This is a genomic window from Kumtagia ephedrae, from assembly GCF_003012745.1.
GTDB lineage: Bacteria > Pseudomonadota > Alphaproteobacteria > Rhizobiales > Rhizobiaceae > Kumtagia > Kumtagia ephedrae.
Genome location: NZ_PXYK01000002.1, coordinates 1 through 56,132, shown reverse-complemented (window position 1 = coordinate 56,132; position 56,132 = coordinate 1). Strand labels below are relative to the sequence as shown.

General features: G+C 67.4%; 53 protein-coding genes (1 of these 53 running past the window's edge). 37 read left to right on the top strand and 16 right to left on the bottom strand.

Annotated elements, in window-relative coordinates; all coding sequences use genetic code 11:
- The 8 genes from C7I84_RS31000 to hpaH all read left to right on the top strand — a co-directional run.
- Positions 1 to 149: the 3' portion of a hypothetical protein gene (locus C7I84_RS31000; RefSeq protein ID WP_245428286.1), read on the top strand. 34 nt of this gene lie to the left of the window's left edge; the window shows 149 of its 183 coding nt (coding positions 35-183); its start codon lies beyond the left edge, outside the window; it ends in the stop codon at positions 147 to 149.
- Positions 150 to 179: 30 nt separating this feature from the next.
- Complete coding sequence (locus C7I84_RS02025; RefSeq protein ID WP_106770487.1) at positions 180 to 1,742, top strand: 4-hydroxyphenylacetate 3-hydroxylase N-terminal domain-containing protein; 1,563 nt, start codon at positions 180 to 182, stop codon at positions 1,740 to 1,742.
- A 10-nt stretch (positions 1,743 to 1,752) separates the two neighbouring features.
- Positions 1,753 to 2,262 (top strand): flavin reductase, encoded by a 510-nt coding sequence (locus C7I84_RS02020; protein WP_106770486.1) that lies wholly within the window; start codon positions 1,753 to 1,755, stop codon positions 2,260 to 2,262.
- Between the two features lie 89 nt (positions 2,263 to 2,351).
- Positions 2,352 to 2,738 (top strand): 5-carboxymethyl-2-hydroxymuconate Delta-isomerase, encoded by a 387-nt coding sequence (locus C7I84_RS02015; protein ID WP_106770485.1) that lies wholly within the window; start codon positions 2,352 to 2,354, stop codon positions 2,736 to 2,738.
- Between the two features lie 33 nt (positions 2,739 to 2,771).
- On the top strand, positions 2,772 to 4,289 hold the full coding sequence (gene hpaE / locus C7I84_RS02010) for a 5-carboxymethyl-2-hydroxymuconate semialdehyde dehydrogenase (protein ID WP_106770484.1): 1,518 nt from the start codon (positions 2,772 to 2,774) through the stop codon (positions 4,287 to 4,289).
- Between the two features lie 59 nt (positions 4,290 to 4,348).
- Positions 4,349 to 5,329, top strand: a complete 981-nt coding sequence (hpaD, locus tag C7I84_RS02005) for a 3,4-dihydroxyphenylacetate 2,3-dioxygenase (protein WP_106770483.1) — start codon at positions 4,349 to 4,351, stop codon at positions 5,327 to 5,329.
- A 20-nt stretch (positions 5,330 to 5,349) separates the two neighbouring features.
- Positions 5,350 to 6,222, top strand: a complete 873-nt coding sequence (locus tag C7I84_RS02000; protein WP_106770708.1) for a fumarylacetoacetate hydrolase family protein — start codon at positions 5,350 to 5,352, stop codon at positions 6,220 to 6,222.
- A complete protein-coding gene (hpaH, locus tag C7I84_RS01995) occupies positions 6,219 to 7,022 on the top strand; it encodes a 2-oxo-hept-4-ene-1,7-dioate hydratase (RefSeq protein ID WP_106770482.1) in 804 nt (267 codons plus the stop codon). The genes C7I84_RS02000 and hpaH overlap by 4 nt, the downstream gene beginning before the upstream one ends.
- A 78-nt stretch (positions 7,023 to 7,100) precedes the next feature.
- Here hpaH and hpaR read toward each other — a convergent pair whose 3' ends face one another.
- From hpaR to C7I84_RS01955, 8 genes are all read right to left on the bottom strand, one after another.
- On the bottom strand, positions 7,101 to 7,598 hold the full coding sequence (hpaR, locus tag C7I84_RS01990; protein ID WP_106770481.1) for a homoprotocatechuate degradation operon regulator HpaR: 498 nt from the start codon (positions 7,596 to 7,598) through the stop codon (positions 7,101 to 7,103).
- Positions 7,599 to 7,745: 147 nt separating this feature from the next.
- Positions 7,746 to 8,522 carry an SDR family NAD(P)-dependent oxidoreductase gene (locus C7I84_RS01985; RefSeq protein ID WP_106770480.1) on the bottom strand — a complete coding sequence of 259 codons (777 nt, stop codon included), beginning with the start codon at positions 8,520 to 8,522 and terminating at the stop codon, positions 7,746 to 7,748.
- On the bottom strand, positions 8,519 to 9,310 hold the full coding sequence (locus C7I84_RS01980) for an SDR family oxidoreductase (protein WP_106770479.1): 792 nt from the start codon (positions 9,308 to 9,310) through the stop codon (positions 8,519 to 8,521). The genes C7I84_RS01985 and C7I84_RS01980 overlap by 4 nt, the downstream gene beginning before the upstream one ends.
- A gap of 3 nt (positions 9,311 to 9,313) precedes the next feature.
- Positions 9,314 to 10,717, bottom strand: coding sequence for a transaminase (locus tag C7I84_RS01975; RefSeq protein WP_106770478.1), 1,404 nt, complete (start codon positions 10,715 to 10,717; stop codon positions 9,314 to 9,316).
- Positions 10,702 to 12,186, bottom strand: a complete 1,485-nt coding sequence (locus C7I84_RS01970) for an aldehyde dehydrogenase (protein WP_106770477.1) — start codon at positions 12,184 to 12,186, stop codon at positions 10,702 to 10,704. The genes C7I84_RS01975 and C7I84_RS01970 overlap by 16 nt, the downstream gene beginning before the upstream one ends.
- A 3-nt stretch (positions 12,187 to 12,189) precedes the next feature.
- Positions 12,190 to 13,698, bottom strand: coding sequence for a tripartite tricarboxylate transporter permease (locus C7I84_RS01965; RefSeq protein ID WP_207770948.1), 1,509 nt, complete (start codon positions 13,696 to 13,698; stop codon positions 12,190 to 12,192).
- Positions 13,695 to 14,276, bottom strand: coding sequence for a hypothetical protein (locus C7I84_RS01960; protein ID WP_106770476.1), 582 nt, complete (start codon positions 14,274 to 14,276; stop codon positions 13,695 to 13,697). Before C7I84_RS01960 ends, C7I84_RS01965 begins: the two co-directional genes overlap by 4 nt.
- A 55-nt stretch (positions 14,277 to 14,331) precedes the next feature.
- Positions 14,332 to 15,273, bottom strand: a complete 942-nt coding sequence (locus C7I84_RS01955) for a tripartite tricarboxylate transporter substrate binding protein (RefSeq protein ID WP_106770475.1) — start codon at positions 15,271 to 15,273, stop codon at positions 14,332 to 14,334.
- A gap of 146 nt (positions 15,274 to 15,419) precedes the next feature.
- Between C7I84_RS01955 and C7I84_RS01950 the strand changes: the two genes are divergently transcribed.
- The 9 genes from C7I84_RS01950 to C7I84_RS01910 all read left to right on the top strand — a co-directional run bounded on the left by C7I84_RS01950 (position 15,420) and on the right by C7I84_RS01910 (position 24,960).
- Positions 15,420 to 16,196, top strand: coding sequence for an IclR family transcriptional regulator (locus C7I84_RS01950; protein ID WP_106770474.1), 777 nt, complete (start codon positions 15,420 to 15,422; stop codon positions 16,194 to 16,196).
- Between the two features lie 17 nt (positions 16,197 to 16,213).
- Positions 16,214 to 17,473, top strand: a complete 1,260-nt coding sequence (locus C7I84_RS01945) for a Tm-1-like ATP-binding domain-containing protein (protein WP_106770473.1) — start codon at positions 16,214 to 16,216, stop codon at positions 17,471 to 17,473.
- Complete coding sequence (locus C7I84_RS01940) at positions 17,470 to 18,153, top strand: HAD family hydrolase (protein WP_106770472.1); 684 nt, start codon at positions 17,470 to 17,472, stop codon at positions 18,151 to 18,153. Before C7I84_RS01945 ends, C7I84_RS01940 begins: the two co-directional genes overlap by 4 nt.
- Positions 18,146 to 19,495: an aminotransferase class III-fold pyridoxal phosphate-dependent enzyme gene (locus C7I84_RS01935; protein WP_106770471.1), complete on the top strand. Its 1,350-nt coding sequence runs from the start codon at positions 18,146 to 18,148 to the stop codon at positions 19,493 to 19,495. Before C7I84_RS01940 ends, C7I84_RS01935 begins: the two co-directional genes overlap by 8 nt.
- A 308-nt stretch (positions 19,496 to 19,803) precedes the next feature.
- Complete coding sequence (locus tag C7I84_RS01930) at positions 19,804 to 20,499, top strand: GntR family transcriptional regulator (protein WP_106770470.1); 696 nt, start codon at positions 19,804 to 19,806, stop codon at positions 20,497 to 20,499.
- On the top strand, positions 20,496 to 21,365 hold the full coding sequence (locus tag C7I84_RS01925) for an ABC transporter ATP-binding protein (RefSeq protein WP_106770469.1): 870 nt from the start codon (positions 20,496 to 20,498) through the stop codon (positions 21,363 to 21,365). The genes C7I84_RS01930 and C7I84_RS01925 overlap by 4 nt, the downstream gene beginning before the upstream one ends.
- Entirely contained in the window at positions 21,365 to 22,153 is a 789-nt protein-coding gene (locus C7I84_RS01920; protein WP_106770468.1) for an ABC transporter permease, read from the top strand. The genes C7I84_RS01925 and C7I84_RS01920 overlap by 1 nt, the downstream gene beginning before the upstream one ends.
- A gap of 51 nt (positions 22,154 to 22,204) precedes the next feature.
- Positions 22,205 to 23,254 carry an ABC transporter substrate-binding protein gene (locus C7I84_RS01915; protein ID WP_106770467.1) on the top strand — a complete coding sequence of 350 codons (1,050 nt, stop codon included), beginning with the start codon at positions 22,205 to 22,207 and terminating at the stop codon, positions 23,252 to 23,254.
- Between the two features lie 116 nt (positions 23,255 to 23,370).
- Complete coding sequence (locus tag C7I84_RS01910; protein WP_106770466.1) at positions 23,371 to 24,960, top strand: gamma-glutamyltransferase family protein; 1,590 nt, start codon at positions 23,371 to 23,373, stop codon at positions 24,958 to 24,960.
- Positions 24,961 to 25,031: 71 nt separating this feature from the next.
- On the opposite strand, the gene C7I84_RS01905 is transcribed toward C7I84_RS01910, so the two are convergent.
- From C7I84_RS01905 to C7I84_RS01890, 4 genes are all read right to left on the bottom strand, one after another.
- Complete coding sequence (locus C7I84_RS01905; protein WP_165815966.1) at positions 25,032 to 25,784, bottom strand: amino acid ABC transporter ATP-binding protein; 753 nt, start codon at positions 25,782 to 25,784, stop codon at positions 25,032 to 25,034.
- A gap of 50 nt (positions 25,785 to 25,834) precedes the next feature.
- Positions 25,835 to 26,779 (bottom strand): amino acid ABC transporter permease, encoded by a 945-nt coding sequence (locus tag C7I84_RS01900; protein ID WP_106770464.1) that lies wholly within the window; start codon positions 26,777 to 26,779, stop codon positions 25,835 to 25,837.
- 60 nt (positions 26,780 to 26,839) lie between these two features.
- Positions 26,840 to 27,703, bottom strand: a complete 864-nt coding sequence (locus C7I84_RS01895) for an ABC transporter substrate-binding protein (RefSeq protein ID WP_106770463.1) — start codon at positions 27,701 to 27,703, stop codon at positions 26,840 to 26,842.
- 314 nt (positions 27,704 to 28,017) lie between these two features.
- A complete protein-coding gene (locus tag C7I84_RS01890) occupies positions 28,018 to 29,031 on the bottom strand; it encodes an isopenicillin N synthase family dioxygenase (RefSeq protein WP_106770462.1) in 1,014 nt (337 codons plus the stop codon).
- A gap of 99 nt (positions 29,032 to 29,130) precedes the next feature.
- Here C7I84_RS01890 and C7I84_RS01885 point away from each other — a divergent pair, with 99 nt between their 5' ends.
- Complete coding sequence (locus C7I84_RS01885; protein WP_106770461.1) at positions 29,131 to 30,075, top strand: nucleoside hydrolase; 945 nt, start codon at positions 29,131 to 29,133, stop codon at positions 30,073 to 30,075.
- A gap of 128 nt (positions 30,076 to 30,203) precedes the next feature.
- Positions 30,204 to 30,866, top strand: coding sequence for a TetR/AcrR family transcriptional regulator (locus C7I84_RS01880; RefSeq protein ID WP_165815945.1), 663 nt, complete (start codon positions 30,204 to 30,206; stop codon positions 30,864 to 30,866).
- 241 nt (positions 30,867 to 31,107) lie between these two features.
- On the opposite strand, the gene capA is transcribed toward C7I84_RS01880, so the two are convergent.
- On the bottom strand, positions 31,108 to 33,186 hold the full coding sequence (capA, locus tag C7I84_RS01875; RefSeq protein ID WP_106770459.1) for a caprolactamase subunit alpha: 2,079 nt from the start codon (positions 33,184 to 33,186) through the stop codon (positions 31,108 to 31,110).
- Between the two features lie 11 nt (positions 33,187 to 33,197).
- On the bottom strand, positions 33,198 to 34,952 hold the full coding sequence (capB, locus tag C7I84_RS01870; RefSeq protein WP_106770458.1) for a caprolactamase subunit beta: 1,755 nt from the start codon (positions 34,950 to 34,952) through the stop codon (positions 33,198 to 33,200).
- A gap of 241 nt (positions 34,953 to 35,193) precedes the next feature.
- On the opposite strand from capB, the gene C7I84_RS01865 reads away from it, so the two are divergent.
- A complete protein-coding gene (locus C7I84_RS01865; RefSeq protein ID WP_106770457.1) occupies positions 35,194 to 36,171 on the top strand; it encodes an AraC-like ligand-binding domain-containing protein in 978 nt (325 codons plus the stop codon).
- Between the two features lie 287 nt (positions 36,172 to 36,458).
- Here the strand turns inward: C7I84_RS01865 and C7I84_RS01860 are convergent, their stop codons facing one another.
- Complete coding sequence (locus C7I84_RS01860; protein ID WP_106770456.1) at positions 36,459 to 37,370, bottom strand: LysR family transcriptional regulator; 912 nt, start codon at positions 37,368 to 37,370, stop codon at positions 36,459 to 36,461.
- A gap of 270 nt (positions 37,371 to 37,640) precedes the next feature.
- Here C7I84_RS01860 and C7I84_RS01855 point away from each other — a divergent pair, with 270 nt between their 5' ends.
- From C7I84_RS01855 to C7I84_RS01835, 5 genes are read left to right on the top strand one after another with little or no spacing between them, the layout of a single operon-like run.
- Positions 37,641 to 38,411 carry a 5-oxoprolinase subunit PxpA gene (locus C7I84_RS01855; RefSeq protein ID WP_280954212.1) on the top strand — a complete coding sequence of 257 codons (771 nt, stop codon included), beginning with the start codon at positions 37,641 to 37,643 and terminating at the stop codon, positions 38,409 to 38,411.
- Positions 38,412 to 38,423: 12 nt separating this feature from the next.
- Positions 38,424 to 38,666, top strand: coding sequence for an acetyl-CoA carboxylase (locus C7I84_RS01850; protein WP_106770455.1), 243 nt, complete (start codon positions 38,424 to 38,426; stop codon positions 38,664 to 38,666).
- Positions 38,663 to 40,048 carry an acetyl-CoA carboxylase biotin carboxylase subunit gene (locus C7I84_RS01845; RefSeq protein WP_106770454.1) on the top strand — a complete coding sequence of 462 codons (1,386 nt, stop codon included), beginning with the start codon at positions 38,663 to 38,665 and terminating at the stop codon, positions 40,046 to 40,048. Before C7I84_RS01850 ends, C7I84_RS01845 begins: the two co-directional genes overlap by 4 nt.
- Positions 40,048 to 40,923 carry a 5-oxoprolinase subunit B family protein gene (locus tag C7I84_RS01840; protein WP_106770453.1) on the top strand — a complete coding sequence of 292 codons (876 nt, stop codon included), beginning with the start codon at positions 40,048 to 40,050 and terminating at the stop codon, positions 40,921 to 40,923. Before C7I84_RS01845 ends, C7I84_RS01840 begins: the two co-directional genes overlap by 1 nt.
- Positions 40,913 to 41,884: a 5-oxoprolinase subunit C family protein gene (locus C7I84_RS01835; RefSeq protein ID WP_106770452.1), complete on the top strand. Its 972-nt coding sequence runs from the start codon at positions 40,913 to 40,915 to the stop codon at positions 41,882 to 41,884. Before C7I84_RS01840 ends, C7I84_RS01835 begins: the two co-directional genes overlap by 11 nt.
- A gap of 70 nt (positions 41,885 to 41,954) precedes the next feature.
- On the opposite strand, the gene C7I84_RS01830 is transcribed toward C7I84_RS01835, so the two are convergent.
- Positions 41,955 to 42,977, bottom strand: a complete 1,023-nt coding sequence (locus C7I84_RS01830; protein ID WP_245428285.1) for a GntR family transcriptional regulator — start codon at positions 42,975 to 42,977, stop codon at positions 41,955 to 41,957.
- 476 nt (positions 42,978 to 43,453) lie between these two features.
- Here C7I84_RS01830 and C7I84_RS01825 point away from each other — a divergent pair, with 476 nt between their 5' ends.
- The 12 genes from C7I84_RS01825 to C7I84_RS01770 all read left to right on the top strand — a co-directional run bounded on the left by C7I84_RS01825 (position 43,454) and on the right by C7I84_RS01770 (position 55,337).
- On the top strand, positions 43,454 to 44,560 hold the full coding sequence (locus C7I84_RS01825; protein WP_245428284.1) for an ABC transporter ATP-binding protein: 1,107 nt from the start codon (positions 43,454 to 43,456) through the stop codon (positions 44,558 to 44,560).
- A 51-nt stretch (positions 44,561 to 44,611) separates the two neighbouring features.
- A complete protein-coding gene (locus C7I84_RS01820) occupies positions 44,612 to 45,511 on the top strand; it encodes an ABC transporter permease (RefSeq protein ID WP_425351286.1) in 900 nt (299 codons plus the stop codon).
- 2 nt (positions 45,512 to 45,513) lie between these two features.
- Positions 45,514 to 46,359: an ABC transporter permease gene (locus C7I84_RS01815; RefSeq protein ID WP_106770450.1), complete on the top strand. Its 846-nt coding sequence runs from the start codon at positions 45,514 to 45,516 to the stop codon at positions 46,357 to 46,359.
- Positions 46,359 to 47,096 carry an SDR family NAD(P)-dependent oxidoreductase gene (locus C7I84_RS01810; protein ID WP_106770449.1) on the top strand — a complete coding sequence of 246 codons (738 nt, stop codon included), beginning with the start codon at positions 46,359 to 46,361 and terminating at the stop codon, positions 47,094 to 47,096. Before C7I84_RS01815 ends, C7I84_RS01810 begins: the two co-directional genes overlap by 1 nt.
- Before the next feature lie 13 nt (positions 47,097 to 47,109).
- Positions 47,110 to 47,880: an SDR family NAD(P)-dependent oxidoreductase gene (locus tag C7I84_RS01805; protein WP_106770448.1), complete on the top strand. Its 771-nt coding sequence runs from the start codon at positions 47,110 to 47,112 to the stop codon at positions 47,878 to 47,880.
- Between the two features lie 93 nt (positions 47,881 to 47,973).
- Positions 47,974 to 49,206 (top strand): ABC transporter substrate-binding protein, encoded by a 1,233-nt coding sequence (locus C7I84_RS01800; protein ID WP_106770447.1) that lies wholly within the window; start codon positions 47,974 to 47,976, stop codon positions 49,204 to 49,206.
- Between the two features lie 64 nt (positions 49,207 to 49,270).
- The gene (locus tag C7I84_RS01795) at positions 49,271 to 50,374 is read left to right on the top strand and encodes an ABC transporter ATP-binding protein (RefSeq protein ID WP_106770446.1); all 1,104 of its coding nucleotides are present in this window, start codon (positions 49,271 to 49,273) and stop codon (positions 50,372 to 50,374) included.
- Positions 50,375 to 50,415: 41 nt separating this feature from the next.
- A complete protein-coding gene (locus C7I84_RS01790; protein WP_106770445.1) occupies positions 50,416 to 51,297 on the top strand; it encodes a polysaccharide deacetylase family protein in 882 nt (293 codons plus the stop codon).
- A gap of 57 nt (positions 51,298 to 51,354) precedes the next feature.
- Complete coding sequence (locus C7I84_RS01785; RefSeq protein ID WP_106770444.1) at positions 51,355 to 51,684, top strand: hypothetical protein; 330 nt, start codon at positions 51,355 to 51,357, stop codon at positions 51,682 to 51,684.
- Entirely contained in the window at positions 51,677 to 52,747 is a 1,071-nt protein-coding gene (locus C7I84_RS01780) for a CobW family GTP-binding protein (RefSeq protein ID WP_106770443.1), read from the top strand. The genes C7I84_RS01785 and C7I84_RS01780 overlap by 8 nt, the downstream gene beginning before the upstream one ends.
- On the top strand, positions 52,744 to 53,976 hold the full coding sequence (locus C7I84_RS01775; protein ID WP_106770442.1) for an ABC transporter substrate-binding protein: 1,233 nt from the start codon (positions 52,744 to 52,746) through the stop codon (positions 53,974 to 53,976). The genes C7I84_RS01780 and C7I84_RS01775 overlap by 4 nt, the downstream gene beginning before the upstream one ends.
- A 2-nt stretch (positions 53,977 to 53,978) precedes the next feature.
- Positions 53,979 to 55,337, top strand: a complete 1,359-nt coding sequence (locus tag C7I84_RS01770) for an amidase (RefSeq protein WP_106770441.1) — start codon at positions 53,979 to 53,981, stop codon at positions 55,335 to 55,337.
- Positions 55,338 to 56,132 lie beyond the last annotated feature (795 nt).

Here is a 56,132-nt window from a genome sequence, read left to right as displayed (position 1 = left end):
GTTTCGACATGGAGGAAGCCGACTTCGAGTGGGCGGCTCGGCTCGCCATAGACGAAGAATTCGGGGACATCGCGGCGCGCGGACATGCCGGAAAAAGTACCAGCGAATTTGCGTCTTTGTCCATGGTCGCGCTCGCCGGCCGGGACTAGCATCCGCACGGTCCAGAGGAGGAGACAACGATGCGCGCCGAAGACCATCGCAGCGACAAGGCCCGGCCCTTCACAGGCCAGGAATATCTCGCGAGCCTCCGGGACGGGCGCGAGGTCTATATCAATGGCGAACGCGTCGCCGACGTCACCGCCCATCCCTCGATGCGCAACGCTGCCCGCTCGCTGGCGCGGCTCTACGATTCCCTGCACGCTCCAGACGCGCGGGACAGGCTGACATCGCCCACCGACACCGGCTCCGGCGGCTACACGCACAAGTACTTCCGCGTGGCGCGTTCGTCGGAGGAACTCGTCGCCCAGCAGGGGGCAATCGCCGAGTGGGCGCGCATGTCCTACGGCTGGATGGGCCGCACCGCCGACTACAAGGCGGCGCTGATGAACACGCTCGGCGCCAATGCCGACTGGTACGGCCCGTTCAGGGACAATGCGCTCGCCTGGCACAAGCGCGCCCAGGAGTCGGTGCTGTTCATGAACCACGCCATCGTCAATCCGCCGATCGATCGCCACAAGCCGGCGGATGCCGTGAAGGACGTGTTCGTCCACATCACCAGGGAAACCGACGCCGGCATCCACGTCTCGGGCGCCAAGGTGGTGGCCACCTCGTCGGCGCTCACCCACTACAACTTCCTGGCCCAGGGCTCGGCGACGGTGACCGAGGATCCGTCGCTGTCGGTCATGTTCATCGTCCCGATGAACGCGCCGGGCGTCAAGATGTTCTGCCGGGTCTCATACGAGCAGACGGCGAACACGGTCGGCCATCCGTTCGACTATCCGCTGTCCTCGCGCTTCGACGAGAACGACGCGATCCTCGTGCTCGACGACGTCTTCATCCCCTGGGAGGACGTGCTGGTGCTGCGCGACGCGCAGAAAATCCTGTCGTTCCATCCGGCGTCGGGTTTCATGCACGGCTACTGTTTTCAGGGCTGCACGCGCTTCGCGGTAAAACTCGACTTCCTCGCAGGGCTGCTCGCCAAGGCGCTGCGCGCCACCGGCGGCGACGCCTTCCGGGGCAACCAGGCGGCGCTCGGCGAAGTGATCGCGCTCCGGCACATGTTCTGGAGCTTTTCGCACGCCATGGCGCGCAATCCGCAACCCTGGGCCAACGGCGCGGTGCTGCCGAACATGGAGGCCGCGCTTTCCTATCGCACCTTCATGTCGGAAGCCTATCCGCGCGTCGTCGACACGGTCCGCCGGGTGATCGCCTCGGGTCTCATCTACCTGCCGTCCTCGGCGCGCGATTTCGACAATCCCGAGATCGACCGCTATCTCGCGCAATATGTGCGCGGCTCCAACGACATGGGCCATGTCGAGCGCATCAAGATCATGAAGCTGCTGTGGGATGCGACCGGCACGGAGTTCGGCGGGCGCCATGCCCTCTACGAGCTCAACTATGCCGGCGCGCCGGAGGAAGTCCGTCTGCAGGTGCTGAAGGGCGCGGAGCGCGGCGGCCGGCTGAAGGAGATGGAGGCGCTGGTCGACCGGTGCATGGCCGACTACGACGAGAAGGGCTGGACCGGCGACACCTGGCTGCCGCCGCTCGGCGACGCATCGCCCGTCCGCGACGCCGCCGAATGAGGCGGCGGCCATGGACACCGCCACCAGGGCCGAATTCCGCAACGCCATGGCGCGGGTCTGCGCGCCCGTCAACGTCGTCACCACCAACGGGGCGGCCGGCCGGGGCGGCTTCACGGCGACCGCCATGTGCAGCGTCACCGACGAGCCGCCGACCCTGCTGGTCTGCATGAACATGCGCTCGGCGCAAGGCAGTCTGTTCGTCGAGAACCGCCGCTTCTGTGTCAACGTGCTGACGCAGGAGCACAAGGAACTCGCCGGCTATTTCGCCGGCCAGCGGTCAGACATGGAGGCCCGCTACGCGGCCGCCGAGTGGATCGACCTTCCCTCGGGCAATCAGGCCCTTGCCGATGCGATCGTCTCCTTCGACTGCCGGCTTGCCGAAGCCCGGCCGGTCGGCACGCACAACATCTTCATCGGCGAAGTGGTCGGCATCCGCTCGCGCCGGGACGGCCATGCGCTGCTCTATTTCGACCGCAACTACGTGCATGTTCCGACCCAGGCCGGAAGTTTTGGCGGCTGACCTTCCCGGTCGGGCGCTCCGCGCGAGAAATCGCTTGACAACCCGTCATCTATTTAACACGTTAAGTATAAAGCCGCACGGGAGGAACCTTGCCGCATCTGATCGTGGAGTACTCGGCCAATCTCGACGGCCGCGCCGACATCGCCGGCCTGTGTGACCGGCTGCTGGCGACCGTGCTGGCGTCCGGCCTGTTCGAGGTTGGCGCGGTGCGTGTCCGTGCCCTGCGTGCGGACCACTATGCGATCGCCGACCGCCTGCCGGAGAACGCCTTCGTGGATCTCAACTTCCGCATCGGCAAGGGCCGAACGATCGAGGAATGCAGGCAGGTGGGCGAGGCGATTTTCCGGACGGCGCAGGATGTGCTGGAGTCGCTCTTCGCCAGCCCGCACTTCGCGCTCTCGCTGGAGATCCGGGAGATTGATTCCGATCTGAGCTGGAAGCGCAACGCCATCCATCAGCGCCTGCGCGGCAGGTAGGTTCCGTCGCCGGGGCCAGTCAGGAAACAGACGATGTCCAAGCTGCAAGAGAACCTCTCCAGGGCGGAAAACTATCTCGCCGGCTTCCGGGAGCGCGGCGTGCTCAACCGCATCGGCGGCGAGGATGTGCCCGCTGAGGACGGCTCCGTTTTCGAGACCATATCGCCGATCGACCTGAAACCGCTGGCGGCGGTCGCGCGCGGCAAGGCCGCCGACGTCGACCGGGCGGCAAAGGCCGCGAAGGCGGCGTTCGCGGAATGGACGGCGATGCCCGGCGAGAAGCGCAAGGCGGTGCTGCACGCGATCGCCGACGCCATCGTGGCGCGTGCGGAGGAAATTGCCTTCGTCGAATGCATGGACACCGGCCAGGCGCTGAAGTTCATGTCCAAGGCGGCGCTGCGCGGCGCCGAGAATTTCCGCTTCTTCGCCGACAAGGCGCCGGAGGCGCGCGACGGCAGGGCCTTGCGCGCCGAGGGCCAGGTCAACATGACGACCCGTGTCCCGATCGGCCCGGTAGGCATCATCACGCCGTGGAACACGCCCTTCATGCTGTCGACCTGGAAGATCGCTCCGGCGCTCGCCGCCGGCTGCACCATCGTCCACAAGCCTGCCGAGCTTTCGCCGCTGACGGCCAGGCTGCTGGTCGAGATCGCGGAGGGGGCGGGGCTGCCCAAGGGCGTCTGGAATCTCGTCAACGGTTTCGGCGAGGAGGCCGGCCGCGCGCTCACCGAGCATCCGCTGATCAAGGCGATCGGCTTCGTCGGCGAGAGCCGCACCGGCTCGCTGATCATGAAGCAGGGCGCTGATACGCTGAAGCGCGTGCATTTCGAGCTCGGCGGCAAGAATCCCGTCGTCGTCTTCGCCGATGCCGATCTCGAACGCGCCGCCGACGCCGCCGTCTTCATGATCTATTCGCTGAACGGCGAGCGCTGTACGTCGTCGTCGAGGCTGCTCGTCGAAGCGGGCGTCCACGACCGGTTCACCGCGCTGGTCGCTGAAAAGGCCAAGCGCATCAGGATAGGCCATCCGCTCGACCCGGAAACGGTGATCGGCCCGCTCATCCATCCGGTGCACGAGAGGAAGGTGCTCGACTACATCGAGGTCGGCCGGTCGGAAGGCGCGACGGTGATGGCCGGCGGCGGCAAGGCCGAGGGCCCGGGGGGAGGCTGTTATGTGCAGCCGACACTGTTCGCCGGCGCGAACAACGGCATGCGCGTCGCCCAGGAAGAGATATTCGGCCCGGTGCTGACGGCGATCCCCTTCGAGGGCGAGACCGAGGCGCTGGCGCTTGCCAACGACGTCCGCTACGGCCTCGCGGCCTATCTGTGGACGTCGGACGTCACCCGCGCCTTCCGGTTCTCGGACGCGCTCGAGGCCGGCATGATCTGGGTGAACTCGGAAAACGTGCGCCATCTGCCGACGCCGTTCGGCGGCGTCAAGAATTCGGGCATCGGCCGCGATGGCGGCGACTGGTCCTTCGACTTCTACATGGAGACGAAGAACGTCGCCTTCGCGACGAAGGCCCATGCCATCCAGAAGCTGGGCGGCTGATCGCGGGCATCAGCCGGGACAGGCCCGCCGCCGCGTCCGGCGGGCAGGAGGAGACATCGATGCCGATCCCCAAGCCGAACCTCTATCCGCCGTTCAACATCGTGCGGCTCAGCCATGTCGAGTTCGGCGTAACCGACCTTGCCCGGTCGCGCGCCTTCTACGTCGACACGCTGGGGCTCCAGGTCACCGACGAGACCGCCGACGCCATCTACCTGCGCGCCATGGAGGAGCGGGGCCATCACTGCATCGTGCTCAGGAGGTGCGACAGAGCGGAAGCCCGCGATCTCGGCTTCAAGGTGTTCGCCGAGGACGACCTCGACAAGGCCGCCGGCTTCTTCGAAGGCAGAGGCCTGCCGGTCGAGTGGGTCGAGCGGCCCTACCAGTCCCGCACCTTCCGGACCCGCGACCCGCACGGCATTCCCCTCGAATTCTACTCGAAGATGGACCGTCTGCCGCCGATCCACCAGAAATACGCGCTCTACAGGGGCGTGAAGCCGCTGCGCATCGATCATTTCAACTGCTTTTCGCCGAATGTCGACGAATCGGTCGCGTTCTTCAACGAAATCGGCTTCCGGGTGACCGAATACACCGAGGACGAGGACACGAAGCGCTTGTGGGCGGCCTGGACGCATCGCAAGGGCGGCGTTCACGACATCGCCTTCACCAATGGCCGCGGGCCGCGTCTCCATCACACCGCCTTCTGGGTGCCGACGCCGCTCAACATCATCGACCTGCTCGACCTGATGTCGACCACGGGCTGGCTCGCCAATATCGAGCGCGGTCCTGGCCGGCACGGCATATCCAACGCGTTCTTCCTCTACGTGCTCGACCCCGACGGTCACCGGATCGAGATCTACTGCTCCGACTACCAGACCGTCGATCCCGACCTCGAGCCGATCCGATGGGACCTCAAGGATCCGCAGCGCCAGACCCTGTGGGGGGCGGCGGCGCCGAAATCCTGGTTCGAGCACGGCAGCCTGTTCGCCGGCACGGATGTCGTCGACGCGCAACTGAACGCGCAGCCGATCATCGCCCCCTGACCGAAAGGATGGCCGACGACATGCGTCCAAGATTCCTGAGCTTCAGCCGGCAGGGCCGGCACGGCTATGGCCTCGCCGTCGCCGGCGGCGTGATCGATCTCTCCGCGCGTCACGCGGCGCGCTGGCCGAGCTTGCGCGCGGTCGTAGAGGACGGCGCGCTGGTCGCCCTGGCCGAGGACAATGCGGGGCGCGCGCCGGACCTGCCGCTGGACGATATCCGCTTCGAGATACCGGTTCCGTCGCCGGAGAAGATCATCTGCGTCGGGGTCAACTTCCCCGACCGCAATGAAGAGTACAAGGACGGCCAGGCGGCACCCTCCAACCCTTCCCTGTTCATCCGCTTCCCGCGATCCTTCACCGGTCACGGGCAGCCGCTGATCCGTCCTCCCGAAAGCCCCCAGCTCGACTACGAGGGCGAGGTCGTCATCTTCATCGGCAAGGGCGGCCGGCGCATTCCGGAGGCAGACGCGCTCGACCACATCGCGGCCGTTTCGCTCTGCAACGAAGGCACCATCCGCGACTGGGTGCGGCATGCGAAATTCAACGTCACCCAGGGCAAGAATTTCGATCGCAGCGGCGCCATGGGCCCGTGGCTGATTCCCTACACGGACGAAAGCCAGCTCGCCGACATCCGGCTCGAGACCCGCGTCAACGGCGAGGTGCGTCAGAGCGACCGCACCGGCCGGATGATCTTTTCCTTCCGCCGGATCATCGGCTATGTCTCGACCTTCACGACGCTGGTTCCGGGCGACGTGATCGTCACCGGCACGCCGACCGGCGCCGGCGCGCGTTTCGATCCGCCGGTCTGGCTGAAGCCTGGCGACGTCGTCGAGGTCGAGGCCGAGGGGATCGGCGTCCTGCGGAACACCATCGCCGACGAGGCCGCGTCATGATGAAACCGGATGAGATCGAAGCGGCGGCGCAAAACCTCGACGAGGCGGAACGGACGCGCCGGCAGATCGGCCTGCTGTCGCTCGCGCATCCGGCGATCGACATGGACGACGCCTACGCGATCCAGGCGGCCTGGATGAAACGGAAGCTGGCGGCGGGGCGCAAGCCGATCGGCTGGAAGATCGGCCTGACCTCGAAGGCCATGCAGTATGCCCTCAACATCGATATTCCGGATTCCGGCGTTCTGCTCGACGACATGGTGTTCGAGGACGGCGCGACGGTTCCTGCCGACCGCTTCATTCAGCCGCGCATCGAGGCCGAGATCGCCTTCATCATGAAGGCGCCGCTGAAGGGTCCTGGAGTCACCGTCTTCGACGTGCTCAATGCGGCGGACTACGTCACGCCGGCGCTGGAAATCCTCGATACCCGCATCGTGCGCGTCGACCCGGCGTCGAAGAAGGCGCGCACCATCTTCGACACCATTTCCGACAATGCCGCCAATGCCGGCGTCGTCACCGGCGGCCGCGCTGTGCGGCCGGACCAGGTAGACATGCGCTGGATGGGCGCGATCGTCACCCGCAACGGCGAGGTGGAGGAGACGGGCCTCGGCGCCGGCGTCCTCAACCAGCCGGCCCGCGGCGTCGCCTGGCTGGCGAACCGGCTCGCGCGCTACGGCGAGGGCATCGACGCCGGCCAGATCGTGCTGGCCGGATCGTTCATCCGTCCGATCGAAGCGCGCCACGGCGACACCATCCTTGCCGACTTCGGGCCGTATGGATCGGTCGGCCTGTTCTTCGCCTGATCCGCTCCGCCAATTGCCGGCGTTGCTGATTGGCGGTCGGGGCGAGGACGAGCCTGCTGGCCTGAAGGCCGACAGCTCCTATTCCGACGCCGGCCGGTCGGCCTTCAGGGCGGCCAGCTCGCCGAGCAGTTCCAGCAACCGTTCGCGCCGCTCGGCGCCGAAGCGCGCGTCGATCTCGGCATAGGCGCGCAGGCTGTGCGGCATGACCGCGTCGATGACGGCCTGGCCGGACGGCGCGAGCCTGAGCAGCACGCGGCGCCCGTCGGCCTCGTCCTTCTGCCTGGTGATGAAGCCGCGTTCCTCGAGCGAGCGGATCATGCGCGTCAGGCTCGGCGGCAGGATGAAGGCCTTTTCCGCCACCTCGGTGGCGTCGAGGGTTCCCTCCTCGGACAGCACGCGGATCACTCGCCACTGCTGCTCGCTCACGTCGTGCGCGGCCAGTATCGGCCGGAAATGGCTCATGACCGCCTCTCTCGCACGCAGCAGCTCGATGGCCAGCGAGCGGCGGGCCGGTCGCGGCGTGGAAGCCGTTTCTCCGGTTCGCGGCTTGGCGGTTTCGGACCGTCGGTTCTTCATGCGGCCTTGTCCTGCAGGCGGGTCTATACGATCGCGCCATCTGACACGCGATACGGGGCCGGAGCAAATCCAGCGGCACGCGGCCTCCACTATGGAGGCGTGCCGTGCCGGACTGCTTTGGGCGTTTGGAAAGGGAGCAGGCCCGCGTCAAACGGCGCGATTGTGCGTCGGCGACCGTCCGCCGCCGTCGGCGATCAGCACGGCGCCGGTGACGAAGGAGGCCTCGTCCGAAGCGAGGAACAGGCAGCATGAGGCGATCTCGGCCGGTTCCGCCACGCGGCGCAGCGCGATGCGCTGCGTGAGTGCCGTGAACTCGGCTTCGGCGGAGGTGCCGTTCTGGCGTGCGGCTACCTCCATCTCGTATTCGCTCATCGGCGTGCGCACCCAGCCGGGGGCGACCGCATTGGCGCGCACGCCGTCGGCGCCATGCGCGTAGGCGAGCGTGCGGGTGAAGGACACCAGCGCCGCCTTGCTCGCCGAATAGGCGGCGTTGACCGGGCCGCCGTTGAACGCGCCGACGGAGGCGATGTTGACGATCGCGGCGCCGGGCCGGCCCTTGAGCAGCGGCATCGCGGCGCGGCAGACCTTCATCGCGCCGGTGAGGTTGACCGAAAGGCTAGCCTCCCACGCCTCGTCGGTGAGCGTTTCCGGCGTGTCGGGCAGCATGATCCCCGCGGCGTTGACGACGATGTGCAGACTGCCGCCGCACGCCTCGACAGCGCGCGCGACGTCGGCGTTGTCGGCGACGCTGCCATGCACGGCGCGACCGCCCGTCGCGCGCGCGGCCTCGTCCAGCATTTCTCCGCCGAGCCCGAACAGCACCACCGATGCGCCCTCGCGGGCGAAAAGCGCGGCGGTGGCGCGGCCCATGCCCGTCGCCGCTCCGGTGATCAGCGCGACGCGCCCCGCGAGCCGGTCCGTCATTCGAGGCCCCATTTGTCTTCGACCGCATAGCCGGTTTCCGGCAGCGTGGCGCCGCCGTCGACCACGATGGTCTGGCCGGTCGTGTATCTGGCCTCGGGCGAGGCGAGGTAAAGCATGGCGTGCGCCACGTCGTCGGCCTCGCCCATGCGGCCCACGGGGATGTGGCGGCCGATGGCTGCCTGCTTTTGCGGCGTCGACAGCGTGCCGCGGCCCGGCTTGGCGATGAAGCCCGGCTCGACGCCGTTGACGGTGATGCCGTCGCGTGCGAGCTCGAAGGCGGCGCCGCGAACGAAGGCGTTCACGCCCGCCTTGGCGGCCGAATAATGGGCGCCGCCGCCCATGGCGACCCGCGCCGAGACGGAGGACGTGACCAGCAGCCGCCCGAAGCCGTTCGCCCGCATGTGCGGCGCAGCCGCCTGCACCAGCCAGACGAAGGCGTCGAGATTGATGTCCAGCGCCGCGGAGAGCTTGTCCTCGTCAAGGTCCTCGATGGAGGCCCAGGGGCAGCCGCCGGCATTGTGGATCACGATATCGAGCCGGCCCTCGGCGTGGGCCAGCCGGTCGACCATGCCGCGGATCGCCGCCCGGCCCGTACCCGGCCAGGCGACCGTGCAGGCGGCAAGGCCTCGCGACCCCAGTTGCGTGACCAGTGCCTCCGCCGGCTCCGGCGTGCGGTTGCAGATTGCGACCCGCGCGCCGGCCTCGGCGAGGCGGGTGACGATCGCTGCGCCGATGCCGCGCCCGCCGCCAGTCACCAGCGCCACCCGCCCGGAGAGGTCGAAGGCCATGGCTCAGGCCACGCCCTGCGCGCGCGCCATCGCCGCGAAGCGCTCGAAAACCCCGGCATGGCGGGCGACATCCGCGGGCGTCGTCGCCGGGCACATCAGGAACATGGTGTGGAACGGCGTTACCAGTATGCCCTCGTTCATGTAGAAGGCGTGGAGCAGCGTCTCGAGATCACCGCGCCGCGTCGCCGCCACCTCGGCGGCATTGCGCGGCGGCACCGGCGTGAACATGATCTCGGCCCGCGCGCCGATCTGGGTGACGTGCCAGGGCAGCGCATGGCGCGCGATAACGGCACGGGCCGCGTCCGCCAGCTCGCCGGCGCGGGCGATCATGTTCTCGTAGTTCCGCGGCGTCAGGATCTCCTCCAGTACCGCGCGCATCGTGGCGATGGTCAAGGCGTTGCCGGCGAGCGTGCCGCCGATGCCGAAATGCGAGGACTGGCGCTGCCGCGGGTTGACGTGCGGCACCACGTCCCAGAGCCGCGCCGCGATGGCTTCGTCGAGGCCGAAGATGCCGGCCGGTATGCCGCCGGCGATCGCCTTGCCGGCAACGAAGATGTCCGGCTCCAGCCCGTGCAGCCGGGTATATCCGCCGGGACCGCAGGAAATCGTGTGCGTCTCGTCGATGACGAGCAGGGTGCCGGTCCGGCGTGTGGCGGCGCGGACGGCCTGGTGAAAACCGTCGGCGACCGGGATCATGCCGAAATTCGTCATCAGCGGCTCCATGAGCACGCAGGCGACGTCGCCCGGCGCCAGCGCCGCCTCGAGCGCGGCGACGTCGTTGAACTGCACCACCGTCGACACGCGCGCATGATCCACGCCGTTCGGGTGAATCATGTTGCGCATGCGCATGCGGCCCTCGTGCAGCTCGACATGCGCCTCGTCGATGCCGCCATGATAGCAGCCGGAAAAGACGAGCACCTTGTCGCGGCCGGTGATCATGCGGGCGATGCGGATCGCGCCGCGATTGGCGTCCGTGGCCGAGGTGGTCAGCGTCCAGTAAGGCAGGCCGAAGCGGCGCGCGAGTTCCTCGCCGACCCAAAGACTGTCCTCGGTCGGCATCATGTGCGTGGTGCCGCGGCGGAGCTGCTCGGTGGCGGCGCGCGTCACTGCTTCCGGCGCATGGCCGCACATGCCGCCGGTGTCGCCCAGGCAGAAATCGACATAGTCATGCCCGTCGATGTCGCGGACGTGGCAGCCCTCAGCCTTCTCGACATAAACCGGAAAGCCGCCGGCCCAGCGGCGCATCCAGTGCGAAGGCCCGCCGTAGAGGAAGTGCTGGCGGCCGCGCGCCCACGCTTCCGCCGAGCGCGGATGCGTGGCAGCGAAGCGCGCCTGCTCGGCGTCGATCAGCCGGTCGACCGCGGCGGCGGGCCCGGCGGCCTTGTCGTTATTCAGAGCGAAATCCATGCGGTCTTCAGATCCGTGTATTTGTCCAGTGCGTGCAGCGACTTGTCGTGGCCGTTGCCCGATTGCCTGACGCCCCCGAGCGGCACCGTGATGTCGGCTCCTCCATAGGTGTTGACGTGCACCACGCCCGCCTTGATCGCGCGCACCATCCGATGGGCGCGCGACAGGCTGGAGGTCCAGACCGCCGCGGCGAGGCCGTATGACGTGGCGTTGGCGATGCGCACCGCGTCGGCCTCGTCGTCGAAGGGAATGGCCGCAAGCACCGGGCCGAACACCTCCTCGCGGGCAAGCGCCATGTCGGGATGCACCGCGTCGAACAGGGTCGGCTGCATGTAGTAGCCGCCCGTCTCCTCGAGGATGCGCCGGCCGCCGGTGACCAGCACGGCGCCCTCGGCGGCCGCGCGCTCGACATGGGCGAGGTTGCGCTCAAGCTGCGCGGCGCTGTTGACCGCGCCTGCCTCTGTGGCGAGGTCGAGCGGGTCGCCCACCGTCATGCGCGCCGCGATCGCCGCCACTTTCGCCACGAACGCCTCGCGGATGGAGCGTTCCACCAGCAGGCGGGAGCCCGCTACGCAGACCTGCCCGGAATTGCGGTAGATGCCCTGCGCGGAGATTTTCGCGGCGAGATCGAGATCCGGCGCGTCGGCGAACACGATGTTGGGCGACTTGCCGCCGAGCTCGAGATAGACGCGCTTGAGGTTGGACCGGGCGGAATATTCGAGCAGGCGGCGACCGGTGACGCCGGACCCGGTGAAAGCCAGCACGTCGACGTCCATGTGCAGGCCGAGCGCCTCGCCGGCGACCGCGCCGCGCCCGGTTACGACGTTGAGTACGCCTTCAGGCAGGCCCGCCTCGGCGCAGAGCTCCGCCAGCCTGAGGAGCGAAAGCGACGCCGTCTCCGCCGGCTTCAGCACCACGCAGTTGCCGGCGGCCAGCGCCGGCGCGATCTTCCAAGCGCCGATCATCAGCGGGAAGTTCCAGGGTACGATGGCCGCCACGACGCCGACCGGCTCGCGGTGGACGAGGCCGAGCACGTTGTCGGCCGTCGGCGCGATCTCGCCATGCACCTTGTCGACCGCTTCGGCATAGTAGCGGAAGGTGCCGGCCGCGCTGCCGGGCTCGGCCTTGTAGGCCATGGCGATCTCGGTGCCGTTGTCGCGCACGCCGAGCACGGCGAGTTCCAGCGCGTGCTTCTCGATCAGGTCGGCGATTCTGTGCAGCACCTTCTTGCGCTCAGCGGGCGCGGCGCGCGGCCAGGAGCCGGTGTCGAACGCCTTGCGCGCCGCGATGATCGCGCGTTCGACGTCGGCCGCGCCGGCATCGGCCAGCGTGGTCAGCCTGCTGCCGTCGAGCGGCGAGACTACGTCCAGCGTCGTCCCGGCACTCGCCGGCTCGTGCCTGCCGGCGATGAACAGCTGCTGCGGGGCGATGCTCAGGTTGCGCAGCGCGTCGATCTGATCCTGTCGCATGGTCTACCTGCTTTCCGGCGCGAGTTCGGCGCGCGCGCGCCGGCCGCGCAGTTGCGCGACGATGAAGAGTGCTATGGCGACGATGGCGAAGCCGAGCAGCGTTGCGGCGATCGGGCGCGTGAGGAAAATGCTCGGATCGCCGTTCGACAGGCTCAGCGACTGCTTCAGGCGCACCTCCAGCATGGGGCCGAGCACCAGGCCTATGACCAGCGGGAACGCCGGTATGCCGTTGCGCAGCATGAAGCGGCCGATCACGGCGAAGATCACCGCGATCAGCGCGTCGGAGAGGCGATAGTTCTGCGTGTACGAGCCGATGAGCGCCAGCACCAGTATGGTCGCGCCGATGATCTTCGGGTTGAGGCTGGAAAGTCGCACGATGTGCTTCGTGGCGAAGAGCAGGAACGTCAGCACGATCACGTTGAGCAGGAACAGCGAGATGTAGAGCCCCGAGATGAAGTCGGGATGCTCGGCGAAGAGCTGCGGGCCGGGGATGATGTTATGGATCATGAACACGGCGAGCAGCATCGCCATCAGCGGATCGGCGGGAATGCCCAGCGACAGCAGGGGCACGAGCACCGTCGAGGTGCAGGCGCTGATCGAGGTTTCGGAGGCGACGAGGCCTTCCGGCGAGCCCTTGCCGAACTCCTCGGGCTTCTTCGAGAAGCGGCGGGCGAGCGAATAGGACAGGAACTGCGCGCCGAATTCGCCGACGCCCGGCAGCAGGCCCATGACGACGCCGAGGCCGGAGGAGCGGGCGAGCGTGCGCGGATAGCGGAACACCTCCATCAGGCCGCGGAAGCGGCTGTGGCCTTCCAGGCCGGTGGGTCGCTGGCGGACACGGTCGGTGCCCAGGAGGACGAAGGCCTGCGACATGGCGAAGAGGCCGATGACCACCGGCACCATCGGCACGCCCCCGAGCAGCCATTGCTGGCCGAAGGTGTAGCGCTGCGTGTTGAACGGGGACTCGAAGCCGACCGAGCCGAGGAACATGCCGAGGCCGAGCGAAAGCAGGGCGGCGACGACGTGTTTCTGGTGGGCGAGCAGCACCGACACCAGCGCCACCACGCAGACCATCGCGTATTCCGGCGCGCCGAACCGTTCGGCCACCCGGGCGAGGTACGGCGCCAGCAGCACCAGCGCCAGCACCGAGATCGTGCCGCCGACGAAGGACGAGGAGTAGGCGAGGGAGAGCGCGCGGTGCGCCTCGCCGCGGCGCGCCATCGGATATCCGTCATAGGTGGTCAGCACGTTGACCGGGGTGCCGGGCACGCGGATCAGGATCGCCGGGATGGCGCCGCCATACCAGGCGCCGCCATAGGCGCCGAGCAGGAGGGTCACGCCGGGCAGCGGCTCGAGCTGCAGGCTGAAGGGCAGCAGGATGGCCATGGCGCCGGCAGGCTCGAGACCCGGCACGGCGCCCACGAGGATGCCGAGCAGCGCGCCCAGCACCAGCGCCATGATGACCTGCCACGTCGCGATGTGCTCCAGGCCGAGCAGGAAAGCGTCGATCACAGGACGGCTCCGAACGTGTTGCCGACCCATGCGGGCAGCATCTGGACCATGGGGGGCAGCGGAAACCACAGGCCGATGCCGAGGCGGAAGATGAGGATGATGGCGACGGCGACGGTCAACGCCCATCTTCGCCCCCTGAGCCCGGCGCGCCAGACGACGAACTGCAGGAATGCGATCGTGGCGATCGCGAAGCCGAGATAGCTGACGCCGAGCAGGTAGAGGCAGAACCAGAGGCCGTATTCCAGCGCCTGCCCGATCCCGCCGAACGCCCACATCGCCTGGCCGCGGAAGGCAGCAGGATCCGTTGCCGTGCGCCAGCCGGTCCACAGGCGGCGGCCGAGCACGATGCCGGCGACAGCGGCCATGCCGAGGCACAGCGCCGGCCAGGTGACCGGGGCGAGGTACCAGCCCTTGCCGGCCGGCGGCAGGCGTGTCGCCACGGGCGCCAGCAGCAGCAGGACCAGCGCGACGAGGGTCAGCACCAGGGCCGCCAGCCCCTCGGCCGGAGGCGGCACCTCGGCGTCGAAATCGTCCTCGACGATGTCGAACTCGCTGCTTGGCGTGCCATGTGCACTCATCAAACGCTCCGGCCGGGATCGAGAGACGCGCCGTCGGCCGGCGCGCCTCCGGCGCTCAGTTGCCCTTGGCGGCTTTCACCAGCGCCTCGGCGGCCGCGTAGTCGGCATCGATGCGGGCCGCGGCATCGCTGGCGTTCTGCCAGTAGACGCCCGCTCCAGTGGCCTTGGCGATGTCCTGCGCCTTGCTCGTCTGCATCGCCCTTTCGGCGATGGCCGCGATCCGTTCCTTGATCTCCGGCGGCGTGCCCTTCGGCACGAACAGGCCGTTCCACAGGGTGATCTTCAGGTCCGGGACCTGAGCCGACAGCAGCGGCGCGTCGGGCATGATGGAAAGCGGCTGGTCGGTATAGGCGGCTAGGACCTTCACGTCGCCGAGGCAGCCGAGCACGGTCGCCATCGTGGTGTTCATCACGTCGACGTCTCCGGTGGAAAGCGTCGAGCAGTCGAGGGAATCGAAGGCGGCGTCGCTGGAAAAGGAGAAGCCCAGCGCCTTGGCCGCGGCGAAGGTCTCCATCGTCGGCACGAGGTCGTAACCGAAATGGCCGAGCTTCACCGGGCTCGCCTTGGCGTGCTCCGCCAGTTCGGCGAGGTTCGAATAGGGCGCGTCCTTCTTGGCGACCAGCGCGAAGGGATAGGTCAGGAAGATACCGACGGGCTCGAAGGTCTCGCGGTCGTAGCCCGCGTTGCCCTGGATGATGTGCATCGTCGGCACGTCGATGACGAACGAGCCGATCGTGTAGCCGTCGGCTTGCGACTGGGAAACCGCCGTGGCGCCTTCGACGCCGCCGCCGCCGGGCCGGTTGATTACCTTGGCGGGAACGCCGGTCTCCCGGGTCATCTCGTCGGCGATGATGCGCGTGAGCTGGTCCTCGAGGTCGCCGGGAGGCCAGGGCACGATGAAGGTCACCGGGCGCTCCGGATAGTCGGCGAGGGCCATGCCCGCGCCTGAAAGCGCCAGCATCGCGCCGGCAAGAAGAATCCCTGTCAGTCTACGCATTTGCGGTCTCCCATTGGCTGTGTTCGAGCTTCTTTTTTTGGCTCATTATTTGAACCATCATTTCAAATATAGACTTGCAAATCACCCGGCTTGCTGTCAACCTGATTTGTGTCGGAGGTTGCCGGGAGGCTTGGGGAAGGAATCTGGTGAGCACGGTCGGCAAGGCAATCTCGCTTCTGGAATTGTTCAGCATCGACACGCCCGAGCTCGGGCTGACCGACATCGCGCGGCGTTCCGGCTACGACAAGGCCACGACGCGGCGCCTGCTCGTCTCGCTCGCCGATCACGGTTTCATCGAGCAGGACCCGGTGGCGCGCCTCTACCGGCTGGGTCCTGGCCTGACACGCCTGGCGCGCATCCGCGAGGCGCGGTTCCCGTTCCTGCAGACCTCGCTGCCCTATATCCGCGAGCTCGCGGTCTCGACGGCGGAAACGGTCCATCTGTCGGAGGCAAGCAACGGCTCGCTGCTGACGGTCTATGTCGAACATCCGGCGCGCGCCAACCGCGTGAACGTGAACCTCGGCGAACTCCTGCCGCTTCACTCGACCGCGTCGGGCATCGCCTTCCTGGCGCATGCACGCGAGCTGGTGCGGCGCTCGGCGCTGGCGCAGCCGCTCGCCGCCTTCACGGCGCATACGGTGACCGACCCGGCGCTGCTGCAAGCCCAGGTCGAGGCCGCTTCCGGACGTGGATATTCGGTCAGCGACCAAGGCTACGAGGACGGCGTGGCGAGCGTCGCCGCGGCGATCCTGGGTGCCGACGGACATGCCATCGGCACGCTGGCGGTCGCCGCGCCGCTGGTCCGCACGGACAGCGCGACGTCCGCCGAGCGGGGCGAGGCGGTCGCGGCCGCGGCGCGCGAGATCACGGAAAAACTTACCGGCGAGCGCTACGAGACGGTCCGCCACCGGTCTTCGACATGAGGAGATATGCCAGCGGCATGCAGCAGACCCCTCGAATCCTGATCATAGGCACCGGAGATACCAAGGCCGACGAGCTGGACTTCATGCGCGCCAAGGTCCGCGAGGCCGGCGGCGTGCCCATCATGCTCGATGTGAGCATCCTCGGCGATCCTCCATACGTGCCGGAACACGACAAGCACGCGGTCGCCGAGGCCGCCGGGTCGAGCATCGCCGACATCGTCGCGCTCGGCGACGAGAACGGCGCGATGACCGTGATGGCGGCCGGCGCCGCCGCGCTGACGAAGCGGCTTCACGACGAAGGCGCAATCGACGGCTTCGTCGCGCTCGGCGGCACCATGGGCACCGACCTCGCGCTGGACGTCGCGCTGGCGCTGCCGCTCGGCGTGCCGAAATTCGTGGTCTCCACCATCGCCTACTCGCATCTGGTGCCGCCCGAGCGCATCGCCACAGACCTGATGATGATCCTGTGGGCGGGTGGCCTCTACGGACTGAACTCGACCTGCTGTGCGGTGCTGTCGCAGGCCTGCGGGGCGGTGGTCGGCGCGGCGCGCGCCGCCGAGCGGCCGGGCCGCGAGCGGCCCGTGGTTGCCATCAGTTCGCTCGGCAAAAGCTGCCTGACCTACATGGTGACGCTGAAGCCGGAGCTGGAGAAGCGCGGCTACGAGGTGGTGGTCTTCCATACGACCGGCATGGGTGGACGGGCGCTGGAGGCGATCGCCGCGCAGCGCGGCTTCGCCGCCGTGCTCGACTTCAGCCTGCAGGAATTGGCCAATCACCTGTCGGGCTCCGTCGTCAGTTCCGGCGCCGACAGGCTGGAGAATGCGGGCCTCTGCGGCGTGCCTCAGATCGTCGCGCCGGGCGCCATCGACATGGTCGATTTCCCGACCTGGCAGCCGGTGCCGGAGCGCTTCGCGGACCGTCCCTACCATGCGCACAACCGGCTGCTCGCCTCGGTGACCAGCGACGGCGAGGCGCGCCGGGAGATCGCGCGGGCGATCGGCCGCAAGCTGGGCGCCGCCGGCGCGCCGACCGCCTTCATCCTGCCGGCCGGCGGCATTCAGCAATGGGACCGGGAAGGCGAGCCGCTGCATGAACCCGAGGCGCTGGCCGCCTTCGTCGACGAGATGCGCCGCGGCGTGCCGGAGGGAGTGCTGTTCCGCGAGATCGCCGAGCACATCAACAGCCGCGCTTTCGTCGACACTGCGCTGGCGATCTTCGACGCCTGGGTGGCGGACGGCGTGATCGCGCCCGGCGCCGTGGAGCCCGCGTCGGTATGAGCGCGCCGAAAGCCCTCGTCCTCGATTTCGGCGGCGTCGTCACGCGCACGCTGTTCGAGACCCACGACCTGACGGAACGGGCGCTCGGCCTGCCCACAGGCACGCTGCAATGGCGCGGTCCGTTCGAGCCGGGCTCGGATCCCTTGTGGCGCGCCATGCAGGCCGGCGAGATCAGCGAGCGCGACTACTGGCTGACGCGCACCCGCGAGGTCGGGCGGCTCGTCGGCGAGGAATGGCAGCGCATGGAGACATTCGTGCGGCGTGCCCGCGGCGCCGATCCCGAAGCGGTCGTGCGTCCCGAGGCTGCCGCCGCCATCCGCATCGCGCACGATGCCGGTATCCGCCTCGCCATCCTTTCCAACGAGCTCGACCTCTTCTACGGCTCGGATTTTCGCGCCAGGCTGCCGTTGCTGTCGCTGTTCGAGGCGATCGTCGACGCGACCTATACGCAGGTGCTCAAGCCCGATGCGCGTGCCTATGCCGCCGTGGCCGAGGCGCTCGGCCTGCCGGCTGAAGACTGCGTGTTCGTCGACGACCAGCATCGCAACAGCGCCGGCGCAGACGCCGCCGGCATGCGCGCCGTGCTGTTCGACGTGCGCGATCCGTTCCGATCCTTCGATGAGGCGCTGGGCCATTTCGGACTCGCCCTCGCCATGCCCGAGAGGTCCATCCATGCGTGACGCGAATTTTCTCGCCGAGAACAATGCCCGGCACATCTGGCACCCGATGGCGCATCCCGCCGAGATGCAGGCCAGCCCGCCGCGCGTCATCATGAAGGGCGAAGGCGTCCACGTCACCGACGTCGACGGGCGCACGGTGCTGGATGCGGTCGGCGGGCTGTGGAACGTCAATCTCGGCTACAGTTGCGACCCGATCAAGCAGGCGATCGCCAGGCAGCTCGACGCGCTGCCCTACTACTCCGGCTTCCGCGGAACCTCGACCGGCCCGTCGATCGAGCTCGCCTGGGAACTCGCGCAGTGGTTCGAGCCGGAAGGCATGACACGCGCCTTCTTCACCTCCGGCGGCTCGGATTCGGTGGAAACCGCCCTCCGGCTCGCGCGCCAGTACTGGAAGATCAGGGGGCAGGGCGACCGGGTGAAATTCCTGGCGCTGAAGAAGGGCTATCACGGCACGCATTTCGGCGGCGCGTCGGTCAACGGCAACGCCAATTTCCGCCGCAACTACGAGCCACTGATGCCCGGTGTGTTCCACATCCCCGCGCCCTACGCCTACCGCAATCCCTTCGACGAAACCGACCCCGAGCGGCTGGCGCGGCTCTGCGCGAGGGCTCTGGAGGACGAGATCGCCTTCCAGGGCGCCGATACCGTCGCTGCCTTCATCATGGAGCCGGTGCTCGGCGCCGGCGGCGTGGTCGTGCCGCATCCGTCCTTCATGACCCTGGTGCGCGAAATCTGCGACCGCCACGACATCCTGCTGATCGCCGACGAGGTGGTGACCGGTTTCGGCCGCGCCGGCGAATGGGCGGGTTCGCGCATCGCCAAGGTGAAGCCCGACATGATGACGATCGCCAAGGCGATCACGTCGGGCTATTTCCCGCTTGGCGCGACGCTCATCGGCGGGCGTGTCGCCGAAGTGTTCGAGGCCGACAGGACGAGCTTCGGCGCCATCGGTCACGGCTACACCTATTCCGGCCACCCGGTCGGATGTGCCGCCGGCCTTGCCGCGCTGGCCGAAACCAGGCGTCTCGATCTGGCGAGAAACGCGGCCGCGCGCGGCGAGGAGCTGGCCTCGGTTCTGGAGGCGCTGAAGGTCAAGCACGCTCTCGTCGGCGACGTTCGCTACAAGGGCCTGATGGCGGCCCTGGAACTGGTTTCCGACCGGACGACCAGGAAGGCGGCCGGCAAGGCCGTGATGACGGCCGTTGCCGATGCGGCCTACGAAGCGGGCGTGATGCTGCGCGTCTCGGGATCGAACATCATCCTCTCGCCGCCGCTGGTGCTGACGCCGAAGGACGTGCGCACCATCGGCGAGGCGCTCGACGCCGGCCTCGCCGCGGCCTGATCGTCGGCGCGCCGGGGGGTTTCTCCGCCCTTGCCGAAACGGGCGGCAGGGGGATTTTTCGCCGTCGTGCCTGTCAGCAGTCGCCAACCCCGCTGGCGATCGACGCCACTTGTCTGCCCCGGCGGGCGTGTCCGCCGTCTCTGCCCGAGCGAGCCGCCCCGCGCCTGCGGGTTCGCGCAATCGGAAGCCACCTGGCGCGTCGAAGCGCCGGTGGTTAGGCAGCCGGCATGCCTTTGGTTAAATATTCCAAAATCCATTCTTGTATACCAGAATGATACCTCATATACCTAGAGCAGAGGGTAAAACACATGTTGGGCGAGCGACTCAAGAACGGCATTGCCGATCTCATCCTGGCCGGCTCCCTGAGGCCGGGAGACAGGCTCGACGAGCAGGAGCTGGCCGAGCGCTTCGGTGTGTCGCGCACGCCCGTGCGCGAGGCGCTCCACCAGCTCGCGGTCGCCGGCCTCGTCGAGATGCGGCCGCGTCGGCCGACGCTGGTGCGCAGGCTGAGCAACGCGGATCTGGCCGATTCCTTCGAGGCTCTCGGCGAGATCGAAGGTCTTTGCGCGCGCTACGCCGCGGAAAGGATGACCCACGCCGAAAGGCTGCAGCTTCGCGAGATCATGCAAAGGGCCGCGGCCGCCGTGGCCGGCGACGACGCGGCGACGTATCGCGAGCTGGACGCGGAGTTTCATTCGCTCATCCACGCCGGCGCCCACAATGTCAGTCTTCGCCGCATCGCGGAGCAGGTGCGCATGCAGACCGCGCCCTATAGCTCGGCGCCATACACTATGCAGGGCTATACGCCCCAGATCTCGGTGCCGCACGGCCAGCACGAAGCCGTCGTCGCGGCTGTTCTCGATCGCGATCCGGCGCGGGCGCAGGCGGCCATGATCGATCACATCAGCCTTTCGAGCATCACGATCCAGGGCATCCTGAACGATCGCGCCGCCGGCGACCTTGCCGGGGCGGCGGCGGTACGTGTTGGGGCGGGCAAGCAATGAGCGTCCCTGCCGGCGCGCCCGGCCCGGCCGCGACGCGTGCTGCCGCTTCGGCCGTGGCGGACATCCCGGCGAACGAAGCCGTAGCAGGTCGGGGCGGCGAGCCGGCACTGCTGCTCAGAGGGGCCACCAAGCGATACCCGGTTGTGTCGGGGGCGCTGACCGCTTTCGAGGACATTTCGGTCGCGGTCGAGCGCGGCGAGTTCGTCGCCGTCGTGGGTCCGTCGGGGTGCGGGAAGTCGTCGCTGCTGAGGGTCGTGGCGGGTTTGGCCGGCCTGTCGGACGGAACCTGCGCCGTGGGCGGCGAGCCGATGTCGGGGCCCCGTCGCGACGTGGGCATCGTCTTCCAGTCGCCGCTTCTGTTTCCGTGGCGCACCGTCATCGAGAACGTGATGCTGCCCGTTGACGTCCAGAAGTTGGATCGCGCCCGCTATCTGGAGGTCGCGCGTCAGCTCCTCGGGCTCGTCGGCCTCTCGGATTTCGAGCGCGCCTACCCGCGCGAGCTCTCCGGCGGCATGCAGCAGCGGGTCGGCATAGCACGGGCGCTGGTGAACGACCCGACCATCCTGCTGATGGACGAGCCCTTCGGCGCGCTCGACGCCATGACCCGCGAGCACATGAACGTCGAGCTTCAGCGCCTGTGGCTGGAGCGCCGCAACACCATCCTGTTCATCACCCATTCGATTCCGGAGGCGGTGTTTCTTGCCGACCGCGTCATGGTGATGACGCCGCGGCCGGGACGCGTCGCCGAGATATGCGACATCGACCTGCCGCGCCCGCGCCCGCTCGACATCATGACCGATCCGGCCTTCGGCGAATATGTGCGGCACATAAGGTCCTATTTCGGCGCGCACGGAGGGATGGACTGATGGAGCGGCGCTGGGAACGCGGACCTGTCGGCATCGTCCTGTCCGTCCTGCTCCTCGTCGTGCTGCTGGCGGCGTGGGAGCTGTCCGTCCACTGGTTCGAGGTGCCGGCCTATCTCGTGCCGACGCCGAGCGCGGTGGTGGTCGGGCTGTGGCGGGGCTTCGCATCCGGCATCTATCTCTTCCACCTGAAGGTAACGCTGGTCGAGATCGTGCTCGGCTTTCTCGCCGGCTCCGCGCTTGGCTTTCTCCTCGGTGCGCTGATCGCCCTCAACCGCACCGTCGCTTACTTCCTTCAGCCCTACGTGCTGGTCTTCCAGACCATACCCAAGGTGGCGCTGGCGCCGCTGATCGTGCTGTGGTTCGGCCTGGGCATCACCTCGAAGGTCGTGTCGGCCGCCATCATCTGCTTCTTCCCGGTGATGGTGAACACGATCACCGGCCTCAACGCAGCCGATCGCGAGCGCACCGATCTGCTTCGGGCGATGGGCGCGTCGCGTTTCCAGATATTCCGCATGCTGCGGCTGCCGGCCGCCGGCGCCTTCATCTTCGCCGGGCTGGAGATCGCCGTGACCTTCGCGCTCATCGGCGCGATCGTCACCGAATTCCTCGGCGCCGAGGCCGGCCTGGGCATGCTCATGCAGAGCATGAACTTCACAATGGACGTGGCCGGATCGTTTTCGGTGATCGTCGTGCTTTCGGCGGTCGGGGTGGTGCTGACCTTCGCGATCACCCTGCTGCGCCGGCGGGTCATATTCTGGGAGGACGGAACGACCGACAAAGCCAAGTAGACCGTCGATCCAACCAAAAGAACAACCTTCGACAGAGGCAGGAACAAGATCATGGGCAAGTATCTGATATCGCTTTTAGTCGCCGCGGTCGCTTCGCTCGCCGGCCATGCCGCCCTGGCCGACGAAACGGAGGTCAGGCTCGGCTGGTGCAATCCGGCGATCGACATCTCGGCCGGAGCGCCGCTGGCGTCGGCGATGGAGTTCGGCTGGTTCGCCGAAAAGGGCGTCAAGCTGACCATCGTGCCGCTGGCCGGCTCCACCGACTGCGTGCTCAACGTCACGACCGGCCAGGTCAAGACCGCCTTCGCCGCGCCGGAGGCCGTCGCCATCATGGCGTCCAAGGGCGGGGCGGTGCAGTATTTCTACACCGGCTTCAACCGCAACATGTTCGGCGTCGCGGTGCCGGAGGGCAGCGACGTCAAGTCGATGGCCGACCTCAAGGGCAAGCGGATCGGCGTCTTCACCATGGCGTCGGTCGGGGTGGTGATCGCCCGCTCGATGGCCAAGGCGGCCGGTCTCGATCCGGACTCCGACATCAGCATCGTCGTCTCGGGCTCGCCGAGCCAGTCGCAGGCGCTTCTCGAAAGCGGCGAGATCGCGGCGATCAGCCATTGGGACATGATCTACGAGACCATCGCCTCGTCAGGCCTGAAGATGCGCAAGCTGGCCGACCCCGCTATGGAGAACTTTCCGTCAAACGGCTTCGTCGCCCTCAAATCCACCATCGAGAAAGAACCCGATGTCCTGGCGGCGGTGGCGCGCGGATACGCGATGGGCGGCATCTTCAGCCGCGACAACCCTGAAGAGGCTGCGCGGTTGTATTTCAAGCATTTCCCCCAGGCGCGCTCGACCGGCCTCTCGCTCGAGGAAGACATCAGGCGCAACATGCCGACGCTCACTGCCGTGGTCCGCTTGTGGGCTCTGCCGGCGGGCCAGGAAAAGTGGGGGTACAGCGCCGCCTCGCAATACCAGGCCTACATCGACTGGCTGAAGGGCCGTGGGGTGCTGGAAGGCGAGATCGCCGGCGAGCGGATCGCCAACAACGCGCTCATCGACGCCATCAACGATTTCGACGAAGGCAAGGCCTCCAGGCCGGATTGATCCGGCGGACGTTGCGCGCAGCGCGATGTCCGTTAAAACCTGCGAATGCCCCTCGATCGGGCGCGTATCCGCGCGTCCGCCACGATACCGCGAGGCGGGAAGGAAAGCTGAACGCGATGCATGCATACAACGGTCCCGGACGCGCCCCGGCTTTCGCCGCCGAGGCGATGTGCGCCACGTCCCACCCCCTTGCCGCCAGGACCGCGCTGGACATCATCGCGGCGGGTGGAAATGCCGTCGATGCCGCGGTCGCCGGCGCGCTCGTGCTCGGCCTGTGCGAGCCGATGATGTGCGGCCTGGGCGGCGACGCCTTCGCCATGATCCGCGTCCCGGGACGCGACGGCCTGGTCGGCCTCAACGGATCGGGCCGCGCTCCCGCCGCGCTCGACGCGGTGCGCCTGCGCGGCGAAGGGCACACGTCGGTTCCGCTGGAGTCGGCCCATTCCATCACCTTGCCGGGAGCCGTCGATACCTTCGACCGGCTGGTCCGCGACTGGGGGAGGCTGGAGCTCGCAGCCGTGCTCGAGCCGGCGATCCGCTACGCCGAACGCGGCGTTCCCGTCTGCCACCGCTCGGCGATCGACTGGGCGAAATACGGTGAGCGACTCCACGGCCCCGGCCGTATCCACTATCTCGACGATGGCAGGCCTTTCGGCCCGGGGCGCATGTTCGCGTCGCCGTCGCAGGCCGAGGCGCTGCGGCTCATCGCCAGGGAGGGCCGCGACGCCTTCTACAAAGGCGCCATCATGGAGGACATGCTGGCGACCCTGAAGGCCGCCGGCGGGCTGCACGAGGCGGCCGACTTCGCCGCCGTCGCGGCCGACTATGTCGAGCCGATCGGCACCGCCTATCGCGGCCATGTCCTGACCGAACTGCCGCCCAACGGCCAGGGGGTCACGGCGCTGCTGATCGCCAACATCCTCTCGCGCTTCGATCTCGGCGGCCTCGACCCGAACGGCAGCCGGCGCGTTCATCTCGAGGCCGAGGCCACCAGGCTCGCCTACGGCGCGCGCGACCGGTTCGTCGGCGATCCGCGTCACGCGGAGCTGCGCCTGGAGCACATGCTGAGCGACGCGACGGCGGACGCGCTGGCGTCGCTGATCGACCCCCGGCGGGCGACGCCGCATATCGACCGGCGGGCGGAAGCCGTTCACCGCGACACCGTCTACATCTGCGTGGTCGACGGCGACCGGATGGCCGTCTCGCTGATCTATTCGACCTTCTGGCCGTTCGGCTCCGGCCTCGCCTCGGAGCGGTACGGCATCAGCTTCCAGAACCGCGGCGCCGGCTTCAGCCTGAGCGAAGGCCACGTCAACGAGCTGAAAGGCTCGCGCCGACCGCTTCACACGCTGATCCCCGGCTTCATGGAGAAGCCCGGCGCCTTCATCATGCCTTTCGGGGTCATGGGCGGGCCCTATCAGGCCACCGGCCATGCCCATGTGCTGAGCAACATCGCCGACTTCGGCATGGACGTGCAGGACGCCATCGACAGCCCGCGCAGCTTCGCCGATGCGGAGGAGGGCAGGCTGGTGCTCGAGGCCGGGTTCAGCGACGCGGTCGCGGCCGAACTGGCGGCCATGGGACATGGCGTCACGCGGGCGCCGATCGGAATGGGCGGCGCGCAGGGCATCCAGATCGACCTCGATCGCGGCATCCTGGTGGGTGGGTCGGATCCGCGCAAGGACGGCGTCGCCCTCGGCTTCTGACGGCTGCCGGTGGTCCCGCCTGTCCGCCGCAACCTGGCGGCGGCGCAACCCGCCGCCCGTCGCGGCAGGTCCTAAAGCACCCGCGACAGGAATTCGCGCGTACGCGGCGACTGCGGATTGGCGATCATCTCGCGCGGGTTGCCGCGCTCGACGATCGCGCCGCCGTCCATGAAGATCAGCTGGTCGCCGATCTCGCGTGCGAAGCCGATCTCGTGCGTGACCACCACCATCGTCATGCCGCTCCCTGCCAGGTCGCGCATCACCTGCAGCACCTCGCCGACCAGCTCGGGGTCGAGCGCCGACGTCGGCTCGTCGAACAAAAGCACCTTCGGCTTCATCGCCATGGCGCGGGCGATCGCCACGCGCTGCTGCTGGCCGCCGGACAGCTCGCGCGGATAGCGGTCGATCTTGTCGGACAGGCCGACGCGGGCGAGCAGCACCTCGGCCTCCGCCTTCGCCCGGTCGACCGGCACGCGGCGCACCTGCGTCGGCGCCTCGATCACGTTCTCCATCACCGTCATGTGCGAGAACAGGTTGAAGGACTGGAACAGCATGCCGATCTCGGCGCGCCGCTGGCAGAGCTCGTCGTCCTTGACCTCGTAGAGCCTGTCGCCGCGCAGGTCGTAACCGACGAATTCGCCGTCGACCAGCAGGATGCCGCCGGTGAGCTTCTCCAAATGATTGATGCAGCGCAGGAACGTGCTCTTGCCCGATCCGGACGGCCCGATGATGCAGGCGACCGAGCCGGCCGGGACGTCGATGTCGACGCCTTTCAGCACTTCGAGCTGGCCGTAGGACTTGCGCACGCCGCGCGCGAACACCATCGCGTCGGCGGGAACGCCGAAGCGCACCCGGTTCTCGGCCTTCACGTTGCTCATCGCGTCGCCCCCGCCGGCCGCGGCCTGAAGGCATTGCGCAGGATGCGCATCGACATCGGCTCGCTGCGGGTCTCGCTGCGGCCGAAATGCCGTTCGAGGAAGTGCTGTCCGACCGACATGATGCTGACCACCGCGAGATACCAGAACGCCACCACGATCAGGAGCGGGATGGTCTCGAAGGTGCGCGCATAGATCGACTGCGCCGAATAGAAGAGGTCGTCGACGGCGATGAAGGTCACCAGCGAGGTCATCTTCAACAGGTTGATCGCCTCGTTGCCGGTCGGCGGCACGACGAAGCGCATGGCCTGCGGCAGCACGATGCGCTTCAGGATGGTGCGGTAGGGCATGCCGAGCGCGCTCGCCGCCTCCGCCTGGCCGCTCGGCACCGACTTGATGCCGGCGCGGATGATTTCGGCCATGTAGCCGGCCTCGCACAGAGACAGGGCGACTACGGCCGACAGGAAGGGCGTCATGAAATCGTTGGTGCGCACCGAAAAGACGGTGCCGACGACCGGCAGCGTCAGCGAGAATTCGCGCACCAGCAGGGCCAGGTTGAACCAGAAGATCAGCTGGATCAGCGCCGGCACGCCGCGGAAGAACCAGACATAGGCGCCGGCGAAGGCGCGCAGCACCGGGCTAGGCGACACCCGCATGATGGCGATGACGGTGCCGATGACGATCGCGGCGGCCATGATGATGACGGTCAGGATCAGCGTGTTGCCGAGCCCGCGCATGATCGACGGATGGAACAGGTAGTTCGCCGCCGTGCCCCAGGCGAAGGCGGGGTTGCTGGCGAAGGCGCGGACGACGAAGAAGGCGACCAGCAGGGCAAGGGCCGTCCCGATCCAGATGCCGTAGTGCCGCCGCGGCACCACCACCAGCCTGTCGGCCGGTGCAACGGCCGGCCGGGCACTGAGGTCGCTTCCTTCGGCCGTGCTCATCGTCTCCCCGCGGTCCAGTCCGGATAGGTCGGCGCCGGGACGGGCCCGGCGCCGGAATGGTCATTCGGCACGCAGCGCGTCCATGCTGCCGACGAAATACGGCTCCTTGATCGCATAGGCGCCCATCCCGTACTTGTCGAGGATCGCCTGGTAGGTGCCGTTCCTGAACAGTTCGCCGAGTGCCGCGACCATCATGTCGGCGGTTCCCTTGTCGTCCTTGGCGATCGCCAGGCCGAGCGGGGCGATGTCGTAGAGCGTCGGCAGCACGACCAGTTGGCCCTTGCTGGTGACCTCGAAGTAGCTCGACGAGGTGGCGTCGTCCAGGCGCGCGTCGATGCGGTCCGACAGCACCGCCTGGATGATGTCGGTGGACGAATTGAACACCGACTTCTCGATCGCCTTCTGGCCCTTGTCGGTGCAGTCCTTGCTGAGCTTGTCGGCCAGGAAGTCGGAGGCGCTGCCCGCCGATACGCCGATGCGCTTGCCGCACAGCCCGGTATCGCCGGCGAAGCCGTCCTTCTTGTCCGGCGAGGTCGAGGCGGCGATGCCCGCCTTGATGAACATCACGAAATCGACCTGCGCCAGGCGCTCGGGATTGGCGGAAAAAGTCTCCCAGGCGATCTTGAAGCGACCGGCGGCCAGACCTGGGATCATGGTGGGGAAGGGCGTGCGCTGGACGTCCAGCTTGGCGTCGACCAGCTTTGCCACTTCGCCGGCGAGCTCGATGATGATGCCGGTCTGCTTGCCGTCGGCGTCGAGATATTCGAACGGCGCGAAATCGAGCGTGTTGGCGATCGTCAGCGTCCCCGTCTGCTCGACATCAGGCGATTTCGGCACGTCGGCGGCGATCGCCGCCGCGCTCCATGCCGCGATGGTTGCGGCGAGGCCGAGCCCCGCCAGGCGAAAGAGATGTTTTTTCGTCATTCCCACTCTCCTCTGGATTTTTTAGTGCCTTGTCCGTCCCTGTCCCGTCGGAGGCAGGGCTATCGCATATGAAATTACCCCCATCCCTAACCCCTCCCCACAAGGGGGAGGGGATCGGTTTGCAGCTCCGCTTGGTGCCAATCGTCTACGGTTTCGTTCGGCATGGCGGCAGCAAAGTCCCCCTCCCCCTTGAGGGGAGGGGTTAGGGGTGGGGGTACAAAGCGGCGAAAGTCCTCGTCGTCTGTCATGCGCAATTTCCCTGCGTCGGAAGGGGACGGCCAGGCATGGCACCAGGCCGTATTCCCATCTGCCGCTCAGGCGTCCCCGGCCTCGGCCGCCAGCTTCTTGCGGTAGTGGTAGTTCTTGTCGATGCGCTCCATCAGGTAGTCGCCATATTCGACCGGCCCGTATTTCGGCGCCGTGCCCTGCGGCACGCAGACGGGCAGCGCCTCGATCGTAGCCTCCATCGACGGATCGAAGAAGAACGGCTGCGAATAGCGCTCGCGCCCCGAGCGGTTGATCACCCGGTGCGGCGTCGACACGAACTGGTCGTTCGACCAGCGGGCAAGGATGTCGCCGACATTCATCACGAAGGAGTCCGGCACCGGCGGGGCAGGGACCCAGTCGCCGGCCTTGTTCTTGACCTCCAGGCCGCCGACGTCGTCCTGCGCCAGCAGCGTGATGAATCCGTAGTCGGTGTGCGGGGCGGAGCCGAACAGACCCTCCTCCTTCGGCTGGGTCGGGTAGTGCAGCAGCCGCAGGAAGGTGGTCGGGTCGTCGAAATGGCGGTCGAGGCTGTCGGCCGGCAGGCCGAGCGAGATCGAGATCGCGCCGACCATTTTGCGCGCCAGCGTGCTCATCGCGTCGACATAGCGCTGGATGGTCGCGTGGAAGCCTGGCAGCACCGCCTCGTCCGGCCATTGGTTGGGGCCCTGCAGCGGCTTGCCGGCCAGCGCGCGCGGATCGTCGGCCTCGACCTCGTGCATGAAGAAGATCGATTCGCTCTGGTTCGGCTTGCTGACGGTTGCGACCGAGGAGGTGACGATGGTCGAGCCGGCGAAGGGCAGGTAGCCGCGGAAGTTCTTGTCGATCTTGAGTGCGAGCTTCTGCTCCTCCGGCAGCGCGAAGAAGCGTTTGCTCGCCTCGCGCACGGCTTCCACGTCGGCGCGCGGGATCGAATGGCCGACGACATAGAGGAACCCGATGTTTTCCAGGTAGCCCCGCAGCGTCGATGCGATCTCGCGGATCGCCGCTTCGTCGCCGCCGTAGAGGCCCGAGACGTCCAGCATGGGAATCTCGGAAAAATCGCCGCGCTCGCTTGCAGCCATGGTTGCCGTCCTGCCTTGAACATAAGATACAGTACTGTATCTCTACACATCGGCGTGCTATCGGCAAGCCCCATCGAATGCAAGCAGGATCGGACGAAAATGGCGCCGCGAAAAATCATCATCGACACCGATCCAGGCCAGGACGACGCCTTCGCCATCCTGTTCGCGCTGGGCTCGCCGGCGGAGCTCGAGGTGGTCGGCATAACCACGGTCGGCGGCAACGTGCCGCTCGCACTGACCTCGAAGAATGCGCTGAAGGTGGTCGAGCTGGCCGGCCGTCCGGACGTCCCGGTCTATGCCGGCTGCCCGGCGCCGATGGTGCGCAAGCTGATCACGGCCGAGTATGTCCACGGCGAGACCGGCCTCGACGGCGCCGAGCTGCCCGAGCCGGTGACGCCGCTTCAGTCGGAGCATGCCGTCAACTACCTGACACGCGCCATCATGGACGCGCCGGAAGGCGAAATCACCGTCTGCACGCTCGGGCCGATGACCAACCTTGCGATGGCAATGACGATGGAGCCGCGCATCATCCCGCGCATCCGCGAGGTGGTGCTGATGGGCGGCGGCTTCTTCGAGGGCGGCAACGCCACGCCGGCGGCCGAGTTCAACATCTTCGTCGACCCGCACGCCGCCCACAAGGTCTTCCACTCCGGCGTGCCGGTGACCATGGCGGCGATCGACTGCACCTACAGCGCGCAGATGACGCCGGAATGGCTGGACCGGCTGCGCGCCACCGGCAGCCGCGCCGCGGTCGAGGCGGCGAACATGGCGGACTTTTTCCGCCAGTACGGCAGCCACAAATTCCCGACGGCCGCCCGGCCCATCCACGACGCCTGCGTCACCGGCTATCTCCTAGCGCCGCAGGTCTACGAGCAGCGCCAGTGCCATGTGACCGTCGACATCGTTTCGCCGGAGACGATCGGCATGACCGTGGTCGACTGGTGGCACGTCACCGGCCGCCCGAAAAACTGCAACGTGCTGCGGCGCATCGATCCGGCGCCCTTCTTCGAGCTGATGCTGGAGCGCATCGGCGCGCTGCCGTGATCAACGAGCGGTGGACGGCCGATTTGGCGCCTTTCGCCGGCGGCCGCCATCAGATGTATTGGCCGGGAAGATCGGCCGGACCGCGAGCGTCCGGCGGTTTTTCGCAGTTCATGGAGCGATGAAGCCTGGTGAAGCCAAAACGGCCGTCCGCTAGTTCCCCAGATAAGCCGCCTCGCTCGGCCGCGCCGCGCCAGACGCTCAGCCGCGAGGCCTGGGTCGCGGCGGCGCGCAAGGTGCTGGAGAAGCGTGGCATCGCCGAGGTGAAGATCGACCGGCTGGCCCGGCGCTTCAGGGTGACGCGCGGCAGCTTCTACTTTCACTTCTCCAGTCTGAAGGACCTTCACGACGAGCTTCTGCAGGAATGGCGCCGCGCCAACTGCGCGCCCTTCCGGGCGCTGCGCGCGACGGCCGAGATAGACGGCTACACGCTCTTCTCCACCATCGTCCATGTCTGGGTCGACGAGGATCCGTTCAGCCCGCAGCTCGACCTCGCCGTGCGCGACTGGGCGCGCACCTCGCGCGCCCTCGACAAGGAAGTGGCGGAGATCGACGATCTGCGCATCTCGCTGCTGGAGCGCGCCTTCCGGGCGATGGGCTATTCAGCGGACGAGAGCATCGTGCGCGCCCGTATCACCTATTTCCACCAGATCGGCCAATACGCCATCTCCTTCAAGGAAGACCCGGCGCAACGCAAGCGCTACCAGCCGCTGTTCGGCCAGGTCCTGCTCGGCCCGCTGGTCGAGGAGCCGGGCGCGCGAAAGGAGCCGGCGGCATCCGATGCCGGTTCTTGACCGCTGAAGCCCCCTCTCCGTCTCGCCCTTCGGGCTCGCCACCTCTCCCCACTTTCGTGGGGGCGAGGAACCGCTGCCGCGATGCCGGCGCCTCTCCAGCCTGGGTTCCTCGCCCCCACGCAGTGGGGGAGAGGTGGCGAGCCCGAAGGGTGAGACGGAGAGGGGGCTTGGCGAGAAGCTCAAAGGTCGGAGTCCACGGCCTTCGGTATTAGCTCGACCGGGAGAACGATCGCGATCCGCATCAACCCTTGCGCGTCAGCAGGTAGCTGCCGCTTTCATGCAGCGCCGCCGTCCAGTCCGGCTCCACCACGATCGTCGTGGTCACCTCCTCGATGATCGCGGGACCCGCGATCGTCGCGCCGACGCCCAGCTTCGAACCGTCGTAGACCGGCGTGGAGGTCGCGCTGCCGGAGGTGTCGAAGATCGCCTCGCGGCGGCCCTTCAGCGCGAGTTCGGCCGAGCCTTGGCCGGTCAGCCGCGGCGGCGCCGGCTTGTCGATGCGGCCGTAGATGGTCGATTCGATATTGACCACCTCGACCGCGCTGTGGCGCTCGCAATAGGTGTAGAGCTCCTCGTGCCGGGCATGGAAGGCGTCCTTGACGCGCCCGATGGTCTCGTCGGTGATCCGGAAGGTCCCGATATCCACCGTGCATTCGTGCACCTGCCCGACATAGCGCATGTCGAGGCTGCGGCCGATGTCGATCCTGGTGCCGGGGAAGCCGTCGGCCTTGAGATGTGCGACGCCGCGCTCCTCGATCTCCTCGAACAGCCGGTCGATGCGTTCGCTTGCGCCGGGCGTGTCGAGGCGCAGCGGGGCGGTCGCCATGTAGTTGTATTTCACGTCGGAGATGACCTGCCCGAAGGCGCACAGCCCGGAGGCGAGCTTTGGCAGGATGATGGTGTCGATCCCCATCTCGCGCGCCAGCGCGGTGATGTGCGCGGCGGTCGCCCCGCCCGCCCCCACAAGCACGAAGTCGCGCGGATCGTAGCCGCGCTCCACCGAGACGCGCCGGATGCCGTTGACCATGTTCGAGTTGACGATGGTGAACATGCCGTAGGCGGCCTGTTCGACGCTGATGCCGAGCGGCTCCGCCAGTTTCGCCACCGCCTGCCGCGCCTTGGCCTTGTCGAGCGGCAGCTTGCCGCCCAGCAGGCCCTCGGGATTGAGATAGCCGAGCACCAGGTTGGCGTCGGTTGTGGTCGGCTCGCTGCCGCCATTGCCGTAGCAGGCCGGCCCCGGCTCGGAGCCGGCCGACTGCGGCCCGACCTGCAGCAGGCCGAGGCTGTCGATCCAGCCGATCGAGCCGCCGCCGGCGCCGAGCGTCTCCACCTGGATCATCGGCACGCCGATGCGGTAGCGCAGGAAGTCGATGTTCTTGTTGAGGTTGGTCTGGCCGTTGCGCGTCAGCGTGATGTCGAAGGACGTGCCGCCCATGTCGACGGTGATGACGTTGTCCCTGCCGAACGGCTTGCCGACATAGAGGCCAGCCTGCGGCGCCGAGGCCGGTCCGGAGTTGATGGCGTAGACCGACCGGTCGGTCATCGCCTGGCCGATCGCCAGCCCGCCGTTCGACTGGAAGTAGCGCACCGGCTGTTTTGCGCCGAGCTCGCGGAAATAGCTGTCCACCGCGCCGACATAGCGCCGCATCACCGGCGCCAGATAGGCGTTGGTCACCGCCGTCGAGGTGCGTGTGTATTCGCGGATCTGCGGGTACAGCTCGCTGCCGACGGTGAGGATCGCGTCCGGCATCATCTCGCGCACGATTTCGGCGGCACGGCGCTCGTGTTCGGTGTTGAGCACCGACCAGACGAAGGAGATGGCGACGGTCTCCACTCCCTCCCTGAGGAACAGCCGGCAGGCGTCGCGCACGTCCTCCTCGTTCATCGGCACGCGGATGGAGCCGTCGGAGATGACGCGCTCGCGCACGCCTTTGCGCAGATAGCGCGGCACCAGCATGGTGGCGGCCGGATATTCTGGATCGTAGCGGTAGCCGTCCTCCTTGTGGCCGTTGCGGATCTCGATCGAATCCTCGTGGCCGGCGGTGCAGATCAGCCCGGTCCGGCCGCCGCGATGGGTGATCAGCGCGTTGAGGCCGACGGTGGTGCCGTTGATGCAGAGGTCGCAGTCGGCGACCAGCTCCGCCGGGGTGATGCCGAAATCGTCGGCGATCAGCTTCAGGCCGTCCCGGATGGCCTTGGTCGGATCAGAAGGAGTGGAGAGCGCCTTGAACAGCTTGACGTCGCCGCTCTTGCGGGAGGCGACGACGAAGTCGGTGAAGGTGCCGCCGGCATCGATGCCGAGACGATAAGCATGTTCCATTGCCGCTGCCCTCACGCTGCCCGGAGCCGCCGGGTCTCGGCCAGGTCGACTTCCAAAGTTTCGGGATCCTTGATGGCCACGCCGTAGTCGGCGCGCGCGCCTTCGATGGAGACCAGGCCGTTGCGAACGTCCCACACCACCTTGTCGACCGGCCGTTCGAACGGATTGCCGTAGCCGCCGCCGCCCGGGTTCAGGTTGGTGATGGTCTCGCCCGATTTGATCGTCTGGATGATGTTCTTGCGCTCGACGTCGACCTTGCCGCCGCGCCTGAGCTCGACCCGGCCGACCTTCCTGTCGACCAGCGCCGATTTGGCGCCGGCCGCGCCCATCGCCGGGATGCGGCGGCCCTCGCCGAAGCCGATGCACAGCATCTCGCCGTCAAGCGGCTCGACCTCCCAGGCCGTGCCCGAGCCGCCGCGGAACTTTCCGGCGCCGCCGGAATCCGTCATCAGCGAGTAGCGGTGGATGATGATCGGATAGGAATATTCCAGCAGCTCGACATCGCCGGAGGTGAGCGCACCGAAGCAGCATTCCGGGCCGACCGCGTGCCAGCCGTCCTGCTGCGGCGTGGCGCCGCCGCCGGAGATGATGGTGGCGAGCACCATGGTCACGAACTCCTCGCCGGTGCGGCTGTCCTTGCCGGCGATGTTGAGGCCGTTGGCGTGGCCCCACGACGCGGCGACCTTGGACGGCATCGCCTTCTCGAAGGCCAGCCGCACCGCGTCGGTCAGCGTCTCCATCGGCGTCGTCGTGCAGTTCATGTGCGGCGCCGGCTCCTGCGCGTTGCACAGCGTGCCCTTGGGGCCGAAGTCGATGCTGACGCAGCGGTAAAGGCCCTCGTTGTAGGGCGGCGGCAACGCCGCGAACATCATCAGCCCGAGATAGACGCCGGAATGCGAGTTGCCTTCGTAGGAATTGATGAAATAGGGGATCTGCGGCGGGCTGCTGATGGCGATGTGGCAGCTGTCGCCGGTGATCGTCACCGTCGCCCCGATCTCGAAATCGCCGAAACCGTGGCCGGCGTCCTCGAGGATCGCCTTGCCTTCATAGGTGCCGTCCGGCACTGTCGCGATCAGCGAGCGCATGTGCCGGTCGGCCATGTCGAGCAGCGTGTCGACGCAGGCGTCGACTGTCTCCTTGCCGTATTTGTCGAGCAGCGCGATCAAATTGCGCTCGCCGACCTGGCAGGCGCCGATGAGCGCGCGGAAATCGCCCTCCTGGTCGCGACGCGCCCGCATGTTGGTCAGGATCATGTTGAGGACGTCGTTGCGCGGCTTTCCCCGGTCCCAGATCTTGACCGGCGGGATGCGCAGGCATTCGGCGTAGATCTCGGTGGCGTTCGGGTTGTAGCCGGCCGGCACCGGGCCGCCGATGTCGGTGAGATGACCCTTGCACACCGTCCAGTAAACCAGCTCGCCGCGATAGAAGACCGGCTTGTACATGCAGGTGTCGATGGCGTGGCTGCCGCCGAAGGCCGGGTCGTTGTGCAGGAACAGGTCGCCCTCGTGGATGTCGTCGCCGAAGAATTTTGCCACCGCCTTCATCGCCGGGATGAGCGAACCGAGATGAATCGGGATGTCCTGCCCCTGCAGGATCATCTCGGGCCGGGCGTTGAACAGCGCCGTCGAATAGTCGTGCGCCAGGTTGAACACCGACGAGCGCGCCGTCTTCTCCAGCGCCAGCGTCATCTCGCGCTGCGTCGTTTCGAGTACGCCCCGCACCACCGACAGGGTGATCGGGTCGACGTTTGCCGCTGTCGCCGTCATTCGTTCCTCCAGTGCCGCGGCGATGCGGCAAGCGGCCCGCGAGGCCGTCTGCCGACAGAGTGTTCCCGAAAAGATCGCCGGCGGCTTCCGCGCCGTTTGCCTGCGCAAGCCAAGCAGCTTTGCCGGCTCCCGTCTTTGCGCTGAGGGAAGGACGCGTTGACGCCGGGCGCACTTTCGCGGCCGCCGCGTTGCGTTCGCGCCCCGCCGCGCATACTCTTGCCGCTGCTCTCGCGGACGGACGATGAAGGTTTCGGTAAGCACCACCGCCACGCATTCCGCCGACCGAAGCCGGCACTGGCATCGGGCGATCGCCAGCGCCTATTTCCCGCTCGACCTCACCTTCCGCAATCCCGACCGCTTCTTCGGCGACCTGACGATCTGGCAGTTCGGCGAGGTCTCGGTGTCGCGCCTCACCTCGGACGGCCTGCAATATCTCAGGCAGCCGCGCCACCTCGGAGCCGGGCGGAGCGAGGAATTCCTGGTCACCGTGCCGGCGCGCTCGGAGGTCTACTTCTCGCAATGCGGAAGCGACATCCGCTGCGCGCCCGGCGGCTTCTTCCTGGAGCGCAGCCACGAGCCCTACACCTTCAGCCACGGCGAGCCGGCCGATCTCTGGGTGCTGAAGGTGACGTCGCAGGCGCTGGCCGAGCGCATCCGCGGCCCCGACCGGCTGTGCTCGCTGCGGTTCGACGCCGCCAACGGGGCAGGGGGGCTGTTCACCGACATGCTGCACCTGCTGCCGGCCCGCTTCGACACGCTGACGCCGGAATCGCGCACCGCCGTCGGACGGCAGTTGGTCGATCTGCTGGTGCTGGCGATCAAGGCCGACGAGCGCATCCTGGCGTCGCGGCAGTCCTCGGTCCGCAACGCGCATCTGGCGCGCATCGAGGCCTTCATCCGCGCGCATCTGCAGGACCCGCGGCTCGACCCGGACATGGTGGCGCGCGCCTGCGGCCTGTCCACCCGCTACCTTCACACCTTGTTCAGAGACACCGATCAGACGGTGGCGACCTGGATCCGCGAGCAGCGTCTCGCGGCATGCCGGGCCGCGCTCGACGAGCCCGACAACTGCCAGACGGTCGCCGAGATCGCCTATCGCTGGGGTTTTGGCGACCAGACGCAGTTTTCGCGGGCCTTCAAGAGCCAGTACGGCCTGCCGCCCGGCGAATATCGCGACCAGTCAAGGCGCCGGCGGGCCGAGGCGCGTGGCTCGGACTGAGCTGTACCCGTTTAAGCCGATGCGGCGAATGGGTGGCATAATCGCCGCATATTGTGCGGTGATTATTGCCTTTGCGACGAGTACGTTCGAAGCGGAACCACCGGGGACAGTTTACTTTCTTTCGGCAGAAAGCCGCAGCAAGCCAGACGTCGCGCGGGCCGAAAAAAGTAAACTGTCCCCGGCGCTTACGCCCCGCATCGCACTCCGTCCAGCACCCCTCATCTGGCCGAGCGAAGCGAGGTCGGATGAGGGGTGCTGGACGGAGTGCGACTCAGCCGCCGCCCACCTCACGCCACCCGGCTGACCGGGATATGAAAGGCCTGCTGGAAATAGGAGCGCACCGCCAGCATCGCCGGGGTGAATTCCACCGTTCGCCGCCAGGCGAGGCCGACATCCATCGCCGGCACAGGATCGCGCATGGTGATCGTCTCAATGCGCCGGCCCTCCAGCGACCACGGCCGATGCACCATGTCGGACAGGATCGCCACGCCCTGGCCGTTGCCGACCATCGAGCGGACGGCCTCCACCGAGGAGGTGCGCAAAATGGTCTTCGGCTGGTAGAGCGAGGCGCTCCAGTATTTCATCGCCGTATGCGCCGCCTCGTCGACGGTCAGCATGATGTACGGCTCCTTCGAAACCTCCTCCAGGCCGACGCTCGGCAATTGCAGGAGCGGGTGCTGCGTCGGCACCCACAGCCGGCGGGTCGAACTCAGCAGCTTCTCCGTGGTGAGCTGCGGGTTGAGGATGTTGGAGGTGAGCAGCACCGCGATGTCGTAGCGGTTGGTGAGCAGCCCCTCCTCGATCGATTCCCGGTTGAGTTCGAACAGCTGGATGTCGAGTCGCGGGAACAGCCGCTGCAGCCGCTCGATGTGATAGGGCAGGAAGTAGCCGATGACCGTATAGGTCGCTGCCATGGTCAGCGAACCCTCCACCGTGTTGCTGACGGCGTTCAGGTGGGTCGCGTCGTCGACCTTCTTCAGGATGTCGTAGGCATGTGAGAGCAGCTCTCGGCCGGCCGGCGTCAGGTCCATGCCATGCGCCGTGCGCACGAACAGCTCGGCCCCGACATGGCGCTCGAGCTCCTTGACGGCGGTGGTGATCGCCGATTGCGAGATGGAAAGGTTGACCGCCGCCTGCGAGATCTGTCCGACCTCGGCGGTGGCGACGAAATAGCGGAGCTGCTTGAGGCTGAGCGACATCCAAAGCTTTCCGAAAAACTGAACAGCATCTTCGAAATATCAGAATTGGTGATCGCCGTGGACAGGGTCCTATGCCTGCGACCTGGGCAGTTCTCGCCTAAGCGCCTGACTTCGAACTGCCTATATCGGCGGCGGCCTGCCCGCGCCCGTTCTGAATTTTTTATACCATGGGGCAAAAGATAGAATTTTTCAAACCACTCTCGATCTCCTAGCCTGCCTCTCCGATGCAGCGCCGGCTGCCGGCCGTGTCGCAAGCAGCAGAGGTGGTCAGTGCGTTCCGTCGACATCAACTGCGACATGGGGGAGGCTTTCGGCCGCTGGCGCATCGGCGATACCGACGACGCCTCGTTGATGCCCTTGATCAGCTCCGCCAACATCGCCGCTGGCTTCCATGCCGGCGATCCCAATTTGATGGACGAGACGGTGCGGCTGGCCGTCAGCCACGGTGTCGGCGTCGGCGCGCATCCCGGCTATCCCGACCTACAGGGGTTCGGGCGGCGCAGGATCGCCGGCACCGGCAAGGAGCTGGTCAACGACATCGTCTACCAGGTCGGCGCGCTGAAGGAATTCGCGCGGCGGCATGGCGCGCAGTTGCAGCATGTGAAGCCGCACGGCGCGCTCTACATGGAGATGGCAGTCAATGCCGAGCTGTCGCGCATCTTCGTCGAATACATGCGTACCGTGCAGCCCAACACGTTCATCTTCTGCATGGGCGGCTCGGCCACCTGGCAGGCGGCGCGCGATGTCGGCCAGCCGGTCATCCGCGAGTTCTACGCCGACCGCGATTACGACGATTCCGGCTCGATCGTGTTCACCCGCGATGCCGGGCGCCCCGACCCGAAGCAGATCGCACAGAAGGTCGTGCGCGCCTGCACCGAGGGCAAGGTCCGCACCGTGACCGGCAACGACATCGACATCGCCTTCGAATCCGTCTGCTTCCATTCCGACACGCTGGGCGCCTTCGACATCGCCAGCCGCATGCGCGAGGCGCTGAAGGCAGCGGGAATCCGCATCGCGCCCGTTTCCACGATCGCTACCTGAGGATTCTTGTAGATGAGCAAGCACGAGATCAGAGCGCCCATGCCCGGCACGTTCTACCGGTCGCCGTCGCCCGACGCGCCGGCCTTCAAGGTCGACGGCGATGCGGTGGCGAGCGGCGACACCATCGGCCTGATCGAGGTCATGAAGACCTTTCACGAGGTTTCGGCCGGCGTCGACGGCAAGGCGATCCGCTTCCTGCTCGACAATGAGGAGCCGATCATGGCCGGCCAGGTCATCGCCGAGGTCGAGGCATGACCATCCGCTCGCTTCTCGTTGCCAACCGCGGCGAGATCGCGGTGCGCATCGTCAAGGCGGCCAAGGCGCTCGGCATCCGCACCGTGCAGGTCCACAGCGCCGCCGATGCAGACATGCTGGCGGTGCGGCTGGCCGACGAGGCGGTCGACATCGGCCCGCCGGCGGCAAAAAAATCCTATCTCAACATCGAGGCCGTCATCGCTGCCGCCAGGGCGGCGGGCGTCGACGCCGTCCATCCCGGCTACGGCTTCCTGTCCGAGAACGCGGATTTCGCCGATGCCGTCGAGGCGGCGGGGCTGATCTTCATCGGCCCGAAGGGCGACGCCATCCGCCTCCTCGGCGACAAGGTCGCCGCCCGCGAGGTCGCGGCGCGCGCCGGCGTGCCCACCGTGCCGGGCAGCGCCGGCCGGGTTTCCAGCATCGACGAGGCCCGCGACGGGGTCGCGCAAGCCGGCTTTCCGATCATGATCAAGGCCGCCGCCGGCGGCGGCGGGCGCGGCATCCGCATCGCCGCCGACATGGCCGACCTGGACCGGCATTTTCCGCAGGCCTCGTCCGAGGCGCTGGCCGCCTTCGGCGACGGCGGCCTTTATCTGGAGAAGGTGATAGGCAAGGCCCGCCACGTCGAGGTGCAGATTCTCGGCGACGGCAAAAACTTCATCCACTGTTTCGAGCGCGAATGCTCGCTGCAGCGCCGGCGCCAGAAGGTGTGGGAGGAGGCCCCGTCCTTCCTGCTGCCGGCCGACGTGCGCGAAAAGCTGTGCGCGAGCGCCGTGGCGCTGGCGCGTGAGGTGAAGTACAGCGGCGCCGGCACCGTCGAATATCTCTACGACGAGGACAGCCGCGAATTCTATTTCATCGAGGTCAACACGCGCATCCAGGTCGAGCATCCGGTGACGGAGATGGTCACCGGCATCGACCTCGTCCAGGAGATGATCCGCGTCGCCGGCGGCGCGCCGCTGTCGGTCCGGCAGGAGGACGTCGCGCTGCGCGGCCACGCCATCGAATGCCGCATCAACGCCGAGGACCCGGCGCGCGGCTTCATGCCGGCGCCCGGCACGGTGCGGCGGCTGGTCGTGCCGGAAGGCGAGGGCATCCGCTTCGACACCATGCTCTACGAGGGCTACACGATCCCGCCCTTCTACGATTCGCTGCTCGGCAAGCTGGTCGTCTGGGCCGAGACGCGCGACGCCTGCCTCGACCGGCTGAGATCGGCGCTGAGGGGCCTCGTCATCGACGGGGTCGCGACCACCGTGCCGCTGCATCTGGCGCTCGCCGCTGACGACAGCGTGCGGCGCGGCGACTTTCACACGAGATTTCTGGAAGGCTGGCTGGACGAGGTGTTCGCCCGCCAGGCGCAGCCGAAGGCGGAGGTGGCTTGATGGGCGTTCGTTATTCCTTCGGCGGCGACGAGCACCTGTTCGTCGAATGCAGCGAGGAGATGTCGCTGGACGCCTTCTTCAAGAGCCTGTCCATGTCCGGCGGGGTTCGCGACAGCGGCATCAGGGGCGTCACGGAGATCTGCCCGGCCAACGCCTCGCTCCAGGTTAAGTTCGACCCGGACGTGATCAGCCCGGACGACATCCTCAAGGAAGTCAAGGCGATCGAGCAGGCGGCCGAGAAGGCCGAGCCGGTCATCCATACGCGCATCGTCGAGATCCCGGTCTTCTACAACGATCCGTGGACGCATGAGACGCTGATGCGCTTTCGCGAGCGGCACCAGGATCCGTCGGGCACCGACCTCGACTACGCCGCGCGCATCAACGACTACGGCTCGGTCGACGACTTCGTCGCCGCCCATTCCGGCTCGCCCTGGTTTGTCTCCATGGTCGGCTTCGTCGCCGGCCTGCCGTTCATGTACCAGATGGTCGAGCGGCAGCGGCAGATCCAGGTGCCGAAATACCTGCGCCCGCGCACCGACACGCCGAAGCTGACGGTCGGGCATGGCGGCTGCTTCGGCTGCATCTATTCGGTACGCGGCGCCGGCGGCTACCAGATGTTCGGCATCACGCCGATGCCGATCTTCGACCCGACGCAGACCACCAGCTACCTCCGCGACTTCATGGTGTTCTTCCGCCCGGGCGACATCGTCAAGTTCAAGGCGATCGGCCGCGACGCTTACGACCAGGCCGTCGAGGACGTCGCCGGCGGACGCTTTGCGCCGCCGATCCGCGAGGTCAGCTTCGACCTGCGCGAATTCCGCCGTGACATCGACGGCTACAATGCCAAGCTCGAGGGCGTGCTCAATGGCAATTAAGGTTGTGCATCACGGTCTGGCGACCACCGTCCAGGATCTCGGCCGGCCCGGCTATTTCCATCTCGGCATCCCGGTCGGCGGCGCCATGGATCGCTACGCGTTGCGCGCCGCCAACCTGCTCGTCGGCAATGACGAGGGCGCGGCCGGCCTGGAAGCCGTCTTCATCGGCCCGAAACTCGAATTCACCGAGGACGGGTTGGTCGCCGTGACCGGCGCCGACATGCCGGCCAAAGTCGACGGTGTGGCGCAGCCTGGCTGGACGGCGTTCAAGGTCAAGGCCGGCCAGACGCTCACCTTCGACTTCCTGAAGTCGGGCGCCCGCATCTACATCGCCGTCTCCGGCGGCATCGACGTGCCGGTGGCGCTCGGCAGCCGCTCCACCTATCCGATCGGCGCGCTCGGCGGCTACAAGGGCCGGCCGCTGGCGGCGGGCGACGAACTGCCGGTCGGCAAGGGCAGCCTCGCCGCGGAGGGGCGCTCGCTCCGCGAAAAATTCCGCCGCGCGCCGAGCATGCCGGTCGAGCTGCGCGTGCTGCCCGGCCTGTACTGGCACCGCGTCACCGAGGAATCGCAGAAAAACTTCTTCGCCGACGAGTGGAAGGTCGCCAATGAGGCCGACCGCATGGGCTACCGCTTCAAGGGCGGCAGAAAACTCGACTTCGTCGAGCGCGAGCAGCCTTTCGGCGCCGGCTCCGACCCCTCCAACATCGTCGACAGCTGCTATCCCTACGGCTCCATCCAGGTGCCGGGCGGCACCGAGCCGATCATCCTGCACCGCGACGCCGTCTCCGGCGGCGGCTACTTCATGGTCGGCACGGTGATCTCGGCCGACATGGACCTGATCGGGCAACTGCAGCCGCACACGCCGACACGCTTCGTCGAGGTGACGATGGAAGAGGCGCTGGCGGCGCGAAAGGCCCGCCGCGCCGCGCTCGACGCGCTCCACGTGGCGCTGGCGTGAGCGGGAGAGGGCGATGCGACACGCTCCGCTTCGCCCGCTGCCTTTCGCGCCTGTCTGCGCGCTGCGGACCCTAGTCCAGCACCGGCGTGAGATAGGCGGCCGTCGCGCCCGGCCGCGGGATGATCGCGACGATCTTCATCTGCGCGATGGTCCGGTTGAGCGACGCTTCGAGATGCGTGTCCATCATCGAGACCGCCGCGTCCGTCGCGCCGCGCTGCAGCAGTTCGACGATCAGCCTGAGCTCCGTGATGATCGCCGGGTCGCCCGGCAGGCCGAGCCGGCGCAGCAGCCGCTCGGTGGCCGTCACCGGCAAAAGGTTGTTGCGCACCAGGTCGCGCAGCCGCTCGTTGGGGGCAGCAAGCACGCAGCATTCGATGAAGTCGGCCTGCACCGCCTCGACCTCGCGCAGGAAATCGCCGCCGCTGCCGCCCTCGGCCTGGCGCAGCCGCGCCAGCAGCGCCTCCAGCCGCGCCTGGTCGATGGCGCCGGCGCCGAGGCGGATCGCCGGCGGCTCCAGCATCCTGCGCAGCGCGAAATGGTCCTTGACCGTCTGCGCCGTCAGCGGGCCGGCGATCCAGTGCGAGCTCTGGTTCTTGCGCACCAGCCCGCGCTCGCGCAGCCGCGTCAGCACGTCCCGCACCACGGTGCGGCTGACGTTGAAATGATTGGCGAGCTCCATCTCGATGATGCGGTACTGGCCGAAGATCACGCATCCGGCGACGTCCGCCTCGACCGTGTTGTAGATCCGCTCCCACGAGGAGCGGCTCTGCAGTGCCTCGTCGGCATGGCGCGGCACGATCAGGCCGAGCGACTTGATCTCCGTCCTGTTCGGCTCGATGGCGCTGCCCGGCGCGCCGACCAGGAAGCCGCGTCCGGCGAAGCGGTGGATCAGCCCCTCCGCTTCGAGGGCCTGCAGCGCCCGCTGCACCGGTGCGCGCGATATCTGCAGGATCTCGGCGATCGGGCCTTCGAGAAGCACCAGCCCGGGCGGCAGGATGCCGGCCTCGATATTGCCGCGCAGCACGTCTTCGGCGATCTCGTAGCGCCTCTGCGTGCCGGCGGTTGTGCGGTCGTCGTCCATGGTTCCCGTCATGCGTCCGCATCGTTCGATCGCGCGCACACTGGCGTATTCTCCTTGCAAAGGAAAGGATGCCATAAAATGACTATTGAATACAAAAGGAAAACGCGCACGAGTTAGTCCCGTGGCATGAAGCCGCCTGGACTGGCTGCCTAAGGATTACGACTTTTCTGCCGAATGCTGCCCGGAATCGCGGCAAACGGCACAGATGCGCTGTGCTTGGCGCGATTTTCGTCGCGGCGTCGGCCTGCGCATGACGAGACGGTAGCTTACGAAAACGGCTCCGCATTTTCTGCCCTGCGCTACAAAAAAGTCTATTGAATACAAAAATCATTCGTGAGATAGTTTTTCTGCCAAGGCGCCCGGAGAGGCGCTGCAGGTGGAACGAAGCGAGGAGCCAAGGAACATCGCTGTCATGCGCGTCCGATGATGCGCGAAGGCTGGCCGCTTTGCCTGGGCGCCGATGCGCCCGGCGGCGGAGCATTGCCGCGATGCGCCTGGCCTCGGACTGGATAGGAGCGGACGTGTCGGCTGTCCTGCAATTGAAGAACGTCCACAGATCCTACGCGGGCGTCCCCGCGCTTGCGGGAATCGACGCCACCCTGCCGAACGACGCCTATGTGTCGCTGCTCGGGCCGAGCGGATCGGGAAAGACGACGCTCCTGCGCGTGATCGCCGGCTTCGAGCCTGCGGACGGCGGCCAGATCCTGTTCGCCGGCCGCCGCATCGACGGCGTGCCACCGCACCAGCGCGGCATCGGCTTCGTCTTCCAGAATTTCGCGCTGTTCCCGCATCTGAGCGTCAGGCAGAACATCGCCTTCGGCCTTGAGAGCCGCGTCGTCGATCCGGTGACGGATGTGAAGATCGTCGCCGGCCGCGTGCGCGACATGATCGCGCTGGTCGGGCTTGCCGGGCTCGAGGACCGGGCGATCACCCAGATCTCCGGCGGCCAGAAGCAGCGCGTGGCGCTCGCCCGCACGCTGGTGACCGAGCCCAGCATGGTGCTGCTCGACGAGCCGCTCGGCGCGCTCGACGCCAATCTGCGCACCCGCATGCGCGGCGAGTTGCGGAAAATCCGCGAGCGCTGCGGCGTCACCTTCCTGCATGTCACCGGCAGCGAGACCGAGGCGCTCGCCATGGGCGACACGGTTCTCGTGCTCGACCGCGGCAGGATCGCCCAGTCGGCCGATGCCGGCACGCTCTACAGCCGTCCCGCCTCGCCGGACGTGGCAAGATTCCTCAACTGCTTCAACATCTTCTCCGGCGAATTGGCGGACGACGCGTTCGTCAGCCCGGTCGGGCGGCTGGCGCTCGGCGACGCCCGTCAGCCCTCCGCCAAGCCCGCCTACGCCATCCGCTACGACCGCGTGTCGATCCGGCCGAAGGATGCGGCACCCGCCGGCGACGAGGTCCGCATCGAGGGCAGCTTCGTCGCCAGCGAGTATTCGGGTGCGGCGATCAACTCCTTCTTCGCCCTCGACGACGGCCGCGTCTTCGAAGTGGAGACCCATCTGAGCCACGCCGCCCCGGAAAACTACGAGGAACGCGGCCGCTATGCGCTCGTCTGGAAGAAGGAGGACTCCCTTGTCTTCGCGTGATGTCCGCGCGGCGTGCGGTGCCGGCCTCCCATTGGAGAACGAGAAATGACGATGGCTGCCACGAGCCAAGATAGACCGGCCGAAGCAGCGGCCAGCCAGGACGGGAAGCGGTCGGACCGGACGTTCTGGCTGCTCGCTCCAGGCGTCATCTGGATGCTGCTCTTCCTGGTGCTGCCGATCGCCATGATGGTCTATGTCTCGTTCTGGACGCAGACGACCTTCAAGATCGAGCCGACGCTGACGCTGAAGAGCTGGATCACCTTCTTCAGCAGCGACACCTATATCGGCGCGCTGTGGACGACGGTCCGTATCTGGCTGATCGTGCTCGTCGCCACGCTCGTCGTCGGCTATCCCGCCGCCCTGTTCGTCGGCCTGTTCGTGAGGAACAAGACGCTCTCCACCGCGCTGCTCGTGCTCTGCGTCATCCCGTTCTGGACCTCCTTCCTCATCCGCGTGCTGGCCTGGCGGCCGATGCTCGGCAAGGAGGGGGCGATCAACATGATCCTGATGAATCTCGGCATCGTCGACCAGCCGATCGAGGTGCTGCTGTTCTCCGAACTGTCGGTGATCATCGGCATGACGCAGATCTACTGCGTCTTCATGGTCGGGCCGATCGCCTTCATGCTCGGCCGCATCGACCCGTCGGTGCTGGAGGCCGCTCAGGACCTCGGCGCCGGCTTCTGGCGCATCTTCCGCACCATCATCCTGCCGCTGTCCATGCCCGGCGTGGTCGTCGGTGCGATCTTCGTCTCGGTCATGGTGCTGGGCGAGTTCGCCACGGCCGCGGCGCTCTCCGGCCGCAAGGTCAACCTGCTCGGCAACATCATCGTGACCCAGGTCGGATCGCTCAAATGGGCCTTCGCCGCCGTCGCCGGCGTCGTCCTCACCGTCCTGATGGGCATCGTCGTCGCGGCGCTGCTGCGGGTGGTCGATCTGAGGAAGGAGCTCTGACCATGAACGCCACCGGCATCAAGTTCGGGCTCGGCCTCTACACGGCGCTGTTCATCGTCTTCCTCTACGGGCCGCTGGTCGTGCTCGGCATCCTGTCCTTCCAGACGGGGCCGGAGGGCGGGCCGCAGTTCCCGATCATCGAGTGGTCGACCTACTGGTACCGCCACCTGTTCGGCCTGACGCCGCCCTCGCGCATCGCGCCGCTGCCGATCGAGCAGGCGCTGGTCCGCTCGCTGACGCTTGCCGTGATGACGATGGTCGTCTCCACCGTGCTCGGCGTCACCGCGGCGCAGGCCTTCCGCCGCAAGTTCCGCGGCTCGGGCGTCGTCTTCTACCTGATCGTGCTCGGCATGATGGTTCCGGGCGTGCTGGTCGGCCTCGGCATGGCGCTGGTCGCCAACGCCTTCGGCATCGACCGCCACTGGTGGGGCACGGCCTTCGTTCTGCACGTCGTCTACACCTTCCCCTTCGCCTTCCTGGTGATGCTGGCGATCTTCAACCGCTTCGACCCGAGCGTGGAGGAGGCATCGTGGTCGCTCGGCGTCAGCCCGGCCCGCACCTTCCGCAAGATCACCTTCCCGCTGATCTTCCCGGGCGTGCTCTCGGCCATGCTGTTCGCCTTCACGCTGTCCTATGACGAGTTCTCGCGCACGCTGTTCGCCTCCGGCCGCGACCTGACGCTGCCGCTCGCCATCTACGGCACCTTCTCGGTGGAGGTGCATCCGAACGTCTTTGCCTTCGGCGTGCTCACCACGCTGTTCTCCTTCGCGCTGCTCGGCACCTACGCCATCCTGATGGCGATGTCGGTGCGCAGGGCCAGGCGCGTCGCCATCCAGGAGGAAGCGTGATGGCCGCCGTCTCCGCCATCGTCACCGGCGCCGGCTCCGGCATCGGCAAGGCCATAGCCGAGCGGCTCGCCGCCGACGGTTATGCCGTCCTCGTCAACGATCTCTCCCCGGAGCGCGCCGAAGCGGTGGCGTCGGCCATCCGCGCAAAGGGCGGCGTCGCGGCGGCCAGGGCTGGCGACGTCTCCAGGGAGACGGATGTAGCGGCGATCCACGAGGCCGCGCTCGACGCCCATGGCGAGGTCGGGCTGCTGGTCAATAATGCCGGCATCGCGCACCAGGCGCTGTTCGAGAACCTGAAGGTCGAGGATTTCGACCGCATGTTCGCCGTGCATGTGCGCGGCACCTTCCTGGTGACCAGGGCGGTGCTGCCGGCGATGCTCGCGGCGGGCAAGGGCGTGATCGTCAACATCGCCTCGCAGCTCGGCCAGATCGGCGGGGTCGAGCTCGTCCACTATTCCGGCGCCAAGGCGGCGATCATCGGCATGACCAAGGCGCTGGCGCGGGAGGTGTCGGCCCGCGGCGTGCGCGTCAACGCCGTCGCCCCCGGTCCCATCAACACGCCGCTGGTCATGGAGCTTTCCGAGGACTGGCGCGCCACCAAGCGGGCGCAGCTGCCGCTCGGCCGCTTCGGCGAGCCGGAGGAGGTGGCCGAGACGGTCGCCTTCCTCGCTTCGCCTGCCGCCAGCCTGTTCGTCGGGCAGACGCTCGGGCCGAACTCCGGCGACGTGATGCTTTGAGAGCGAGATCGACATGAGCGAAGACAAGAAGAACCGCATCGTCATCATCACCGGCGCCGGCATCGGCATCGGCCATGCGACCGCCAAGGCTTTTGGCGCGCTCGGCGACCATGTCGTGGTGACCGACATCCTCGAGAAGGAAGGCCGCGAGACGGCGCAGGCCATCGCGGCGGCCGGCGGCTCGGCCGAGTTCCGTCGCTACGACGTGCGCTCCAGGGAGGCCGCCGACGCGCTGGTTGCCGATGTCGAGGCGCGCCACGGGCGGATCGACGTCATCGTCGCCAATGCTGGCATCGCCCACCGCACGCCGCTGGCCGAGCTCACCGACGAGAAGTGGGACCTAACCTTCGACATCGACCTCAAGGGCATCTTCCGGCTGGTGCGGGCCGCCGCGCCCGGCATGCGCGCCCGCCGCTCGGGCAGCGTCGTCGCGCTCTCCTCGATCATGGGCGTCGCCTATGGCTGGGACGAGCACGTCCATTATTCGGCGGCGAAATCCGGCGTGGTCGGCCTGGTCAGGGCGCTCGCCGTGGAGCTGGCCAGGGACGGCGTGCGGGTGAACGGCGTGGCGCCGGGCTATATCCGCACCGCCCAGCTCCTGTCCGAGGAGAATTCGCTGGGTCCCGTGGCCGCGGAGAAGGCGGCGGAATTCATTCCGATGGGGCGGCTCGGAACGCCGGAGGACATCGCCGATGTCATCGCGTTCCTGGCCTCGAAGGAAGCGAGATACATGACCGGCCAGGTGCTGGTCGTGGATGGCGGCCTGCTCGTGGGCCGGTACTGAACCGCCGCGCCGGCGGGCGATCCGCCGCCGCGGCATGAAAGAAGGGGCCGCATCGCTGCGGTTCCGGGGAACACAACAAGCTGGAGAAGAGCCATGTCCACAATGGAAATCAATCGCCGCTCCCTTCTGAAGCGGTCCGCAGGCGCGATCGCGCTCGCCATGGGAGGCGGCACGTCCTTGCTGTCGTCGCGCGCCGCCTGGGCGCAGGCCGCCGATCTCGCCGGCCAGCAGCTCCGCACCATCGGCCTTTCGGTCACGGTGCAGGAGCGCATCCTCGAGGAGTTCAAGAAGGCCTCCGGCGTCGGCACCACCTCCGGCACGGCCGCGACCTTCCCCGACGCGCAGACCAAGATCCTTTCCGGTTCGAAGGACTACGACTGCTGGGAGACCATCGGCGAGCGCCTGCCGTCGATCGTCATGACCGACAATGTCGAGCCGATCCCCGCGGCCTCGCTCAAGAACTGGGCGAACATCCGTGACACCTTCACCAAGCCGAGCGACAAATGGGAGCGCCGCGCGCAGATCGTCGGCCAGATATGGGCCGATGAGGGCCAGACCACGCTCAACATGGTGCCGGTCGTCTACAACTACGACTCGATCGGCTACAACCCGGACGTGGTGACCGCCGAGGAAGCCAATACCTGGGCCTGCATCTTCGACCCGAAATGGAAGGGCAAGTCCGGCCTCAACACCGATCCGCTGATCGCCTTCGGCCAGGCCGTCATGGCCATGAACACGCTGGGCCTCTCCGACGTGAAGAACCCCGGCAATCCCAACACGGCCGAGATCGACGAGGCCGCGAAATTCCTGATCGCCAAGAAGAAGGAAGGCCAGTTCCGCGCCCTGTGGGGCGACTTCGGCGAGCTGGTCAACCTGATGGCCTCGGGCGAGATGGTGGTCTCCGACGCCTGGCAGCCGGCCGTCATGGCGGTGAAGGCGCAGGGCAAGCCCGCGAAGTACGCCGTGCCGAAGGAGGGCTATCGCGGCTGGGCGATCGGCCCTTCGATGCTCGCCGGCACGCCGAACCGCGAAGCCGTCATCGCCTATTGCGATTTCTGGCTGTCGGGCGAACCGGGCATCACCGTCTCCGAGCAGGGCTACTATTCGCCGTCGACCAACATCAAGAACGTCATGGCGCCGGAGAAATACGCCTTCTGGTACGAGGGCAAGCCCTGGGTCGGCGCCGAGGAGCGCGGCATCAAGGAAGGCGATCTGCGCGACGGCGGCTCGCTGGAGGAGCGTGCGGCCAACGTCGCCTACTGGCACCAGTGGCCGGACGAGTACGACCACCTCATCCAGAAGTGGGACGAGTTCCTGAGCGCCTGATCCACGACTTTGGAACCGGGGCGTTGCCGCCCCGGTTCCCGCTATCTGCCTTCGGGAGAGACCGATGATCTTCGACCTGGAACTCAAAAATGCCGGCAAGGTCTACGACAACGGCACGCCGGCGGTGATCGACTTCGACCTGTCGGTCGCCAAAGGTGAGTTCATCGCCTTTCTCGGCCCGTCGGGCTGCGGCAAGACCACGACGCTGCGCATGATCGCCGGCTTCGAGAGCATCTCGTCGGGCGACATGCTGATCCGCGGCGAGCGCATGAACGACGTGCCGCCGCAGCGCCGTCCGACCTCGATGATCTTCCAGAATTATGCGCTGTTCCCGCACATGACGGTGCGCCGCAACGTCGGCTACGGGTTGGAGGTCAAGGGCCTGCCCAGGGCCGAGCGCGACGCCAAGGTTGACCATATCCTCGCCACGCTCGATCTCGAGGACATCGCCGACCGCAAGCCGGACCGGCTGTCGGGCGGGCAGCGCCAGCGCATCGCGCTGGCGCGCGGCCTCGCCGTCGAGCCGGACATCCTGCTTCTTGACGAGCCGCTCGGCGCGCTCGACGCCAATCTGCGAAAAGCCATCCAGAACGAGCTGAAGCTCCTGCAGAAGCGGCTCGGCGTCACCTTCATCTTCGTCACCCACGCCCAGTCGGAGGCGCTGGCGCTGTCCGACCGCATCGTCGTCATGAACCAGGGCCGCGTCGAGCAGGTCAGCCCGCCGCACCAGCTCTACACCCGGCCCAACACGCCTTTCGTCGCCCAGTTCATCGGCCGCAACACCGTCCTGCAGGGCGAGGTCGCCGGCACTCAGGGCGAGGACATCGTCGTGTCGACCGGCGTCGGTGTGCTCAGCGGCCGCGCCAACGGCAGGACGGCCGACAAGGGCCGCGTCAACCTCGTGGTGCCGGCCGAGGCGATTGAGGTACACGCCGCCGCCACCCGCGAACGCCTGACGCGCGGCGGCACGACCAATCTCGTCGACGCCCACATCGAAAGCTTCGACGTCGTCGGCCACATCTCGCATCTCACAGCACGGCTCCTGGACGGCCGCACCGTTTCGCTGGAGGCCCACGTGGACAAGTACCAGCCGGGCGCCTTCCCGGTCGGCAGCGGCGTGCTGCTGAGCTGGAAGGCCGCCGAGGCGACGGTCATCCCCGCGCACTGACGATTCATCGAAATTCAGGGAAACCAAAAGGAGACACCCCTATGGCCAAGGAGATCTTTTGCAGCTTCGGTATCGACGTCGATGCCGTAGCCGGCTGGCTCGGATCCTACGGCGGCGAGGATTCGCCCGACGACATCTCGCGCGGCCTGTTTTCCGGCGAGGTCGGCAGCCCGCGGCTGCTAAAACTGTTCGACCGTTTCGGCATCAAGACGACCTGGTTCATCCCCGGCCACTCGATCGAGACTTTTCCGGAGCAGATGCAGGCGGTCGCCGATGCCGGCCACGAGATCGGCATCCACGGCTACACCCACGAGAACCCGATCGCCATGACGCGCGAGCAGGAGACCGAGGTCCTCGACAAGTGCATCGATCTCGTGACGAAGCTCGCCGGCAAGCGCCCGACCGGCTACGTGGCGCCGTGGTGGGAGTTCTCCAACGTCACCAACGAGCTGCTGCTGGAGCGCGGCATCAAGTACGACCACTCGCTGATGCACAACGACTTCACGCCTTATTACGTGCGGGTCGGCGACAGCTGGACCAAGATCGACTATTCGAAGAAACCGTCCGACTGGATGGTGCCGCTGAAGCGCGGCAAGGAAACCGACCTCATCGAGATCCCGGCCTCCTGGTATCTCGACGACCTGCCGCCGATGATGTTCATCAAGAAGTCGCCGAACAGCCACGGCTTCGTCAATCCGCACGACATCGAGCAGATGTGGCGCGACCAGTTCGACTGGGTCTATCGCGAGATGGACTATGCGGTGTTCCCGCTCACCATCCACCCGGACGTCGCCGGCCGCCCGCAGGTGCTGATGATGCTCGAACGCCTCTATGCCCATATGATCAAGCATCCGGGCGTAAAATTCGTCACCATGAACGAGATCGCCGACGATTTTGCCAAGCGCTTCCCGCGCAAGAAGTGATGCATACGGGGGAGCGGCTCAGCCGCTCCCCCAACAATGGAAAGGACGTGAGGCGCCATGTGTTCGCTTTGCGGCGTCCTGGGTGGAAACGAGCACTGGACCGACGCGGTGGCGCGGCCCGGCGTCTACACGCGCAACGTCGAGCGCATCGACCGGCGGCGCGAGCGGGCGCGCCGCGTGGCGGCGGCTAACCGCATCCTGTCGGCCTTCGGCATGAGCCTTTCCGACTGGCAGGGCTCGTCCTTCGTCATCGCCACCCGCACCGGCAAGAGCGAGATCATCGAGGATCTCGGCCATCTCTGGCCGGCGGCCGAGCGGCTGTCCGGACGGCCGTGCGATCCGCTCGATCCCGCGCTGATCGCCCGCATGGAAGCCGCCGATGGCTGATGTGCCGGCCTTCACCCCCGTCTACCTGCTGACCGGCTTTCTCGGCTCGGGCAAGACGACGCTGCTGCGCCGGCTGCTCGCCGATCCGGCGCTCGCCGACACGGCCGTGCTCATCAACGAGTTCGGCGAGATCGGCCTCGATCATCACCTGGTCGAGCGCATCGACGAGAACATGGTGCTGCTACAGTCCGGCTGCGTCTGCTGCACGGTGCGCGGCGAGCTGGCCGATGCGCTGCGCGACCTGCATTCGAAACGCGAACGCGGCCTGGTGCCGGCTTTCTCCCGCGTCGTCGTCGAGAGCACCGGCCTTGCCGATCCCTTTCCGGTCCTGTCGACGCTGAAATCCGACCCGGTGCTGCGCCACCACTTCCGCCCGGGTAGCGTCGTCACCACGGTCGACGCCGTCAACGGCCTGGCGCAGCTCGACACCTACATCGAATCGAACCGGCAGGCGGCGATCGCCGACCGGCTGGTGATCACCAAGGCCGACCTCGCCGACGGCCCGTCGATGGACGCGCTGAAGGAGCGTCTCGCCCGCATCAACCCCGATGCCGGCTGCTTCGTCGCGGCCGCCGACGGCCCCGGCGCGGACGTGCTGCTCGGCGACGGCGAGGCGGGCAGGGCGGCGAGCCTGCAGTCGGCCAGCGGCTTCTATTGCGACGCCCCGTCCATGCTGGTGACGGCGGAAGGGGCCGCACACCAGGCGGCCATCTCCTCCTTCGTGGTCAGCGTCGACGAACCTCTGGACTGGACCGGCTTCGGCGTCTGGCTGACCATGCTGCTCAACCGCCACGGCGACCGCGTGCTCAGGGTGAAGGGCATCCTCGATCTTGCCGGCGAGGAGCGGCCCGTCGCCATCCACGGCGTTCAGCATCTCGTCCACCCGCCCGTGCACATGCAGGCCTGGCCATCGGCGGACAGAACCTCGCGCATCGTCTTTATTGTTGACGGTCTCGACGTCGGCTTGTTGAAACGCTCGCTCCATGCCTTCACGCGCAGCCGCTCGGCCGGCGTATCAGCAACCCCGCCTGCCGCGGCCCGGAGCGCGCCGAACTCTCGATGAACAAGCATACGCCCGCCCCGCAGCCCGCCGCACCTGCAATCCATACGGCGGGGAAGCCGAAGCTGCGCGTGCTCGGCACCGCCATCTCGCTGCTGGAGGAGCTGCGGGTGAAGGCCGAGCAGGATCTCGGCATCGAGGTCAGCTTCGACAACAACGACTTCATCGTCACCCAGCACAAGGCCGCGCAGGAGCCGGAAGGCTACGACATCTACGACCAGTGCTTTCACAACCTCGATATCGTCTGGTACTGGCGGGCCATCCAGCCGATCGAGATTTCGCGCATCCCGCTCTGGGACGAGATCAACGACCTGACCAAGACCGGCCAGATCGGGCCGAGCGCCCGCACCGGGCAGGGCGACGTGCCGGCCCGCAAGCTCTATGTGCAGCCGAGCTTCGCGCTCGGCGATACGCCGACCGGCCGCATCTCCATGCTGCCGACGACGCATAATTTCGACAGCTTCGCCTATCGCACCGATGCGGTCGACCATGCACCGGCGATGAACAGCTGGGCGGCGCTGCTCGACCAGCGCTGGAGCGGCCGCGCTGCGCTGGTCGACGAGCCGGCGATCGGCATCTTCGACGCCGCGCTTGCCGCCCAGGCGGCCGGGCTGATGAGCTTCGGCAACATCGGCAACATGACCGTTTCCGAGATCGACCAGCTCGTCGACATCCTCGAAGAGCGGCGCAGGGCCGGCTTCTTCCGCGGCTTCTGGCGCACCGCCGAGGACGCCGCGCGGCTGATGATCGACGGCGAGACCGACATCCAGAGCATGTGGTCGACGGGGCTGGGCATCCTCAACGGCTCGGGCTTTCCCATCGAGCAGGCCACCCCCGCCGAAGGGTATCGCGCCTGGCACGGCGGGCTCTGCCTGTCGCGGCGCCTGCACGGACGTAACCTCGACGTCGCCTACGACTATCTCAACTGGTGGATCTCCGGCTGGCCGGGCGCGGTTGTGGCGCGGCAGGGTTATTACATATCCACGCCGGAGCGCTCCCGCTGCTATATGACGCCCGCCGAATGGGACTACTGGTACGAGGGCTTGCCGGCGCGCGAGGATCTGCCGGGCCCCGACGGCTCGATCCGCGTCAAGCGCGGCTCGGTGCGCAGCGGCGGCTCCTACTGGCAGCGCGCCAACAGCATCGCGGTGTGGAACACCACGATGGATGAGCACAACTATCTTGTCCGCCGCTGGGTGCAGCTGGTCGGGCGGGCGGAGAAGGACATCTGACGATGGAACCGCGGTCGATCGCCCAGCTTTCGGTGCTGCTGCAGTCCGGCGCCCTCGATCCGGTCGACCTTGCGCAGCAGACGTTCGAGGCGATCCGCAGCCATCCCGACACCGCGATCTTCATCACACTGCTGGAGGAGCGCGCGCTGTCGGAAGCGCAAGCCGCGCGCCGGCGTTTTCGCGACGGCCGCTCGCTGGGTGTGCTCGACGGCGTGCCGGTCGCCTGGAAGGATCTGTTCGACATAAGCGGCCTGCCGACCACGGCCGGTTCGCGCGTGCTGGCCGTGGCCGAACCGGCGAAGGCCGATGCCGCCGTCGTGCAGGCGCTCGCCGGCGCCGGCATGGTCAGCGTCGGGCGCGTCAACATGAGCGAGTTCGCGTTCTCGGGCCTCGGCATCAACCCGCATTACGGTACGCCGCGCAACCCGGCGTCGCCTCAGGGCGAGCACCGCATACCCGGCGGCTCCTCCTCCGGCTCCGGCGTCGCCGTCGCGGCGGGCCTGGTTCCGGTCTCGATCGGCACGGACACCGGCGGTTCGGTGCGCATCCCCGCCGCCTTCAACGGCATCGTCGGCTACAAGGCGACGCGCGGCCGCTATTCCATGGACGGCGTCTTTCCGCTGGCGAAAAGCCTGGATTCGCTGGGGCCGCTCTGCCGCACGGTACAGGACGCCGTCTGGGTCGACGCCGCCATGCGCGGCCTGCCGGTGTCGGGCGGGCAGGCGCGTCCACTGCCGGCCGAGCTCGCCTTCGTCATCCCGCAGACGGTCTTCTTCGACGAGGCGGAGGAGGGCGTGGTCGCCGCTTTCGAAACGGCGGTCGAGCGGCTGGCCGCTGCCGGCGCGCACATCCGCCGCGAACCCTTTCCGGAATTCGCCGAGCTTTTCGCGCTGATGGCCCGCCACGGCGCGCTGGTGACGGCGGAGGCCTTCGTTGTCCATCGCGACCGCATTTTTGGACCCGAGGCGGCCCGGATGGACCAGCGCGTGGTCAAGCGCACGACGCTGGGCGAAAAGATCTCGCTCGCCGACTATGTGGAAACGCTGAACGCGCGCGAGCGGCTGATCCGTTCCTTCGAGGCGCGCATCGGACCCGGCGACATCCTGCTCAGCCCGACGCTTCCGCATGTCGCGCCGCCGGTCGGGCCGCTGCTGGAAGACGAGGACCTGTTCTTCCGCATCAACGCAAAAACGCTGCGCAACACGCTGGTCGGCAATTTCCTCGACTGCTGCGGCGTATCGCTTCCGTGCGGCACGGGCGCCGACGCCATGCCAGTCGGCCTCCTGCTCTCCGGCCCGCGCGGAAGCGACGACCGTTTGCTGGCTGGGGCCGCGACAGTCGAGCGGCTGCTGGAAGGCTGACGTTTTCGGCTTGGGCGATGGGTTTGCGGATAGCCACGGACGTGGCGATTGGCTGAGATGCCAGTCCCTTCGTCATTCTATGGCGGAGCAGGCCGAAGGCCGTCGCGATATCTTCACCGCCGGAGCGTTTCGCCACCGGTACGGCCTGGATCCCAGGGTCTGCGCCTCCGCTTCGCTCCGGCTCCGCCCTGGGATGACGAAGGCAACAGGGTTCCCGGTAGTCACCGACGTCGGCGATTGGCGGAGACGCCAGTCTCTTCGTCATCCTATGGCGAAGCAGGCCGAAGGCCGTCGCGGAGACCATAGGATCCATGCCGGAGCGGTGGCGAAGCGCTCCGGCGGTGTGGAATGCCTGGAACCAAGCGCCCTCGTGGTTCGACAAGCTCACCATGAGGGCTACTAGAAGGTTGCGCCACGCGCCACCCCTGATCCGCCGCAGTGACAGCGACGATAAGCGGAAGCCTCTCAGTAGCCCTCATGGTGAGCTTGTCGCACCACGAGGGCGCTTGGCAGAGCGCAGCCAGCAAGGGGGATAAAAAATCGCGCCGCCGGGAATATTTTCCTGCCGTTCCAGTCCCTTGTCACGCGCACGTCCGAGAATCCCGTCGTCCTTATCCCCTCCCTTTCCGTCTCTCTCATAATCCCCAGCAGTTCCTCCCGCGGGAACGCCGGTCGCGACGGTGGTTTGGTGGGGAGGGACCGGCGCCTCCGGTGCGGGAAGACGTAGCCCGCGCCCGGGGAGGCCCGTCCGAAGGTTCCTCCTCCGCAACTATGTGCGGGGCGCACTGGACGAGT

Excerpts from the sequence above, each read along its gene's own strand:
- C7I84_RS01800 (WP_106770447.1), top strand. The coding sequence starts at position 47,974 with ATGTCCACAATGGAAATCAATCGCCGCTCCCTTCTGAAGCGGTCCGCA.
- C7I84_RS01910 (WP_106770466.1), top strand. The coding sequence starts at position 23,371 with ATGCATGCATACAACGGTCCCGGACGCGCCCCGGCTTTCGCCGCCGAG.
- C7I84_RS01930 (WP_106770470.1), top strand. The coding sequence starts at position 19,804 with ATGTTGGGCGAGCGACTCAAGAACGGCATTGCCGATCTCATCCTGGCC.
- C7I84_RS01925 (WP_106770469.1), top strand. The coding sequence starts at position 20,496 with ATGAGCGTCCCTGCCGGCGCGCCCGGCCCGGCCGCGACGCGTGCTGCC.
- C7I84_RS01975 (WP_106770478.1), bottom strand. The coding sequence starts at position 10,717 with ATGGATTTCGCTCTGAATAACGACAAGGCCGCCGGGCCCGCCGCCGCG.
- C7I84_RS01890 (WP_106770462.1), bottom strand. The coding sequence starts at position 29,031 with ATGGCTGCAAGCGAGCGCGGCGATTTTTCCGAGATTCCCATGCTGGAC.
- hpaE (WP_106770484.1), top strand. The coding sequence starts at position 2,772 with ATGTCCAAGCTGCAAGAGAACCTCTCCAGGGCGGAAAACTATCTCGCC.
- C7I84_RS01945 (WP_106770473.1), top strand. The coding sequence starts at position 16,214 with ATGCAGCAGACCCCTCGAATCCTGATCATAGGCACCGGAGATACCAAG.
- C7I84_RS01830 (WP_245428285.1), bottom strand. The coding sequence starts at position 42,977 with ATGACGGGAACCATGGACGACGACCGCACAACCGCCGGCACGCAGAGG.
- C7I84_RS01960 (WP_106770476.1), bottom strand. The coding sequence starts at position 14,276 with ATGAGTGCACATGGCACGCCAAGCAGCGAGTTCGACATCGTCGAGGAC.
- C7I84_RS01845 (WP_106770454.1), top strand. The coding sequence starts at position 38,663 with ATGACCATCCGCTCGCTTCTCGTTGCCAACCGCGGCGAGATCGCGGTG.
- hpaH (WP_106770482.1), top strand. The coding sequence starts at position 6,219 with ATGATGAAACCGGATGAGATCGAAGCGGCGGCGCAAAACCTCGACGAG.
- C7I84_RS01920 (WP_106770468.1), top strand. The coding sequence starts at position 21,365 with ATGGAGCGGCGCTGGGAACGCGGACCTGTCGGCATCGTCCTGTCCGTC.
- capB (WP_106770458.1), bottom strand. The coding sequence starts at position 34,952 with ATGACGGCGACAGCGGCAAACGTCGACCCGATCACCCTGTCGGTGGTG.
- C7I84_RS01770 (WP_106770441.1), top strand. The coding sequence starts at position 53,979 with ATGGAACCGCGGTCGATCGCCCAGCTTTCGGTGCTGCTGCAGTCCGGC.
- C7I84_RS01820 (WP_425351286.1), top strand. The coding sequence starts at position 44,612 with ATGGCTGCCACGAGCCAAGATAGACCGGCCGAAGCAGCGGCCAGCCAG.
- C7I84_RS01985 (WP_106770480.1), bottom strand. The coding sequence starts at position 8,522 with ATGACGGACCGGCTCGCGGGGCGCGTCGCGCTGATCACCGGAGCGGCG.
- C7I84_RS02020 (WP_106770486.1), top strand. The coding sequence starts at position 1,753 with ATGGACACCGCCACCAGGGCCGAATTCCGCAACGCCATGGCGCGGGTC.
- C7I84_RS01885 (WP_106770461.1), top strand. The coding sequence starts at position 29,131 with ATGGCGCCGCGAAAAATCATCATCGACACCGATCCAGGCCAGGACGAC.
- C7I84_RS01935 (WP_106770471.1), top strand. The coding sequence starts at position 18,146 with ATGCGTGACGCGAATTTTCTCGCCGAGAACAATGCCCGGCACATCTGG.
- C7I84_RS01775 (WP_106770442.1), top strand. The coding sequence starts at position 52,744 with ATGAACAAGCATACGCCCGCCCCGCAGCCCGCCGCACCTGCAATCCAT.
- C7I84_RS01825 (WP_245428284.1), top strand. The coding sequence starts at position 43,454 with ATGCGCCTGGCCTCGGACTGGATAGGAGCGGACGTGTCGGCTGTCCTG.
- hpaR (WP_106770481.1), bottom strand. The coding sequence starts at position 7,598 with ATGAAGAACCGACGGTCCGAAACCGCCAAGCCGCGAACCGGAGAAACG.
- C7I84_RS01785 (WP_106770444.1), top strand. The coding sequence starts at position 51,355 with ATGTGTTCGCTTTGCGGCGTCCTGGGTGGAAACGAGCACTGGACCGAC.
- C7I84_RS02025 (WP_106770487.1), top strand. The coding sequence starts at position 180 with ATGCGCGCCGAAGACCATCGCAGCGACAAGGCCCGGCCCTTCACAGGC.
- C7I84_RS01790 (WP_106770445.1), top strand. The coding sequence starts at position 50,416 with ATGGCCAAGGAGATCTTTTGCAGCTTCGGTATCGACGTCGATGCCGTA.
- C7I84_RS01805 (WP_106770448.1), top strand. The coding sequence starts at position 47,110 with ATGAGCGAAGACAAGAAGAACCGCATCGTCATCATCACCGGCGCCGGC.
- C7I84_RS01865 (WP_106770457.1), top strand. The coding sequence starts at position 35,194 with ATGAAGGTTTCGGTAAGCACCACCGCCACGCATTCCGCCGACCGAAGC.
- C7I84_RS01905 (WP_165815966.1), bottom strand. The coding sequence starts at position 25,784 with ATGGTGTTCGCGCGCGGCGTGCGCAAGTCCTACGGCCAGCTCGAAGTG.
- C7I84_RS01840 (WP_106770453.1), top strand. The coding sequence starts at position 40,048 with ATGGGCGTTCGTTATTCCTTCGGCGGCGACGAGCACCTGTTCGTCGAA.
- capA (WP_106770459.1), bottom strand. The coding sequence starts at position 33,186 with ATGGAACATGCTTATCGTCTCGGCATCGATGCCGGCGGCACCTTCACC.
- C7I84_RS01810 (WP_106770449.1), top strand. The coding sequence starts at position 46,359 with ATGGCCGCCGTCTCCGCCATCGTCACCGGCGCCGGCTCCGGCATCGGC.
- C7I84_RS01955 (WP_106770475.1), bottom strand. The coding sequence starts at position 15,273 with ATGCGTAGACTGACAGGGATTCTTCTTGCCGGCGCGATGCTGGCGCTT.
- C7I84_RS01860 (WP_106770456.1), bottom strand. The coding sequence starts at position 37,370 with ATGTCGCTCAGCCTCAAGCAGCTCCGCTATTTCGTCGCCACCGCCGAG.
- C7I84_RS01780 (WP_106770443.1), top strand. The coding sequence starts at position 51,677 with ATGGCTGATGTGCCGGCCTTCACCCCCGTCTACCTGCTGACCGGCTTT.
- C7I84_RS01815 (WP_106770450.1), top strand. The coding sequence starts at position 45,514 with ATGAACGCCACCGGCATCAAGTTCGGGCTCGGCCTCTACACGGCGCTG.
- C7I84_RS01940 (WP_106770472.1), top strand. The coding sequence starts at position 17,470 with ATGAGCGCGCCGAAAGCCCTCGTCCTCGATTTCGGCGGCGTCGTCACG.
- C7I84_RS01895 (WP_106770463.1), bottom strand. The coding sequence starts at position 27,703 with ATGACGAAAAAACATCTCTTTCGCCTGGCGGGGCTCGGCCTCGCCGCA.
- C7I84_RS02000 (WP_106770708.1), top strand. The coding sequence starts at position 5,350 with ATGCGTCCAAGATTCCTGAGCTTCAGCCGGCAGGGCCGGCACGGCTAT.
- C7I84_RS01850 (WP_106770455.1), top strand. The coding sequence starts at position 38,424 with ATGAGCAAGCACGAGATCAGAGCGCCCATGCCCGGCACGTTCTACCGG.
- C7I84_RS01835 (WP_106770452.1), top strand. The coding sequence starts at position 40,913 with ATGGCAATTAAGGTTGTGCATCACGGTCTGGCGACCACCGTCCAGGAT.
- C7I84_RS01915 (WP_106770467.1), top strand. The coding sequence starts at position 22,205 with ATGGGCAAGTATCTGATATCGCTTTTAGTCGCCGCGGTCGCTTCGCTC.
- C7I84_RS01900 (WP_106770464.1), bottom strand. The coding sequence starts at position 26,779 with ATGAGCACGGCCGAAGGAAGCGACCTCAGTGCCCGGCCGGCCGTTGCA.
- C7I84_RS01970 (WP_106770477.1), bottom strand. The coding sequence starts at position 12,186 with ATGCGACAGGATCAGATCGACGCGCTGCGCAACCTGAGCATCGCCCCG.
- C7I84_RS01980 (WP_106770479.1), bottom strand. The coding sequence starts at position 9,310 with ATGGCCTTCGACCTCTCCGGGCGGGTGGCGCTGGTGACTGGCGGCGGG.
- hpaD (WP_106770483.1), top strand. The coding sequence starts at position 4,349 with ATGCCGATCCCCAAGCCGAACCTCTATCCGCCGTTCAACATCGTGCGG.
- C7I84_RS01795 (WP_106770446.1), top strand. The coding sequence starts at position 49,271 with ATGATCTTCGACCTGGAACTCAAAAATGCCGGCAAGGTCTACGACAAC.